The sequence below is a fragment of the Agrobacterium sp. CFBP2214 genome (genome assembly GCF_030209895.1).
Classification (GTDB): domain Bacteria; phylum Pseudomonadota; class Alphaproteobacteria; order Rhizobiales; family Rhizobiaceae; genus Agrobacterium; species Agrobacterium radiobacter.
In genome coordinates, this window is sequence record NZ_JARVRC010000001.1 from 1,184,437 (window position 1) to 1,241,421 (window position 56,985).

At 59.5% G+C, this 56,985-nt stretch carries 50 protein-coding genes and 3 tRNA genes (2 of these 53 cut by a window edge); 37 read left to right on the top strand and 16 right to left on the bottom strand.

All coding sequences use genetic code 11. From position 1 onward, the window contains the following. The 3 genes from lon to QRN60_RS05920 form a co-directional block, all read left to right on the top strand. On the top strand, positions 1-2,372 hold the 3' portion of the coding sequence (gene lon / locus QRN60_RS05910) for an endopeptidase La (RefSeq protein ID WP_003502358.1). Its footprint begins 46 nt before the window's first position; only the last 2,372 of its 2,418 coding nucleotides appear in the window; the start codon falls outside the window, past its left edge; the stop codon is at positions 2,370-2,372. A gap of 289 nt (positions 2,373-2,661) precedes the next feature. Next, entirely contained in the window at positions 2,662-2,937 is a 276-nt protein-coding gene (gene hupB / locus QRN60_RS05915) for a DNA-binding protein HupB (RefSeq protein WP_003502360.1), read from the top strand. Between the two features lie 350 nt (positions 2,938-3,287). Next, complete coding sequence (locus tag QRN60_RS05920; RefSeq protein ID WP_112494930.1) at positions 3,288-5,486, top strand: esterase-like activity of phytase family protein; 2,199 nt, start codon at positions 3,288-3,290, stop codon at positions 5,484-5,486. Between the two features lie 196 nt (positions 5,487-5,682). Here the strand turns inward: QRN60_RS05920 and QRN60_RS05925 are convergent, their stop codons facing one another. Further along, positions 5,683-5,820 carry a hypothetical protein gene (locus tag QRN60_RS05925; RefSeq protein ID WP_020012322.1) on the bottom strand — a complete coding sequence of 46 codons (138 nt, stop codon included), beginning with the start codon at positions 5,818-5,820 and terminating at the stop codon, positions 5,683-5,685. Positions 5,821-6,141: 321 nt separating this feature from the next. After that, a tRNA-Val gene (locus QRN60_RS05930) sits at positions 6,142-6,217 on the bottom strand. A 41-nt stretch (positions 6,218-6,258) separates the two neighbouring features. Between QRN60_RS05930 and QRN60_RS05935 the strand changes: the two genes are divergently transcribed. The 26 genes from QRN60_RS05935 (at position 6,259) to dnaE (ending at position 34,440) form a co-directional block, all read left to right on the top strand. Then, complete coding sequence (locus QRN60_RS05935) at positions 6,259-6,564, top strand: hypothetical protein (protein WP_162690812.1); 306 nt, start codon at positions 6,259-6,261, stop codon at positions 6,562-6,564. Positions 6,565-6,663: 99 nt separating this feature from the next. Then, positions 6,664-6,740 (top strand) — tRNA-Asp (locus QRN60_RS05940). Between the two features lie 41 nt (positions 6,741-6,781). Then, positions 6,782-6,858, top strand: a tRNA-Asp gene (locus QRN60_RS05945). Between the two features lie 437 nt (positions 6,859-7,295). Next, positions 7,296-7,661 (top strand): NADH-quinone oxidoreductase subunit A, encoded by a 366-nt coding sequence (locus tag QRN60_RS05950; RefSeq protein WP_003496469.1) that lies wholly within the window; start codon positions 7,296-7,298, stop codon positions 7,659-7,661. Beyond that, the gene (locus QRN60_RS05955; RefSeq protein ID WP_003521524.1) at positions 7,652-8,236 is read left to right on the top strand and encodes a NuoB/complex I 20 kDa subunit family protein; all 585 of its coding nucleotides are present in this window, start codon (positions 7,652-7,654) and stop codon (positions 8,234-8,236) included. The genes QRN60_RS05950 and QRN60_RS05955 overlap by 10 nt, the downstream gene beginning before the upstream one ends. A 21-nt stretch (positions 8,237-8,257) precedes the next feature. Then, entirely contained in the window at positions 8,258-8,860 is a 603-nt protein-coding gene (locus QRN60_RS05960) for an NADH-quinone oxidoreductase subunit C (RefSeq protein WP_020810740.1), read from the top strand. Then, the gene (locus tag QRN60_RS05965) at positions 8,857-9,285 is read left to right on the top strand and encodes a GFA family protein (protein WP_003502373.1); all 429 of its coding nucleotides are present in this window, start codon (positions 8,857-8,859) and stop codon (positions 9,283-9,285) included. The genes QRN60_RS05960 and QRN60_RS05965 overlap by 4 nt, the downstream gene beginning before the upstream one ends. 1 nt (position 9,286) lies before the next feature. Then, entirely contained in the window at positions 9,287-10,477 is a 1,191-nt protein-coding gene (locus QRN60_RS05970) for an NADH-quinone oxidoreductase subunit D (protein WP_003496461.1), read from the top strand. Then, the gene (locus tag QRN60_RS05975) at positions 10,477-10,737 is read left to right on the top strand and encodes a hypothetical protein (RefSeq protein WP_003502376.1); all 261 of its coding nucleotides are present in this window, start codon (positions 10,477-10,479) and stop codon (positions 10,735-10,737) included. Before QRN60_RS05970 ends, QRN60_RS05975 begins: the two co-directional genes overlap by 1 nt. A 16-nt stretch (positions 10,738-10,753) precedes the next feature. Then, positions 10,754-11,851 carry an NADH-quinone oxidoreductase subunit E gene (locus tag QRN60_RS05980; RefSeq protein WP_099085473.1) on the top strand — a complete coding sequence of 366 codons (1,098 nt, stop codon included), beginning with the start codon at positions 10,754-10,756 and terminating at the stop codon, positions 11,849-11,851. A 10-nt stretch (positions 11,852-11,861) separates the two neighbouring features. Then, positions 11,862-13,166: an NADH-quinone oxidoreductase subunit NuoF gene (gene nuoF / locus QRN60_RS05985; RefSeq protein ID WP_129565050.1), complete on the top strand. Its 1,305-nt coding sequence runs from the start codon at positions 11,862-11,864 to the stop codon at positions 13,164-13,166. A 156-nt stretch (positions 13,167-13,322) separates the two neighbouring features. Then, complete coding sequence (gene nuoG / locus QRN60_RS05990; RefSeq protein ID WP_031234025.1) at positions 13,323-15,404, top strand: NADH-quinone oxidoreductase subunit NuoG; 2,082 nt, start codon at positions 13,323-13,325, stop codon at positions 15,402-15,404. Between the two features lie 13 nt (positions 15,405-15,417). Further along, positions 15,418-16,464, top strand: coding sequence for an NADH-quinone oxidoreductase subunit NuoH (nuoH, locus tag QRN60_RS05995; protein ID WP_003496451.1), 1,047 nt, complete (start codon positions 15,418-15,420; stop codon positions 16,462-16,464). Between the two features lie 36 nt (positions 16,465-16,500). Further along, complete coding sequence (gene nuoI, locus QRN60_RS06000) at positions 16,501-16,992, top strand: NADH-quinone oxidoreductase subunit NuoI (RefSeq protein WP_003502385.1); 492 nt, start codon at positions 16,501-16,503, stop codon at positions 16,990-16,992. 136 nt (positions 16,993-17,128) lie between these two features. Further along, positions 17,129-17,743: an NADH-quinone oxidoreductase subunit J gene (locus QRN60_RS06005; protein WP_003502387.1), complete on the top strand. Its 615-nt coding sequence runs from the start codon at positions 17,129-17,131 to the stop codon at positions 17,741-17,743. Positions 17,744-17,772: 29 nt separating this feature from the next. Continuing rightward, positions 17,773-18,081, top strand: a complete 309-nt coding sequence (gene nuoK, locus QRN60_RS06010; RefSeq protein ID WP_003502389.1) for an NADH-quinone oxidoreductase subunit NuoK — start codon at positions 17,773-17,775, stop codon at positions 18,079-18,081. Positions 18,082-18,088: 7 nt separating this feature from the next. Next, entirely contained in the window at positions 18,089-20,086 is a 1,998-nt protein-coding gene (nuoL, locus tag QRN60_RS06015; RefSeq protein ID WP_129565051.1) for an NADH-quinone oxidoreductase subunit L, read from the top strand. After that, positions 20,086-21,597 (top strand): NADH-quinone oxidoreductase subunit M, encoded by a 1,512-nt coding sequence (locus QRN60_RS06020; RefSeq protein ID WP_003502393.1) that lies wholly within the window; start codon positions 20,086-20,088, stop codon positions 21,595-21,597. The genes nuoL and QRN60_RS06020 overlap by 1 nt, the downstream gene beginning before the upstream one ends. An 18-nt stretch (positions 21,598-21,615) precedes the next feature. Then, complete coding sequence (gene nuoN / locus QRN60_RS06025; RefSeq protein ID WP_003502395.1) at positions 21,616-23,058, top strand: NADH-quinone oxidoreductase subunit NuoN; 1,443 nt, start codon at positions 21,616-21,618, stop codon at positions 23,056-23,058. A gap of 26 nt (positions 23,059-23,084) precedes the next feature. Further along, the gene (locus tag QRN60_RS06030) at positions 23,085-23,825 is read left to right on the top strand and encodes a biotin--[acetyl-CoA-carboxylase] ligase (protein WP_165000613.1); all 741 of its coding nucleotides are present in this window, start codon (positions 23,085-23,087) and stop codon (positions 23,823-23,825) included. A 203-nt stretch (positions 23,826-24,028) separates the two neighbouring features. Then, positions 24,029-25,696 (top strand): ribonuclease J, encoded by a 1,668-nt coding sequence (locus QRN60_RS06035; protein ID WP_129565053.1) that lies wholly within the window; start codon positions 24,029-24,031, stop codon positions 25,694-25,696. A 279-nt stretch (positions 25,697-25,975) separates the two neighbouring features. Next, positions 25,976-26,281, top strand: a complete 306-nt coding sequence (locus QRN60_RS06040) for a DUF1467 family protein (protein WP_003502403.1) — start codon at positions 25,976-25,978, stop codon at positions 26,279-26,281. Between the two features lie 666 nt (positions 26,282-26,947). Beyond that, the gene (gene proS, locus QRN60_RS06045) at positions 26,948-28,270 is read left to right on the top strand and encodes a proline--tRNA ligase (RefSeq protein WP_003502405.1); all 1,323 of its coding nucleotides are present in this window, start codon (positions 26,948-26,950) and stop codon (positions 28,268-28,270) included. Positions 28,271-28,394: 124 nt separating this feature from the next. Continuing rightward, positions 28,395-29,702: a lipoprotein-releasing ABC transporter permease subunit gene (locus QRN60_RS06050; protein WP_003502407.1), complete on the top strand. Its 1,308-nt coding sequence runs from the start codon at positions 28,395-28,397 to the stop codon at positions 29,700-29,702. Positions 29,703-29,717: 15 nt separating this feature from the next. Further along, positions 29,718-30,401 carry an ABC transporter ATP-binding protein gene (locus QRN60_RS06055; RefSeq protein ID WP_003502409.1) on the top strand — a complete coding sequence of 228 codons (684 nt, stop codon included), beginning with the start codon at positions 29,718-29,720 and terminating at the stop codon, positions 30,399-30,401. Between the two features lie 538 nt (positions 30,402-30,939). Next, the gene (gene dnaE / locus QRN60_RS06060; protein WP_129565055.1) at positions 30,940-34,440 is read left to right on the top strand and encodes a DNA polymerase III subunit alpha; all 3,501 of its coding nucleotides are present in this window, start codon (positions 30,940-30,942) and stop codon (positions 34,438-34,440) included. Between the two features lie 21 nt (positions 34,441-34,461). Here the strand turns inward: dnaE and QRN60_RS06065 are convergent, their stop codons facing one another. Next, a complete protein-coding gene (locus QRN60_RS06065) occupies positions 34,462-35,700 on the bottom strand; it encodes a L,D-transpeptidase family protein (RefSeq protein ID WP_129565056.1) in 1,239 nt (412 codons plus the stop codon). A gap of 169 nt (positions 35,701-35,869) precedes the next feature. After that, on the bottom strand, positions 35,870-37,153 hold the full coding sequence (locus tag QRN60_RS06070; protein ID WP_121592217.1) for a DNA polymerase IV: 1,284 nt from the start codon (positions 37,151-37,153) through the stop codon (positions 35,870-35,872). Between the two features lie 179 nt (positions 37,154-37,332). On the opposite strand from QRN60_RS06070, the gene QRN60_RS06075 reads away from it, so the two are divergent. After that, on the top strand, positions 37,333-37,620 hold the full coding sequence (locus QRN60_RS06075) for a BrnT family toxin (protein ID WP_003502417.1): 288 nt from the start codon (positions 37,333-37,335) through the stop codon (positions 37,618-37,620). Beyond that, complete coding sequence (locus QRN60_RS06080; RefSeq protein ID WP_003502419.1) at positions 37,586-37,846, top strand: BrnA antitoxin family protein; 261 nt, start codon at positions 37,586-37,588, stop codon at positions 37,844-37,846. The genes QRN60_RS06075 and QRN60_RS06080 overlap by 35 nt, the downstream gene beginning before the upstream one ends. 21 nt (positions 37,847-37,867) lie before the next feature. On the opposite strand, the gene QRN60_RS06085 is transcribed toward QRN60_RS06080, so the two are convergent. Next, on the bottom strand, positions 37,868-38,176 hold the full coding sequence (locus tag QRN60_RS06085) for a DUF3572 domain-containing protein (protein ID WP_060724106.1): 309 nt from the start codon (positions 38,174-38,176) through the stop codon (positions 37,868-37,870). Between the two features lie 131 nt (positions 38,177-38,307). Between QRN60_RS06085 and QRN60_RS06090 the strand changes: the two genes are divergently transcribed. Beyond that, on the top strand, positions 38,308-38,679 hold the full coding sequence (locus tag QRN60_RS06090) for a response regulator (RefSeq protein WP_003496409.1): 372 nt from the start codon (positions 38,308-38,310) through the stop codon (positions 38,677-38,679). A gap of 18 nt (positions 38,680-38,697) precedes the next feature. Beyond that, on the top strand, positions 38,698-40,068 hold the full coding sequence (locus QRN60_RS06095) for a PleD family two-component system response regulator (RefSeq protein WP_284765113.1): 1,371 nt from the start codon (positions 38,698-38,700) through the stop codon (positions 40,066-40,068). Between the two features lie 885 nt (positions 40,069-40,953). Here the strand turns inward: QRN60_RS06095 and rpmG are convergent. The 6 genes from rpmG to topA all read right to left on the bottom strand — a co-directional run bounded on the left by rpmG (position 40,954) and on the right by topA (position 48,607). Further along, complete coding sequence (rpmG, locus tag QRN60_RS06100; RefSeq protein WP_003496403.1) at positions 40,954-41,121, bottom strand: 50S ribosomal protein L33; 168 nt, start codon at positions 41,119-41,121, stop codon at positions 40,954-40,956. Between the two features lie 89 nt (positions 41,122-41,210). Further along, entirely contained in the window at positions 41,211-42,377 is a 1,167-nt protein-coding gene (locus tag QRN60_RS06105; protein WP_003502425.1) for an MFS transporter, read from the bottom strand. Between the two features lie 17 nt (positions 42,378-42,394). Continuing rightward, the gene (locus tag QRN60_RS06110) at positions 42,395-43,021 is read right to left on the bottom strand and encodes an NUDIX hydrolase (RefSeq protein ID WP_003502427.1); all 627 of its coding nucleotides are present in this window, start codon (positions 43,019-43,021) and stop codon (positions 42,395-42,397) included. Positions 43,022-43,082: 61 nt separating this feature from the next. Continuing rightward, positions 43,083-43,526: a DUF983 domain-containing protein gene (locus tag QRN60_RS06115; RefSeq protein ID WP_003502429.1), complete on the bottom strand. Its 444-nt coding sequence runs from the start codon at positions 43,524-43,526 to the stop codon at positions 43,083-43,085. A 45-nt stretch (positions 43,527-43,571) separates the two neighbouring features. Continuing rightward, the gene (rnr, locus tag QRN60_RS06120; RefSeq protein WP_111780855.1) at positions 43,572-45,926 is read right to left on the bottom strand and encodes a ribonuclease R; all 2,355 of its coding nucleotides are present in this window, start codon (positions 45,924-45,926) and stop codon (positions 43,572-43,574) included. After that, positions 45,923-48,607: a type I DNA topoisomerase gene (gene topA / locus QRN60_RS06125; protein ID WP_129565057.1), complete on the bottom strand. Its 2,685-nt coding sequence runs from the start codon at positions 48,605-48,607 to the stop codon at positions 45,923-45,925. The genes rnr and topA overlap by 4 nt, the downstream gene beginning before the upstream one ends. Before the next feature lie 258 nt (positions 48,608-48,865). Here topA and QRN60_RS06130 point away from each other — a divergent pair, with 258 nt between their 5' ends. Further along, on the top strand, positions 48,866-49,099 hold the full coding sequence (locus tag QRN60_RS06130; RefSeq protein ID WP_020012349.1) for a hypothetical protein: 234 nt from the start codon (positions 48,866-48,868) through the stop codon (positions 49,097-49,099). Here the strand turns inward: QRN60_RS06130 and dprA are convergent. The 5 genes from dprA to QRN60_RS06155 all read right to left on the bottom strand — a co-directional run bounded on the left by dprA (position 49,052) and on the right by QRN60_RS06155 (position 53,781). Beyond that, on the bottom strand, positions 49,052-50,194 hold the full coding sequence (gene dprA, locus QRN60_RS06135) for a DNA-processing protein DprA (protein WP_080866098.1): 1,143 nt from the start codon (positions 50,192-50,194) through the stop codon (positions 49,052-49,054). The two genes, QRN60_RS06130 and dprA, sit on opposite strands and share 48 nt — an antisense overlap. A gap of 20 nt (positions 50,195-50,214) precedes the next feature. Then, the gene (plsY, locus tag QRN60_RS06140) at positions 50,215-50,832 is read right to left on the bottom strand and encodes a glycerol-3-phosphate 1-O-acyltransferase PlsY (protein WP_161974062.1); all 618 of its coding nucleotides are present in this window, start codon (positions 50,830-50,832) and stop codon (positions 50,215-50,217) included. A 48-nt stretch (positions 50,833-50,880) separates the two neighbouring features. Beyond that, positions 50,881-52,173, bottom strand: coding sequence for a dihydroorotase (locus QRN60_RS06145; protein ID WP_112977639.1), 1,293 nt, complete (start codon positions 52,171-52,173; stop codon positions 50,881-50,883). Then, positions 52,170-53,111 carry an aspartate carbamoyltransferase catalytic subunit gene (locus tag QRN60_RS06150; RefSeq protein WP_003502441.1) on the bottom strand — a complete coding sequence of 314 codons (942 nt, stop codon included), beginning with the start codon at positions 53,109-53,111 and terminating at the stop codon, positions 52,170-52,172. Before QRN60_RS06150 ends, QRN60_RS06145 begins: the two co-directional genes overlap by 4 nt. Positions 53,112-53,349: 238 nt before the next feature. Continuing rightward, on the bottom strand, positions 53,350-53,781 hold the full coding sequence (locus tag QRN60_RS06155; protein ID WP_107675478.1) for a DUF6841 family protein: 432 nt from the start codon (positions 53,779-53,781) through the stop codon (positions 53,350-53,352). Positions 53,782-54,072: 291 nt separating this feature from the next. Here QRN60_RS06155 and QRN60_RS06160 point away from each other — a divergent pair, with 291 nt between their 5' ends. The 3 genes from QRN60_RS06160 to QRN60_RS06170 form a co-directional block, all read left to right on the top strand. Further along, on the top strand, positions 54,073-54,651 hold the full coding sequence (locus QRN60_RS06160) for a LysE family translocator (RefSeq protein ID WP_035212507.1): 579 nt from the start codon (positions 54,073-54,075) through the stop codon (positions 54,649-54,651). Between the two features lie 137 nt (positions 54,652-54,788). Next, positions 54,789-56,441, top strand: a complete 1,653-nt coding sequence (locus QRN60_RS06165; RefSeq protein ID WP_003502448.1) for an acyl-CoA dehydrogenase family protein — start codon at positions 54,789-54,791, stop codon at positions 56,439-56,441. Between the two features lie 152 nt (positions 56,442-56,593). Further along, positions 56,594-56,985, top strand: partial view of a GNAT family N-acetyltransferase gene (locus tag QRN60_RS06170; protein ID WP_003502450.1) — the 5' portion only. It continues 220 nt past the right edge of the window; only the first 392 of its 612 coding nucleotides appear in the window; its start codon is at positions 56,594-56,596; its stop codon lies beyond the right edge, outside the window.

A 56,985-nucleotide genomic window follows, 5' to 3' on the forward strand; every position in this document is an offset into this window, starting at 1 on the left:
TTCCCCTGCGCGACATTGTCGTTTTCCCGCATATGATCGTTCCCCTGTTCGTCGGGCGGGAAAAATCCATTCGTGCGCTCGAGGAAGTCATGGGTTCGGACAAGCAGATCATGCTTGTCACCCAGATCAACGCCAGCGATGACGATCCGGCTCCCGAAGCCATCCACAAGGTCGGCACGGTCGCAAATGTCCTGCAGCTTCTGAAGCTTCCCGACGGCACCGTGAAGGTGCTGGTGGAAGGCAAGGGCCGCGCCCAGATCGACAGCTACACCGGCCGTGAAGACTTCTATGAAGCCACCGCGACGCCGTTGCAGGAGCCTGCCGAAGATCCGGTCGAGATCGAGGCGCTGTCGCGTTCGGTCGTTTCGGAATTCGAGAGCTATGTGAAGCTCAACAAGAAGATTTCGCCCGAGGTTGTCGGCGCTGCCGGCCAGATCGACGATTATTCGAAGCTCGCTGATACGGTTGCTTCGCACCTGTCGATCAAGATCACCGAAAAGCAGGAAATGCTGGAAACCGTCAGCGTGAAGCAGCGGCTTGAAAAAGCGCTTGGCTTCATGGAAGGCGAGATTTCCGTGCTGCAGGTCGAAAAGCGTATCCGCTCGCGCGTCAAGCGCCAGATGGAGAAGACCCAGCGCGAATATTACCTGAACGAGCAGATGAAGGCGATCCAGAAGGAACTCGGCGACGGCGAGGACGGCCGTGACGAGATGGCCGAACTGGAAGAGCGCATCGCCAAGACCAAGCTTTCCAAGGAGGCCAAGGAAAAGGCCGAAGCGGAAATGAAGAAGCTTCGCCAGATGAGCCCGATGTCCGCGGAAGCGACCGTCGTGCGCAACTATCTGGACTGGCTGCTCGGTCTGCCCTGGGGCAAGAAGTCGAAGATCAAGGCCGACCTCAACGCCGCAGAGAAAATCCTCGATCAGGATCATTTCGGTCTCGACAAGGTCAAGGAACGCATCGTCGAATATCTGGCCGTGCAGGCGCGCGCGTCGAAGATTCGCGGCCCCATCCTGTGCCTCGTCGGCCCTCCCGGCGTCGGCAAGACCTCGCTCGCCAAGTCGATCGCCAAGGCGACCGGTCGCGAATATGTGCGTATGGCGCTGGGTGGCGTGCGTGACGAAGCGGAAATCCGTGGTCACCGCCGTACCTATATCGGCTCCATGCCTGGCAAGATCGTGCAGTCAATGAAGAAGGCCAAGAAGTCCAATCCGCTCTTCCTGCTCGACGAGATCGACAAGATGGGCATGGATTTCCGTGGCGATCCGTCTTCCGCACTGCTGGAAGTTCTCGATCCGGAACAGAACTCCACCTTCATGGACCACTACCTTGAAGTGGAATACGACCTGTCCGACGTGATGTTCGTGACCACGGCCAACACGCTGAACATTCCGGGTCCCCTGATGGACCGTATGGAAGTGATCCGCATCGCCGGCTACACCGAAGACGAAAAGCGCGAAATCGCCAAGCGTCACCTGTTGCCGAAGGCGATCAAGGAACATGCCCTGCGTCCGGAAGAGTTCTCGGTCAGCGATGACGCTCTGATGATCGTGATCCAGCAGTACACCCGCGAGGCGGGCGTGCGCAGCTTCGAGCGCGAGCTGATGAAGCTGGCGCGCAAGGCCGTGACCGAGATCATCAAGGGCAAGGTCAAGTCCGTGGAAGTCACCGCTGCCAATGTTCCGGATTATCTGGGCGTTCCGCGGTTCCGCCATGGCGAGGCCGAGCGCGAGGATCAGGTCGGCGTCGTCACCGGTCTGGCCTGGACGGAAGTCGGCGGTGAGCTGCTCACCATCGAAGGCGTGATGATGCCGGGCAAGGGCCGCATGACGGTCACCGGCAACCTCAAGGAAGTGATGAAGGAATCCATTTCGGCGGCGGCATCCTATGTCCGTTCGCGCGCCGTGGACTTCGGCATCGAGCCGCCGCGCTTCGACAAGAGCGACATCCACGTCCACGTTCCGGAAGGGGCAACCCCGAAGGACGGACCGTCCGCCGGTGTTGCCATGGCAACCGCCATCGTCTCCATCATGACCGGCATTCCGGTCTCCAAGGATGTTGCGATGACGGGCGAGATCACGCTTCGTGGTCGCGTGCTGCCGATCGGCGGCCTGAAGGAAAAGCTGCTCGCAGCCCTTCGCGGCGGCATCAAGAAGGTACTGATCCCGGAAGAGAACGCCAAGGATCTGGCGGAGATTCCGGACAATGTGAAGAACGAGATGGAAATCATCCCGGTTTCGCGCATGGGCGAGGTCATCAGGCACGCCCTTCTGCGCCAGCCGGAGCCCATCGAGTGGGACGGCAGCATCGAGACGCCTGTTATCGCTACGGTCGAAGGCGTCGACGACGGCAGCCAGACCATCGCACATTGATACGTGCTTCGTCGCGAGGGGCGGGAATCGCCTTTCGCGACGGGTGCTGCATAGATTCAATATGTTAGGTGTCGGAAGGCGCATTCTGCGCTCAGCTCCGGGCAAGTGATGCGAATTTGGCACGAATATGTGGAAGGCCGGCAGAAATGTCGGCCTTTTTTGTGAAAAAAATCGCAGACCCCTTGTTTTTCAGGCGATTCCAGCGCTTTTGGGTTGCTGCGCGCGGATGCAAACGTATTCTGCGCCGGCTTAATTTGAGTCGTTTCAAACCATTGAAAGGGGTGGAAACATGAACAAGAACGAGCTCGTCTCTGCTGTTGCCGAAAAGGCTGGTCTCACGAAGGCAGATGCTGCTTCCGCTGTTGATGCCGTATTCGAAACCGTACAGAGCGAACTGAAGAACGGTGGCGACATTCGCCTCGCTGGCTTCGGCAGCTTCTCCGTTAGCCGCCGTGAAGCCTCCAAGGGCCGTAACCCTTCTACGGGTGCTGAAGTCGATATCCCGGCTCGCAACGTACCGAAGTTTTCCGCAGGCAAGGGCCTGAAGGACGCCGTCAACTCGTAAGGTTTCCGGAAAGCCGCAACGCCCGGCGGCGGGCGGGCGGCTTTTCAGGTTCACGAGGAAACATGTTTTGACGCGCTGACGCCTTCATGCCGGCTCAAAACCGGGCGGTTTTTCGAAATGCTTTTCGGACAGCCCGGTTCTCAATCCGGCAGGATGTAAACGGAAGTAGGGAGCGCGCCTGTGCAGCCTCCATCCGGTCACACGGTGCTCCGATACGCGGAATGTGCGCAGAAACAAGAAAGCCCGGTCTCCATGGCCGGGCTTTTTGATTCCCGACAGGAAATGTCATGCCACTGTCATGTCTTTGACGCAGAAGCCATGGGGTATTTCTGGACCCAAGGGGGATTAAAATGGCGTTCCGATTTTCTCAAATGGCCTTGACCGCTGCTCTGCTCACGTCCGTGGCCTTGCCGGCCGCTGCCGAGCCGGTTTTCAACCGCATCGCGTCTTTCCCGGTGGCGAAAAACCTTCCCGCGGACAAGGACGCCAAGTCCGTCACCTCGGCTGAAATCATCACCGCCAGTGAAGACGGCAAGACGCTGATCTATTCGGACAGCCCGCTTGGCGGCATCGGTTTCATCGACATCACCGACGCGAAGGCCCCCAAGGCCGGCGGCGCATTGCTGCTGGAAGGCGAGCCGACCTCTGTTGCCGTTGCTGGCCTCAAGGTTCTGGCCGGCGTCAATACGTCGGAAAACCGCGCCAACCCGTCCGGCAAGCTGGTGACGGTCGATATTGCCACGAAGAAGATCGAGGCAAGCTGTGATCTCGGCGGCCAGCCCGATTCCGTCGCCGTTTCCCCTGATAAAACCTTTGCCGCCATCGCGATCGAAAACGAGCGTGATGAAGATGTGAACGAAGGCGCACTGCCGCAGATGCCCGCCGGCTATCTGGTAACGGTCGGCCTGAAGGACGGCGTGGCCGACTGCGCGACGCTGAAGAAGATTGACGTTACCGGTCTCGCCGAAATTTCCCCTGAGGATCCGGAGCCAGAATTCGTCTCGATCAACGCCAATGGCGAGATCGCTCTGACGCTGCAGGAAAACAACCATATCGTCATCATCGATGGCAAGACCGGCACGGTGAAGACGCATTTCTCCGCCGGCAAGGTTGATCTGGAAGGCGTCGACACGAAGACCGACGGTCAGCTGAAATTCACCGACAAGCAGGAAGGCCGCAAGCGCGAGCCGGACGCTGTAAAGTGGCTGGACAATGACCGTATCGTCATCGCCAATGAAGGTGACTGGCAGGGCGGTTCGCGCGGCTTCACCATTTTCGACAAGACCGGCAAGCTTGTTTATGAAGCCGGTGCTTCGCTCGAGCGCGCGGTTGCCGCCATCGGCCACTATCCGGAAAAGCGCTCCAAGGCCAAGGGCATTGAGCCCGAGGGTCTGGAAGCGGCAACCTTTGATGGCCAGAAGTATTTCTTCGTGCTTGCCGAGCGCGCTTCGGTGGTCGCCGTCTACAAGGATACCGGTGCGGAGCCGCAGCTGACGCAGCTCCTGCCTTCGGGCGTCTCGCCGGAAGGCGCCGTCGCCATTCCGTCGCGCAATCTCCTTGCCACGGCCAATGAGGTCGATCTGATCGAAGACGGCGGTGTCCGCTCGCATGTCATGCTTTATGAGCGCGCCGAAGGCCAGCCTGCCTATCCGCAGCTCGTTTCCGCCACCGTCGACGGCGCGCCGATCGGCTGGGGCGCTCTTTCCGGCCTGGTCGGCGATGCCGAGAAGCCCGGCATTCTCTATGCCGTTTCCGACTCGGTCTACGGCAACCAGCCGTCAATCTTCACCATCGACGCCACGAAAAAGCCTGCCACCATCACCAGCGCGCTGCGCGTCAAGCGTGACGGCATTGCTGCTCAGAAGCTCGACATCGAAGGCATTACGCTTGATGGCAAGGGCGGTTTCTGGCTGGCCTCTGAAGGCGACAGCGCCAAGCTTGTTCCGCACGCACTCTATAACGTCAACGCCAAGGGCGAAATCAAGGCCGAGATCGCTCTGCCGAAGGAACTCCTTTCCGGCGATACCCGCTTCGGTTTCGAAGGCGTGACCATGATCGGCAAGGGCGACGACGCCACGCTGTGGATGGCCGTGCAGCGCGAATGGGGCACGGACGAGAAGGGCTTCGTCAAGCTCGTCTCCTATAATCCGAAGTCCAAGGAGTGGGGCGCCGTGCGTTACCCGCTCGACAAGACGGAGGCAGGCTGGGTCGGCCTTTCCGAAATCACCGCGCAGGGCGATAATGTCTATATCGTCGAGCGCGACAACCAGATCGGCGACAAGGCCAAGATCAAGAAGCTCTACCGCGTTGCGATCGCCGACCTGAAGCCGGGCAAGATCGGCGGCGAGTTGCCGCTGGTGGCCAAGCAGGAAGCCCATGATTTCCTGCCCGACCTGAAGGCCCAGACCAACGGCTACGTCGTCGACAAGCTGGAAGGCTTCACCTTTGACAAGGCTGGAACGGCCTATGCCGTGACCGACAATGACGGCGTGGACGATTCTTCCGGCGAAACGCTGTTCTTCACCATCAACATGAAGGCGATCAACTGATCGAGCCGAAAGGCGCTGCAAATGAGAAAAGCCGGGCTATGCCCGGCTTTTTTGTGCGGCGAGGGAACCCCAAGGCCGGGATGCCCGATTCTGGCGATGCAAGCTGTTGAAATCAGCATTGCCGCTTGGGTATCTGATCGTGGAGGATTTCGTCTGGAGACCGTCCAGGAAAATACTGCGGGTTGACCGTAACGGATCAACGCCCCATGGAATTTTTGCTTTCGGGAGTATCTTGTTTTTCTGAGTCCTGCTGGACCCAGCGGAAAAAAATATAAACAGGCAGCGCAATAAGCGCGAGTGTTACAAACGCGTCGATCGACATGGTTTCATCCATCAGTTCAACCGTTCATCATGAAACGGTGCGCAAACAATGCCCGAAATCTCTTTAAAAAGTCTGAATCCGCTTATTTTTCGGTATGTTACGCGGTGGCACAGGGATTCGGTGAAGCTGTCGGAATCCGAAACGGACGTATCGATTTGGAATAGATGAGGGCTGGAAAAACGATTCCGGTGGTTCCGGGCTCGGATTGATACGCCCAGCGACGAGATGCGGGGCAGGGCCGGCTGATTCCAGCTGCGGAAAATGCAGGACAAAAGATCGCATCAGCTGACAAACATTCAGCTCATAACATATGGATTTGAGAAGCTTGGAAAATGGTGGGCGATGAGAGACTCGAACTCCCGACATCCTCGGTGTAAACGAGGCGCTCTACCAACTGAGCTAATCGCCCTTCGCGTCCTGCGGATCATGTCCGCCGCGTCGGTGGCCGTGATGTATTCGGATCGGAAAAAAACCGCAAGGGCTTTTGTGAAGTTTTTTTGTTTTTTTTCGGAGCGGCTTTTCCCTCCGCCGAAGGGGAGGGGCAAAAAGCCGGGAACTGTGGGCTTTTTGGTGAAATCAGAAACCAATGACGCCTTGATGGCCTGGGGGAAATGCCCCTGGGGAAGTCGCTGGCTGTGGACAAGTTTTTTGTTTTCGTTGGGAAAAGCCCGCAAAACAAGGCGTTTGCCGGAACGCTTATCAATGGCCTTCAGGTTTTTCCCGATCAAAATGAAAAAGCTTATTCTTTTGTCGTGAAACCTGCTTGACACCCCCGCACGAACGCCGTAGTTAGCCGCTCAACGAACAGCCGAGGCTGGTTCGTACGGCGGGACAAGGTCCTGTCCGTCAGGATAAGCGGGTGTAGCTCAGTTGGTTAGAGTGCCGGCCTGTCACGCCGGAGGTCGCGGGTTCGAGCCCCGTCACTCGCGCCATCCTGTTCCTCGGAAAAAACGCAGATGAATGTCTGTGGAGCGCGGGTGTAGCTCAGTCGGTTAGAGTGCCGGCCTGTCACGCCGGAGGTCGCGGGTTCGAGCCCCGTCACTCGCGCCATTTCTTTCTCTTGAAATGTCTCCTCAAAACCAGATCGACGCGCTGTTTGCACGCCTCGATTTTTGACGATTCCGATGCTTGATTCCGGCCGTTTCAAACGCGATTTTTCCTGCTTTTTTTAGTCAAGTTTCGATATCGGGATATCGTCACTTCACCGCCGTTTCGACGTAAAATTCGTGTGACTTTTTTGCGGTTGCGTCGTTCAATCGATTATTATTGTATTTGAGGGGCTTAGGTCGGAATTGTGGCCCAAATTTGCGTCAATTCCGGCAATATTGTTGCCAATCAATGCGGCAGGTGTCTTGAAATGGTGCCTAAACTCTTGCAGAGAGGGCGCGGCTGCGCTAACCACTTTGGCGTTGCAACATATTTGTCCGCTCTTTGAGACTTAAGGTCACAAAGGCAGGTCCGGCACCCGGCCGGACAGGGAAGAGACCATGACTGAACTCCTCAGTTCCTACATTCCGATCGCAATCTTCATCGGTATCGCTCTCGTCATCGGCCTGGCGCTTCTCATTGCGCCCTTTGCGGTCGCCTACAAGGCGCCGGACCCGGAAAAGCTCTCCGCTTTCGAGTGCGGTTTCAACGCCTTCGACGATGCCCGCATGAAGTTCGATATCCGCTTTTATCTGGTGTCGATTCTGTTCATCATCTTCGATCTGGAAGTCGCCTTCCTGTTCCCCTGGGCGGTGTCTTTCGGCGAGATGGGCTGGTTCGGTTTCTGGTCGATGATGGTGTTCCTTCTCGTCCTCACCATCGGCTTTATCTATGAGTGGAAGAAGGGAGCGCTGGAATGGGCATGAGCCAGAACAACACCACGCTCGTTGCGCCGCAGCCGAAGGGGATCATCGATCCCTCGACCGGCAAGCCGGTTGGCAGCAACGACGCCTACTTCACGGAAATCAACGACGAGCTGGCCGACAAGGGCTTTCTCGTTACCTCGACCGACGAGCTGATCACCTGGGCGCGTACCGGCTCCCTGATGTGGATGCAGTTCGGTCTTGCCTGCTGCGCCGTTGAAGGCCTGATGCAGGCTTCCGGCCCGCGTTACGACATGGAGCGCTTCGGCGTTGCCCCGCGCGCCTCACCGCGCCAGTCGGACGTCATGATCGTCGCCGGCACGCTGACCAACAAGATGGCGCCCGCTCTGCGCAAGGTCTATGACCAGATGCCTGAGCCCCGTTACGTCATCTCCATGGGCTCCTGCGCCAATGGCGGCGGCTATTACCACTATTCCTACGCTGTCGTGCGCGGTTGCGACCGCGTCGTGCCGGTGGATATCTACGTTCCGGGCTGTCCCCCCACGGCGGAGGCGCTGCTTTACGGCGTACTTCTGCTGCAGAAGAAGATCCGGCGTACCGGTACGATCGAGCGCTAAGGGCAAAGGACGGATTAAGTAATGAGCGAAGCTCTCAACGATCTTGCTGCTTACGTTAAGGAAGCGCGCGGTTCCCTCGTGGTGTCGGCTGATATCGCCTATGGCGAACTGACGCTGAACACGACGCCTGAAAGCGTGATCGCGCTTTTGACCTTCCTGCGTGACGATGTGCAGTGCGGTTTCGTCAACATCATCGATATCTGCGGTGTCGACTGGCCGCAGCGCGAGAAGCGTTTTGATGTCGTCTATCACCTGCTGTCGCCGCGCCAGAACCTGCGCGTGCGCGTCAAGCTGCAAGTGGCGGAAGACGAGGGTGTTCCGTCTTCGACCCCTGTTTATATGGGCGCGGAATGGTTCGAGCGCGAAGCCTGGGACATGTATGGTATTCCGTTCGAAGGCCATAAGGACCTTCGCCGTATTCTCACCGACTACGGTTTCGAAGGCCACCCGCTGCGCAAGGATTTTCCGGTTACCGGCTTTGTGGAAGTACGTTACGATGACGTGCTGAAACGGGTTCTTTATGAACCGGTCGAACTGAAGCAGGAATTCCGCAATTTCGATTTCCTCTCTCCTTGGGAGGGGACTGAATATGTTCTCCCGGGTGACGAAAAGGCCAAGCAATGAGCGAAGCCCCTGCGACAGAGCGTGCCCAATGTCTTTGCGGTGCCGTCGGCCTCAAGGCCGCGATCGGTGCCCGCGAATTCGGCGTCTGCCATTGCTCCATGTGCCGCCGCTGGTCCGGCGGTGCGTTTCTGGCTGTCGAATGCGCTGATATCTCCGTCGAAAACGAAGAGAACCTCGGCGTCTATTCCTCGTCTGAGTGGGGTGAGCGCTGCTTCTGCAAGAATTGCGGCAGCACGCTGATGTGGCGTTCCAAGGATGGCAAGCATTTTGCCGTTTCGCTGCAGGCTTTCGAAAACCCTTCCAACTTCAAGTTCGCGTCGCAGATTTTCACGGATGAAAAGCCTTCGAGCTATTCTTTCGCCGAAACCACGCAGAACATGACCGGCCCCGAATTCATCGCCATGATCACCTCGGCGGAGCACTAGAATGACTGAGCATAACGTCCGCAATTTCACGATCAACTTCGGTCCGGAACATCCGTCCGCGCACGGCGTGCTGCGTCTGGTTCTGGAGCTGGACGGCGAAATCGTCGAGCGCGTCGATCCGCATATCGGTCTTTTGCATCGCGGCACCGAAAAGCTGATCGAGACCAAGACCTATCTGCAGGCCGTTCCCTATTTCGACCGTCTCGACTACGTCGCGCCGATGAACCAGGAACACGCTTTTGCGCTCGCCGTCGAAAAGCTGCTGGGCCTCGAAATCCCGATGCGCGGCCAGCTGATCCGCGTGCTTTATTCTGAAATCGGCCGCATCCTGTCGCACATCATGAACGTGACGACGCAGGCAATGGACGTCGGCGCGATGACGCCGCCGGTCTGGGGCTTCGAAGAGCGCGAAAAGCTGATGGTGTTCTATGAGCGCGCCTGCGGCGCCCGCATGCACTCGGCCTATGTCCGTCCGGGCGGTGTTCATCAGGACCTGCCGCCGGAACTGGTCGATGATATCGGCAAGTGGTGCGATCCGTTCCTGACCGTGCTCGACAATATCGAAGGTCTGTTGACCGACAACCGCATCTACAAGCAGCGTAACGTCGATATCGGCGTGGTCTCGCTTGAAGACGCCTTCGCCTGGGGTTTCACCGGCGTGATGGTGCGCGGTTCGGGCGCTGCCTGGGATCTGCGCCGCGCGCAGCCCTACGAGTGCTATTCCGATCTGGAATTCGACATCCCCGTCGGCAAGAACGGCGACTGCTATGACCGTTACCTGATCCGCATGCAGGAAATGCGCGAATCGGTGAAGATCATGAAGCAGTGCGTCGATCTTCTGTCCGGCAAGCATCGCATCGGCCCGGTCTCCTCGCTTGACGGCAAGGTGGTTCCGCCGAAGCGTGGCGAGATGAAGCGTTCGATGGAAGCGCTGATCCACCACTTCAAGCTCTACACCGAAGGTTATCACGTACCGGCCGGCGAAGTTTACGCCGCTGTCGAAGCGCCGAAGGGCGAATTCGGCGTCTATGTGGTCGCTGATGGTTCCAACAAGCCCTACCGCTGCAAGATCCGCGCTCCGGGCTACGCACACCTGCAGGCCATGGATTTCCTGTGCAAGGGCCATCAGCTTGCTGACGTTACAGCCGTGCTCGGCTCCCTCGACATCGTGTTCGGGGAGGTCGACCGCTGATGCGTCTGCCGCTGGCCATACCGGCTTTTCTCGCTGCGATGTCGGCACCCGTTCTCGCCCAGACGGCGACGAGCGAGCCTGAGGTATCGCTGTCGAGCGGCGGCTCTTCGACCATCAAGCAGCTTCTGTCATCGGGATACGAGATCAAGGCCTCGGTTCCCAATGGCAGCAAGTTCATCGTGTTCATGCAGAAAGACAAGGCGGCTTACGCCTGCGAATTCGTCACGGTGGCGAGATCGCGTTGTGAGACGTTAAACTGAAAAGGCGTGAGGAAGTATGTCCGTTCGTCGACTAGCCGAAGATCAGTTCCAGCCCGTGGCATTTGCCTTCAATGCGGAAAATACCGCATGGGCGGAAAAGACGATTCTGAAATATCCCGAGGGACGCCAGCAATCAGCGGTCATCCCGCTGCTCATGCGTGCGCAGGAGCAGGACGGCTGGGTTACCCGCGCCGCCATCGAGAAAATCGCCGACATGCTGGATATGGCCTATATCCGCGTCATGGAAGTGGCGACCTTCTATACGCAGTTCCAGCTGAAGCCGGTTGGCACACGCGCCCACGTTCAGGTCTGCGGCACTACGCCCTGCATGCTGCGCGGCTCGGAAGCGCTGATGGACGTCTGCCGCAAGAAGATCCATCACGATCCGCTGCATACCAATGAGAGCGGCACGCTCTCTTGGGAAGAAGTGGAATGTCAGGGCGCCTGCGTCAACGCGCCGATGGTCATCATCTTCAAGGATGCCTATGAGGACCTGACGCCCGAGCGTCTGGAAGAGATCATCGACACGTTCGAGGCAGGCAAGGGCGATACGGTCAAGACCGGCCCGCAGATCGACCGTCACGAGTCGGTCCCGGTCGGTGGCCTGACGACCCTGACGGAAGAGATTAAGCCGGATCGTTCCAATCTCGACAAGCCTGCCGAAGTCGTGGCTGATGCCGCACCGGTTCCGCCGGCCAATGCCGCCAAGCCGAAGACGGACGCGCCGGAAACCGATCCGAAGCTGAAGACGCCGGCCAACGAGCCGAAGGCTGCTGAAGCGAACGTCAAGGCCGCCGAAAAGGAAGCTTCGGGATCTGCGAAGCCGTCACTCGATTCCAAGGATCGTCCGGCCGGCATCGAAAAGCCCGCAACGCCCGACGACCTGAAGCTCATTTCCGGCGTCGGTCCGAAGATCGAAGGCACGCTGCATGAGCTCGGCATCTTCACCTACGCGCAGATTGCCGGCTGGAAAAAGGCCGAATGCGACTGGGTCGACGGTTATCTGAATTTCAAGGGCCGCATCGAACGCGACGAGTGGATCAAGCAGGCCGAGGCGCTCGCCAAGGGTGGCGAAGCCGAGTATATCAGGGTCTTCGGCAAGAAGCCGCGGTAAGAGGTGAAGCATGTTAAAAGATCAGGATCGCATCTTTACCAATCTCTACGGCCTCAAGGACAAGTCCCTGAAGGGCGTGAGAGCGCGCGGCCATTGGGACGGTACCAAGCAGATCATCGAAAAGGGTCGTGACTGGATCATCAACGAGATGAAGGCTTCCGGCCTTCGTGGTCGCGGCGGCGCTGGCTTCCCGACGGGTCTCAAGTGGTCCTTCATGCCGAAGGAAAATGACGGTCGTCCGCACTATCTCGTCGTCAACGCCGACGAATCCGAGCCCGGCACCTGCAAGGACCGCGAAATCCTGCGCAACGATCCGCATACGCTGATCGAAGGCTGCGTGATCGCCGGTTTCGCCATGGGTGCGCATACGGCCTATATCTACGTTCGCGGCGAATATATGCGCGAGCGTGAGGTGCTGCAGGCAGCCATCGACGAATGTTACGATGCGGGCCTGCTCGGCAAGAACAACAAGAACGGCTGGGATTTCGACATCTACGTCCATCACGGCGCAGGTGCCTATATCTGCGGCGAAGAGACGGCTCTGCTCGAAAGCCTCGAGGGCAAGAAGGGTCAGCCACGCCTTAAGCCGCCGTTCCCGGCCAATATGGGTCTTTACGGCTGCCCGACCACCGTCAACAACGTTGAATCGATCGCCGTTGCACCGACCATCCTGCGCCGTGGCGCTGCATGGTTCTCGTCGATCGGCCGTCCGAACAATGTCGGCACCAAGCTGTTCATGGTCTCCGGCCATGTCGAGCGTCCCTGCACCTTCGAAGATGCGCTGGGCCTGTCCTTCCGCGAGCTGATCGAGCACCATTGCGGTGGCATTCGCGGCGGCTGGGACAATTTGCTCGGCGTCATTCCCGGCGGCGCATCCTGCCCCATCGTGCGCGGTGAGGACATGAAGGACGCCATCATGGACTTCGACGGCATGCGCGAAGTGAAGTCTTCCTTCGGCACGGGCGGCATGATCGTCATGGACAAGTCCACCGACGTCATCAAGGCGATCGCCCGCATCGCGGCTTTCTTCAAGCATGAAAGCTGCGGCCAGTGCACGCCGTGCCGTGAAGGCACCGGCTGGATGTGGCGCGTGCTGGAACGCATGGTGAAGGGCAACGCGCAGAAGCGCGAAATCGACATGCTGTTCGAAGTGACGAAGCAGATTGAAGGCCACACCATCTGTGCTCTCGGCGACGCCGCCGCATGGCCGGTACAGGCGCTGATCCGCAATTTCCGTCCGGAAATCGAAAAGCGCATCGACCAATATACCTACAGGGCCATGGATGATGGCGCTGTTCTGGAAGCTGCCGAATAAGCTTTTCGCAGTTTGCATGCGGCGCGGGGATGATCCCGGCGCCGGAAAACCATGAAGCGCCTGACCGACGAGATTAAGTGTCGGGCGCGATTAAGGATTTGTTGCGGACCGTGTGAGAGACACGGGACGAACAGGCAACAGGACGTAAGTAGAACCATGGCAAAGCTCAAGGTTGACGGTAAAGAGATCGAGGTTCCGGATCATTTCACGCTGTTGCAGGCGTGCGAGGAGGCTGGTGCTGAAGTTCCGCGCTTTTGTTTTCATGAGCGCTTGTCGGTCGCGGGTAACTGCCGCATGTGTCTCATTGAGGTGAAGGGCGGACCGCCCAAGCCCGCCGCATCCTGCGCCATGGGCGTGCGCGACGTTCGCGGCGGCCCGAATGGCGAATTGCCTGAGGTTTTCACCAATACGCCGATGGTCAAGAAGGCCCGCGAAGGCGTGATGGAGTTCCTTCTCATCAACCACCCGCTCGATTGCCCGATCTGCGACCAGGGCGGCGAATGCGACCTGCAGGACCAGGCTATGGCCTTCGGTATTGCCGGTTCGCGTTATGCGGAAAACAAGCGTGCGGTTGAAGACAAATATATCGGTCCGCTCGTCAAGACGGTGATGAACCGCTGCATCCACTGCACGCGCTGCGTCCGTTTCACCACGGAAGTTGCTGGCATCGCCGAACTCGGCCTCATCGGCCGCGGCGAGGACGCTGAAATCACCACCTATCTCGAGCAGGCGATGACCTCCGAGCTTCAGGGCAACGTCGTCGATCTTTGCCCGGTCGGTGCGCTCACCTCCAAGCCTTTCGCTTTCACTGCCCGTCCGTGGGAACTGAACAAGACCGAAACCATCGACGTGATGGACGCTCTCGGTTCGGCAATCCGCGTCGATACCCGTGGCCGCGAAGTCATGCGCGTCATGCCGCGTGTCAACGAGGCGATCAACGAAGAGTGGATCTCCGACAAGAGCCGCTTCATCTGGGATGGTCTGAAGACCCAGCGTCTCGACCGGCCTTACGTCCGCAAGGATGGCCGTCTGCAGCCCGCAAGCTGGGGCGAAGCTTTCGGTGCGATCAAGACTGCAGTTGCTGCGACATCCGGCAGCAAGATCGGTGCGATTGCCGGTGATCTGGCCTCCGTCGAAGAAATGTTCGCGCTGAAGTCACTGCTCGCTTCGCTCGGTTCGGCCAATGTCGATTGCCGTCAGGATGGTGCAGCGCTCGACCCGTCGCTTGGCCGCGCCAGCTATCTGTTCAATTCCACCATTGAAGGCATCGAACAGGCCGACGCCCTGCTGATCGTTGGTTCCAACCCGCGTTACGAAGCGGCCGTGCTCAACGCCCGCATCCGCAAGCGCTGGCGTCGCGGCGGTTTCCCGATCGGCGTGATCGGCGAAGCCGGCGAGCTGCGCTACAATTATGAATATCTCGGCTCCGGCGCGGAAACGCTTTCCGATCTGGCCAACGGTTCGCACAGCTTCGTTGAGAAGCTGAAGTCTGCCAAGAACCCGCTGATCATCATCGGCCAGGGCGCTCTGGCACGCGCCGATGGTGCGGCTGTTCTCGCTGCTGCTGCAAAGCTTGCCGTTTCGGTTGGCGCCATCAGCGAAGAATGGAACGGCTTCTCGGTGCTTCACACCGCCGCTGCCCGCGTCGGTGGTCTCGATATCGGCTTCGTGCCGGGCGAGGGCGGTGTTGCTGCTGCCGAAATGGTAACGTCCATGGACGTTCTCTTCCTGCTCGGCGCCGATGAAATCGACCTGTCGAACAAGGGCGCCAAGTTCACCGTCTATATCGGTAGCCATGGTGACCATGGCGCGATGCACGCCGACGTCATCCTTCCGGGTGCGGCCTATACCGAAAAATCCGGTATCTGGGTCAACACCGAAGGCCGCGTTCAGGTGGGCAACCGCGCCGGTTTCGCACCGGGCGAGGCCCGCGAAGATTGGGCGATCCTGCGTGCGCTTTCCGACGTGCTCGGCAAGAAGCTGCCGTTCGATTCGCTCTCGGCGCTGCGTGGCCAGCTTTATGTTGCTCATCCGCATCTGGCAGAAACCGACGAGATCGTTGCCGGCAACGGTAAGGATATCGAGGCTCTCGCCGCTCATGCGGGTAGCCTCAACAAGTCGGCGTTTGCCTCGACCGTAAAAGACTTTTATTTGACGAACCCGATTGCGCGCGCATCCGCCGTCATGGCCGAGTGTTCCGCATTGGCCCGCAACAATTTCCAGGCTGCGGCAGAGTAAGGGTAGGGGATTTATGGAACAGTTTTTCTGGAGCTACGTCTGGCCCGCGCTGATCATGGTCGGCCAGTCCCTGCTGCTTCTCGTTTGCCTTCTGGTGGCCATCGCCTTCCTGCTGCTCGCTGACCGTAAGGTCTGGGCAGCCGTGCAGCTGCGCCGTGGTCCGAACGTCGTTGGTCCTTTCGGTCTCTTCCAGTCCTTCGCCGACCTTTTGAAGTTCATCCTCAAGGAGCCCGTCATCCCGGCCGGTGCCAACAAGGCCGTCTTCCTTCTGGCGCCGCTGGTCGCCGTGACGCTGGCGCTCGCAACCTATGCCGTCATTCCGTTCAATGAAGGCTGGGTCGTCGCCAATATCAATGTCGGCATCCTCTACATCTTCGCGATTTCCTCGCTTGAAGTGTACGGCATCATCATGGGCGGTTGGGCTTCCAACTCGAAGTATCCGTTCCTCGGCGCGCTTCGTTCCGCCGCGCAGATGGTGTCCTATGAAGTGTCGATCGGCCTCGTCATCGTCACCGTGCTGCTCTGCGTCGGTTCGCTGAACCTGACGGATATCGTGCTTGCCCAGAAGACCGGCCTCGGCACGATGCTCGGCCTGCCGGCCTCGTTCCTCGACTGGCACTGGCTGTCGCTGTTCCCGATGTTCATCGTGTTCTTCATCTCGGGCCTTGCCGAAACCAACCGTCCGCCCTTCGACCTTCCGGAAGCGGAATCGGAACTGGTTGCCGGTCACATGGTCGAATATGGCTCCACGCCTTACATGATGTTCATGCTCGGCGAATATGCTGCGATCGTCCTGATCTGCTGCCTGACGACGATCCTGTTCATGGGCGGCTGGCTGCCGATCGTGGATGTGTGGTTCCTGAACTGGGTTCCGGGCATTGTCTGGTTCGCGCTCAAGGGCTGCATGGTCTTCTTCATGATCGCGCTGACCAAGGCTTTCGTTCCGCGTTATCGTTATGACCAGCTCATGCGCCTCGGCTGGAAGGTGTTCCTGCCGCTGTCGCTCGCCATGGTCGTTATTGTTGCATTCGTATTGAAGCTGACGGGGTGGGCCGGTTGATGTCCGTACGCCTCGCTCAGAAATCTGGAGTTTGAGATGGCAAGCCTTTCCCAAGCCGTCAATTCACTGTTCCTCAAGGAGTTCGTCGGTGCGATCTTCCTGACGATGCGCCACTTCTTCAAACAGAAGGCGACGGTGAACTATCCCTTTGAAAAGGGCCCGGTGTCTCCGCGCTTTCGCGGCGAACATGCGCTGCGCCGTTATCCCAACGGTGAAGAACGCTGCATCGCCTGCAAGCTGTGTGAAGCTATCTGTCCTGCTCAGGCGATCACCATCGAAGCCGGCCCGCGCCGCAACGACGGCACCCGCCGCACGGTGCGTTACGACATCGACATGGTGAAGTGCATCTATTGCGGCTTCTGCCAGGAAGCCTGCCCGGTCGATGCCATCGTCGAAGGCCCGAACTTCGAATTCGCGACGGAAACCCGCGAGGAGCTTTATTTCGACAAGCAGAAGCTTCTCGACAATGGCGACCGCTGGGAGCGTGAAATCGCACGCAACCTCGCACTGGATGCGCCTTACCGTTAAGGCGCAACCGTCTTTCCGGGGGAGCCTCCGGAAAGCGATGAAAAGTAAAATGCCTGCGCGGTTTTCGCCGGCGGGGACGAAACGGGTGAGGGGGCTTTCGGCCATCTTCTCCCGATGAGGACAAGAAGGCACCAAGATGGGTCTGCACGCTGTATTCTTTTATATATTCGCTTTCGTCGCCGTGGCGTCTGCGTTCATGGTCATTGCATCGAAGAACCCTGTTCATTCGGTGCTGTTTCTGATTTTGACCTTCTTCAACGCAGCCGCGCTGTTCCTGCTGACGGGAGCCGAGTTCCTCGGCATGATCCTGCTGGTGGTTTATGTCGGCGCTGTCGCGGTGCTCTTCCTCTTCGTCGTCATGATGCTGGATGTGGATTTTGCGGAGCTGCGCTCCGGCGTGCTGCAATACGCCCCGATCGGCGCGCTGATCGGCGTCATCCTCGCGGCGGAGCTGATCGTCGTTGTCGGCGGCAGCGTGCTCAACCCGCAGGCGGCGAAATCGATCACCATGCCGATCCCGCCGGTGACCGAGCGCACCAATACGGCCGCGCTGGGTGATGTGCTCTATACCAATTACATCTACTTCTTCCAGCTCGCCGGTCTCGTGCTGCTGGTGGCCATGATCGGCGCCATCGTGCTGACGCTGCGTCATCGCACTGACATCAAGCGGCAGGATGTATCCACGCAGGTCGGCCGTGACCCGAAGACCGCCGTCACCACGGTCAAGGTCAAGCCGGGTCAGGGCATCTGAAGGCGCGAACGGATTCAAGGAAACACAATATGGTAATCGGTCTTTCCCACTATCTGACGGTCAGCGCCATTCTCTTCACGATCGGCGTGTTCGGCATCTTCCTCAACCGGAAGAACGTCATCGTCATCCTCATGTCGATCGAGCTCATCCTGTTGGCGGTCAACATCAACATGGTGGCGTTCTCGGCTTTCCTGAACGACATCGTCGGCCAGGTCTTCGCACTTTTCATTCTGACCGTCGCAGCCGCCGAAGCGGCCATCGGTCTTGCAATACTCGTTGTCTTCTACCGCAACCGCGGATCGATCGCCGTCGAAGACGTCAATATGATGAAGGGCTGATAAGGCTATGATCTACAAGGCTATCGTCTTTCTTCCTCTGATCGGCTTCCTGATCGCCGGCCTGTTTGGCCGGTCGATCGGCGCCAAGGCTTCGGAATATGTCACCACCGGTCTGATGATCGTGGTCGCCATCCTGTCATGGATCGTCTTCTTCAGTGTCGCGCTTGCCCATGGCGAGCCGGGCGAGGTGATCAAGGTCACCGTGCTGCGCTGGATCCAGTCCGGCGGCATCGACGTCGAATGGGCGTTCCGCATCGATACGCTGACGGCCGTCATGTTCGTCGTCGTCAACACGGTCTCGACGCTGGTGCACCTCTATTCGATCGGATACATGCACCACGATCCGCATCGTCCGCGCTTCTTCGCCTATCTGTCGCTCTTCACCTTCGCCATGCTGATGCTGGTGACCTCCGACAACCTGCTGCAGATGTTCTTCGGCTGGGAAGGCGTTGGTCTGGCGTCCTATCTGCTGATCGGCTTCTGGTTCAAGAAGCCGTCCGCTTCGGCTGCGGCCATGAAGGCCTTCATCGTCAACCGCGTCGGCGACTTTGGTTTCATCCTCGGTATTGGCGGCGTGTTCGTGTTGTTCGGCTCGATCAATCTCGAAACCATCTTCGCTGCCGCCAGCACCTATCTGCCGGCCGAAGGTGCCGCTTCCACGGAAACCGTCATCAACCTGTTCGGCATGCAGCTGGACAAGGCCAATGCGATGACCGGCGTCTGCCTGCTGCTCTTCATGGGCGCGATGGGTAAATCGGCGCAGTTCCTGCTGCACACCTGGCTGCCGGACGCGATGGAAGGCCCGACCCCGGTGTCTGCCCTCATTCACGCCGCAACCATGGTTACCGCCGGCGTCTTCCTCGTCGCCCGCATGTCGCCGCTGTTCGAACTGTCGCATGACGCGCTTACCGTCGTGACGCTGATCGGCGCGATCACCGCCTTCTTCGCGGCGACCGTTGGTCTCGTACAGAACGATATCAAGCGCGTGATTGCCTATTCGACCTGCTCGCAGCTTGGTTACATGTTCGTGGCGCTCGGCGTCGGCGCTTATGGTGCTGCCGTGTTCCACCTCTTCACACACGCCTTCTTCAAGGCCCTGCTGTTCTTGTGCGCCGGTTCGGTTATCCACGCCGTCGATGGCGAGCAGGACATGCGTTACATGGGCGGCCTGCGCAAGCATATCCCGATCACCTTCTGGACCATGACCGTTGGCACGCTGGCGCTGACCGGCGTCGGGATCCCGGGCACGATGATCGGTTTTGCCGGCTTCTTCTCGAAGGACGTCATCATCGAATCCGCTTACGCGTCCCATTCGGTTCTCTCGGGCGTCGCCTTCACGCTGCTGGTCATCGCCGCGCTGTTCACCAGCTTCTACTCCTGGCGTCTGGCCTTCATGACCTTCTTCGGCAAGCCGCGCGCTTCGGCCGACGTGATGCACCATGTGCATGAATCGCCGATGGTCATGCTGATCCCGCTCTTCATCCTCACCGTTGGCGCGATCTTTGCCGGTGTGGCCTTCGAAGGTTATTTCTTCGGTCATGAATATGCCGAATTCTGGAAGGGCGCCCTGTTCACGCTTCCGGAAAATGAAATCCTCGAAGAGTTCCACCATGTTCCGCTGTGGGTGAAGTGGAGCCCGTTCTTCGCCATGGCGCTTGGTTTCGTGACCGCATGGTACATGTACATCAAGTCGCCGGAGACGCGGAAGCGTCTGGCCGAGACCCATCGCGGCCTCTACCAGTTCCTTCTCAACAAGTGGTACTTCGACGAACTCTACGACTTCCTCTTCGTTCGCTCCGCAAAGGCGCTTGGCCGCTTCCTGTGGAAGAAGGGCGACGTCGCCGTCATCGACCACTATGGACCGAACGGCATTGCAGCGCGTGTGGTTGACGTGACCAACCGCATGGTCCGCCTGCAATCCGGTTACCTTTATCACTATGCCTTTGCGATGCTGATCGGCATCGCGGCGCTTGTCACCTGGATGATGCTCGGGAGTGCCCTCTGATGACCGATTGGCCCATTCTTTCAACGGTCACCTTTCTGCCGCTCGTCGGCGTGGTGCTGCTGCTTCTGACGAATGAGAACGGCCCCTATGGTCGCCGCAACATTCTCAATGTCTCGCTGCTGACGACCGTCTTCACCTTCATCGTGTCGCTGTTCATCTGGATCGGTTTCGACAATTCGAACCCCGGCTTCCAGATGGTCGAGAAGCATGCCTGGTTCGGCAACATTGCCGCCTATCATCTCGGTGTCGACGGCATCTCCATGCTGTTCGTCATCCTCACCACCTTCCTCATGCCCTTCTGCGTGCTGGCAAGCTGGGATTCGATCGAAAAGCGCATCAAGGAATACATGATTGCCTTCCTGCTTCTGGAAGTGGTCATGATCGGCGTCTTTGTGGCGCTGGATACGGTTCTCTTCTACGTTTTCTTCGAAGCGACGCTGATCCCGATGTTCATCATCATCGGCGTCTGGGGCGGCAAGGATCGCGTCTACGCATCCTACAAGTTCTTCCTCTACACGCTTCTCGGCTCGGTTCTGACCATGCTCGCCATCATGGCGATGTACTGGCAGGCGGGTACGACCGACATGACCGAACTTCTGAAGTACGGCTTCCCGGCCGGCATGCAGACCTGGCTATGGCTTGCCTGTTTCGCAGCCTTCTCGGTCAAGATGCCGATGTGGCCGGTTCACACCTGGCTGCCGGATGCCCACGTTCAGGCGCCGACCGCAGGTTCTGTCATCCTTGCCGGCGTCATGCTGAAGCTCGGCGGTTATGGTTTCATCCGTTTCTCGCTGTCGATGTTCCCGCTGGCGTCTGATTATTTCGCACCCTTCGTCTTCACGCTGTCGGTTCTCGCCATCATCTACACCTCGCTGGTGGCGATGATGCAGGACGACATCAAGAAGCTGATCGCCTATTCCTCCGTTGCCCACATGGGTTACGTGACCATGGGTATCTTCGCCGCCAACGTGCAGGGCGTGCAGGGCGCAATCTTCCAGATGCTGTCGCACGGCATCGTGTCGGGCGCGCTCTTCCTCTGCGTCGGCGTGGTTTATGACCGGCTGCACACCCGCGAGATTTCGGCCTATGGCGGTCTTGTGAACAACATGCCGAAATATGCCGTCGCCTTCATGATTTTCACCATGGCCAATGTCGGTCTGCCCGGCACGTCAGGCTTTGTCGGTGAATTCCTGACGCTGATCGGTGTCTTCCGCGCCAATACGCTGGTCGCGCTGTTTGCGGCAACCGGTGTCATCCTCTCGGCCGCCTACGCGCTGTGGCTCTACCGCCGCGTGATCTTCGGTGCGCTCGAGAAGGAAAGCCTGAAATCGATGCTCGATCTGTCGACCCGCGAAAAGGTCATCCTTTACCCGCTGGTTGCTCTGACGATCTTCTTCGGCGTCTATCCGGCTCCGGTTTTCGATGCCACCGCCGCATCGGTCGATCTTCTGGTAAACAACTATACGGCTGCACTGCAGGCGGCGCAAAATGTTGCGCTCACTATGAATTGACGACAGGACCCGTTGGACATGACCGCTGAAATCCTTTTTGCCAGTCTGCACATTGCGACGCCCGAGCTGATCCTTGCGGTCGGCGCGCTGGCGCTGCTCATGATTGGTGTCTTCTCGGGCGACAAGTCGACAACGACGGTCACCGGCCTTGCCGTTGCCCTCCTGCTCGTCGTCGGTCTCTGGATCATCTTTGCCCCCGCATCGGGCGTGGCTTTCGGCGGTGTCTACATCGCCGATGCCTTCGGCAACTTCATGAAGGTACTGGCGCTGATCGGCTCCATCACCGCCATGATCCTGGCCGTCGGCCAGGGCCGTTTCGAGCCGATCGGCCGTTTCGAATATCCGGTATTGCTGGTTCTCGCGACCCTCGGCATCCTGCTGATGATCTCGGCCAACAACCTGATCTCGCTCTACATGGCGCTGGAACTGCAGTCGCTGGCGCTCTACGTCGTCTGCGCCATCAACCGCGAAAGCCTGCGCTCCACGGAAGCGGGTCTGAAGTACTTCGTGCTCGGCGCGCTCTCCTCCGGCATGCTGCTCTATGGTATGTCGCTGGTCTACGGCTTCACCGGCAATACCGGCTTCACCGAAATCGCGCAGGTTCTGGCGGCCGAAACCCGTTCGCTCGGCCTCGTTTTCGGCCTGGTCTTCGTTCTCGCCGGTCTGGCATTCAAGATCTCGGCCGTGCCGTTCCACATGTGGACGCCTGATGTCTATGAAGGTGCGCCGACCCCGGTCACGGCATTCCTCTCGGCCGCGCCCAAGATCGGCGCCATGGCGATCCTCGTTCGCATCGTCATCGAGGCGTTCCAGCCGGTCTTTGCCGACTGGCAGCAGATTGTCGTCTTCATTTCCATCGCCTCCATGCTGCTCGGCTCCTTCGCCGCGATCGGCCAGAAGAACATCAAGCGCCTGATGGCCTATTCCTCCATCGGTCACATGGGTTACGCGCTGGTTGGTCTTGCCGCCGGCACCGAAGCCGGTATCTCGGGCGTTATTCTCTACATGACCATCTACATGGTCATGACGCTCGGCACCTTCGCCTGCATTCTCTCCATGCGCCGCAAGGAAATCGGCAATGTCGAGACTGTCGAGGATCTCGCCGGTCTTTCATCTTCCAACCCCTTCATGGCGGTTGTGCTGACGATCCTGATGTTTTCGCTTGCCGGCATTCCGCCGCTCGCCGGCTTCTTCGGCAAGTATTACGTCTTCCTCGCCGCCATTGAAGCGAAGCTCTATCCGCTCGCCATCATCGGCGTGATCGGCTCGGTGGTCGGCGCCTACTACTATATCCGCGTCGTCAAGGTCATGTGGTTCGATGAGGCCAAGGACAAATTCGAGCGTCCGGCTGGCGAACTGAAAGTCGTTTATGCGCTTTCGGCCCTGTTCGTTGTCGCCTTCATTGTCTTTGGCGGTGCGCTCGGCAACGCGGTGACTGTTGCGGCGAAGACCTTCTTTTGAGCAGCACACACAAGCATACGGGTCGGATGTCCATCGATGATTTCCGGCACGAGGCGATGGCGGAAACGCCATCGACCAATCTGGAATGTTTTGCCCGGGCAAGGGCAGGCGATGGCGGCAATCTGTGGGTTACCGCCATCCGCCAGACCGGCGGCCGCGGCCGCCGTGGCCGGCCATGGGTTTCCGAACCCGGCAATCTCTACGCATCGCTTCTTCTGGTCGATCCCGCGCCGATGGACCGCATCGGCTCCCTGCCGCTCGCTTTTGCGCTTGCAGTCTATCGCGCCATTCGCGCGGTGCTGCCGACGAATGGTGAACCGCTGGAGATCAAATGGCCGAATGACGTGCTGATCGGTCGCCGCAAGACCTGCGGCATCCTGATGGAAGCGGAGCTGCTGCCTGGCGGCCGGCGCGCCATCGTCATCGGCATCGGCATCAATATCGCCCATAAGCCGGACAATCCGCTTTATCCCGTCACCATGCTCTCCGAACATGGCGCGTCCTGCTCTCCCGACGAGCTGTTCGCCCATCTCTTCCGCGAGACGGCTGATGTGCTGCGGGACTGGGACGAGGGCAGGGGTGTTTCCGGCATCATGACCGGCTGGCGGGCGGCCGCCTGCGGTATTGGCGAACATATCACCGTCAATTTCCCTGATCGTTCGATTGGCGGGCGTTTCGTCGGAATTGATGATAATGGTTATCTGCTGCTGGATGAAGACGAGGGCGCCAGGCGCTCCATCGCCGCCGGCGACGTATTTTTCGGATGAGGTGAACGGCGCGGCCCAGGAAGCCGCGCCGAACCGGTTCCAGAGGTTGGAGCTTTCCTGCGGCTCATGAAATGCAGGGTGACAAACCGGTTCCGCATCGGCCCGGTCGATCAGATGGTTTAACAGGTCCGATGCTGGATAGAGGCGGTGGGCACGGCAAAATGCCGTCGTCCGCGTGCTTTCGTGAATGGATAAGAAAAACAATGGCTAAACAGGACGAACTGGTCTTTATACCGCTCGGCGGTGTGGGTGAAATCGGCATGAATCTGGCGCTTTACGGCTATGGGCCGGAAAGCAAGCGCCAATGGATCATGGTGGATTGCGGCGTGACATTCGCCGGTCTCGATCTGCCGGGCGTCGATCTCGTTCTGCCTGACATCAGCTATATCGCCGAGCAGAAGAAGAACCTCAAGGGCATCATCATCACCCACGCCCATGAGGACCATTATGGCGCGCTGAATGATCTGTGGCCCGGCCTCAATGTCCCGGTTTATGCCTCGCCTTTCACCGCCGGCATGCTGGAAGCCAAGCGCGCTTATGAGGGCACGCGCGCCGAAATTCCGGTGACGATCTTCAAGGCTGGCGACCGTATCAATGTCGGTCCGTTCGAAATCGAGGCTGTTGGTGTCAACCACTCCATTCCCGAGCCGATGTCGCTGGTCATTCGCACGCCGCTCGGCAATGTCATCCACACCGGTGACTGGAAGATCGACGAAGCGCCGTCGCTCGGGCCGTTGACGGATGAGGCGCGCTTTCGCGCCATCGGCGAAGAGGGTGTGCTGGCACTGATGTGCGACAGCACCAATTCGGTGCGCGATGGTGTGTCGCCCTCCGAACACGAGGTTTCCGAAGGCCTGCGCCAGATCATCGAAAATGCCGAAGGCCGCGTGGCGGTCACCACCTTCTCCTCCAACGTCGGGCGCATCCGTTCGATTGCGCAGGCTGCTGAGGCCGCGGGCCGCGAGGTGCTGCTGCTGGGCTCGTCGCTGAAGCGGGTCGTCAATGTCTCGCAGGATCTCGGCATCATGGAAGGCATCAAGCCGTTCCTCGCAGAAGATGAATATGGTTATATTCCGCGCGACCGTGTGGTGCTGATCCTGACCGGTTCGCAGGGCGAACCGCGCGCAGCGCTCGCCAAGCTTTCCCGCGACGAGATGCGCAATGTGGCGCTCGCGTCGGGAGATACTGTCGTATTTTCCTCACGCGCCATTCCCGGCAACGAAAAGGCGATCATCGAGATCAAGAACGGCCTGATCGAGCAGGGCGTGCACATTGTCACGGACAATGAGGCGCTAGTGCATGTCTCCGGCCATCCGCGCCGTAATGAACTTCTGAAGATGTATGAGTGGACGAAGCCGCAGATCGTCGTGCCCGTGCATGGTGAGGCGGCGCATCTGGTGGCGCAGAAGGAACTGGCCGAACAGGCCGGCATTTCGCAGGTACCGAAGGTGCGCAACGGAAATGTTCTGCGCCTTGCTCCCGGCCCGGCGGAGGTTATCGACGACGTGCCACATGGCCGCGTCTTCAAGGACGGCAATCTCGTCGGTGACATGGACGAGATGGGCATCAGCAATCGCCGCAAGCTTTCTTTCGCCGGCCATGTCGCGGTCAATGTCGTGCTGGACAGCCGTTACGATTTCCTCGGCGATCCCGATGTGGCGCCTTTCGGCCTGCCGGAATTCGATGACGAGGATGAGGCGATGGAAGACACGCTTTATGACGCCGTGCTTGGCGCCGTCGAAAGCATTCCGCGCGCCCGCCGCAAGGATCTGGAGCTGCTGCGTGAAGCGGTGCGCCGCGCCGTGCGCGCCGCCGCCAATCAGAGCTGGGGCAAGAAGCCGATCGTGACGGTTTTCGTCACGAAGGTCTGAGCCGGAAAGCGGGGTATCATCCGCATGCCGTCACCCCGGACTAGATCCGGGGTCCAGCGCGATCAAGCTCTTGATCGCGTAAAGACTCCTCTCACGGCGCAGACGCGCCGTGGTTGGATGCCGGATCATCCTCGGGCTTGTTCCGGGGGCCGGCATGACGGAGGAGAGATCGTCCGCCTTTGTCGGCTACCTGCGTGTGCCTGCTCAAAGCGCGGTTCTGTTCCGCTTTTCAAGGCTTTTTATGCATCTTGCAGGGAATTGATTCCGGTTTGCGAATGAATGCGTTACAAGAAGCGCATTGTGCAGGAGGATCACATGCCGCTTCTTTCGGTCTTCGCCGTTTATTTCATCGTCTGGTGGACGGTGCTTTTTATCGTGCTGCCGATTGGCCTGCGCACCCAGGACGATGAGGGCGATGTGGCGCTGGGGACGGTTGCCAGCGCGCCATCCAGCTTCAAGGGCGGACGGATCGTGTTGTGGACGACCCTGATCTCGGCCCTGATCTGCGGGATCTGGTATGGCGGAACTTGGTGGTTCGGCGTCAGCCTTGATGACCTGCCGAGAATTATTCCCGTTTTCGACTGAAAAAAAGCGCGGGCAATGTCCGCCCCCGCCTACATCTGCGCCCAACCTGATAGCAAGCCGAAGCGCCTGCCTATGCAAGGGGCAGTCTGCCGTGAATCTGGCTGAGACTCTGTCATATGGATGTCATATCTATCGTGCACACAGCAGGAGCTTGCCGGGTGCCTGATTCATCGCCGTAATTCTACTGGGATGATGGCCGGGCGCAGGGAAATGCGCGCAGAAGCAAAAAAAAACAAGGCCTTTCAGCCTTGTTTTCAGGTTTCGCGTGATCTGTAACCGTTACCGGGGCTGCGAACGAGCGCGCCTAAGATCTGATCCTCCCAAGACTGACCGCGAAAATGACAAGAATTTAAACTTCCTGCCTCTTTTGTAAGCTAAAGCTAGCTCAAACCCCCATGCTTGTCATCTCATTTTTTGCATATTTGTTACAGTCGGCAAAAAATTCTCTGTGGTGCAATTTGTCGCACCGGATCAAGAATAATATTCCGGCCAAAGCGTTTTGACGCGAATTAGCTATCGCGAAAATACCACAAAATCGCCTTTAACGCTCTTTGCATGGCGGGTTTTCATCTGGGTCAGAAACCGCTATATCCGGCGCCAATATCCCTCTATTCGGGGCGATTCCCGCGCCTTTTGGCGCTGTCGTCCACATCAATGGAAGCCGTCATGCGTCTTAGCCGTTATTTCCTGCCCATCCTGAAGGAAAACCCCAAGGAAGCCGAGATTGTCTCTCACCGCCTCATGCTGCGCGCCGGCATGATCCGGCAGCAATCGGCTGGCATCTATTCCTGGCTGCCGCTCGGCAAACGCGTGCTCGACAAGGTCAACAAGATCATCCGCGAGGAGCAGGACCGTTCCGGCGCCATCGAGCTTCTGATGCCGACGCTGCAGACCGCCGAGCTCTGGCAGGAGAGCGGCCGTTATGACGACTATGGCAAGGAAATGCTGCGCATCAAGGACCGTCAGGACCGCCAGATGCTCTATGGCCCCACCAACGAGGAGATGATCACCGACATCTTCCGTTCCTATGTGAAGTCCTACAAGAACCTGCCGCTGAACCTCTATCATATCCAGCTGAAGTTCCGCGACGAGGTGCGTCCCCGTTTCGGCACGATGCGTTCGCGCGAGTTCCTGATGAAGGACGCCTATTCCTTCGACCTGACCAAGGAAGACGCGATCCATTCCTATAACAAGATGTTCGTGGCTTACCTGCGGACCTTCGAGCGCCTGGGCCTGCGCGCCATTCCCATGCGCGCCGATACCGGCCCGATCGGCGGCAACCACAGTCATGAGTTCATCATTCTGGCCGATACCGGCGAATCCGAAGTCTTCTGCCACAAGAGCTTCCTCGACCGCGGCATTCCAGCTGAAAGCACCGATTTCGACGATGTCGCGGCGCTGCAGGGCGTGTTCGACGAGTGGACGACCGATTACGCAGCCACGTCCGAAATGCACGACGAGGCCGCCTATGACGCCATTCCCGAAGGCGAGCGCCTTTCCGCGCGCGGCATCGAGGTTGGGCACATCTTCTATTTCGGCACCAAATATTCCGAGCCGATGGGCGCGAAAGTGCAGGGCAAGGACGGCAAGGAACACCCCGTCCACATGGGTTCTTATGGCATCGGGCCGACACGCCTTGTTCCCGCCATCATTGAAGCATCGCATGACGAGAACGGAATCATCTGGCCGGCCTCGGTCGCTCCTTTCGACGTCGTGATCATCAACATGAAGGCTGGCGATGCGGCCTGCGATGCGGCCTGTGAAAAGCTGTATTATCAGCTCTCCAACGCCGGCAAGGATGTTCTCTACGACGATACGGACGACCGGGCGGGCCAGAAATTCGCCACCGCTGATCTGATCGGCGTGCCGCTGCAGATCATCGTCGGCCCGCGTTCGGTCGCGAATGGCGAAGTCGAAGTGAAGGATCGCAAGACCGGCGAGCGGGAGACCGTGACGATCGAGGCGGCGATGAACAAGGTGCTCGCCTAAGCGCGAATGGAAGACGGAGCGGCTTCACCCGACGTCCGCTCCGGTTTCGTAGCGCAGATGCAGCAGAAATATGGGCCGGTTTTCGGAAAAGACCGGCCTTGCAGTTTGAGATCAGGGAGACGACATGGCACAAGCCGAGGCTGACAAGGGTGCGGCTGTTTCCGCCGGGGCAAAGACCGCCCGGCCGTTTTCCGCTTTCGAACGCATGGTGGCCTGGCGCTATCTGCGGTCGCGGCGCAAGGAAGCATTCATTTCCGTCATCGCCGGTTTTTCCTTTGTCGGCATCATGCTGGGCGTGGCGACGCTTATCATCGTCATGGCTGTCATGAACGGGTTCCGCACGGAGCTGATTTCCCGCATTCTCGGCATCAACGGCCATATGATCGTGCAGCCGATCGACCAGCCCTTCAATAATTATGATGAGCTGGCTAAGAAATTCGCCGCCGTACCCGGCGTCACCATGGCTCTGCCGCTGGTGGAGGGCCAGACATTGGCCTCCGGTCGTGGCGGTGCGGGTTCCGGCGCTCTGGTGCGCGGTGTGCGCCAGGAGGATATCGACAAGGTCAAGGAAGTCGCCACCAACATCAAGACCGGCGACCTCGTCGGCTTCATGGCGGGTGACGGCGTTCTCGTCGGCTCCAGGCTCGCCGCCCAGCTTGGTGTTACGGCGGGTGACGATATCACCCTCATATCACCAGAAGGTGACGTAACGCCGATGGGCGTCAATCCGCGCGTCAAGTCTTACAAGATTTCCGGTGTCTTCGAGATCGGCATGTCGGAATACGACGCATCGATGATCTATATGCCTCTGTCCGAAGCCCAGCTTTATTTCAATGCCGACGGCATCGTGCAATCCATTGAGCTTTATGTGAGCCGCCCGGATGATGTCGATGGCATCCGTCCGCTGGTGGAGCAGGCGGCCGAAAGGCAGATCTACATTACCGACTGGAGGCAGCGGAACCAGACCTTCTTCTCCGCCCTGCAGGTGGAACGAAACGTCATGTTCATGATCCTCACCCTTATCGTGTTGGTGGCGGCGCTGAACATCATTTCCGGCCTCATCATGCTGGTGAAGGACAAGGGCAGCGATATCGCCATTCTGCGCACCATGGGCGCAAGTTCGGGCGCGGTGATGCGCATCTTCTTCATGACGGGTGCGGCCATCGGTATGGTCGGCACCTTCGCCGGTGTGGCGCTCGGCGTCATCGTCTGCCTCAACGTGGAATCCATCCGGCAGTTCTTCTCCTGGATTTCGGGCACGGTGCTGTTTGACCCGCAGCTTTATTTCTTGAGCCAGCTTCCGGCAGAAATGGATATCAGCGAAACGATTTCCGTTGTCATCATGGCGCTCACGCTCTCTTTCCTGGCAACGATCTTCCCGGCATGGCGGGCTTCCAAGCTCGATCCGGTGCAGGCCCTGCGTTACGAATAAGGACCGCTTCGCAATATGGCAAAAAAAACAGTGCTGCGGCTCACCGGCGTTGAGAGAACCTATGGTCAGGGCGAGACGTCGCTTTCCATTCTGCGCAAGGCCGATTTTGAATTGAAGAGCGGTGAGATGGTGGCGCTGGTCGCCCCTTCGGGCACCGGCAAATCAACGCTGCTGCATCTGGCAGGCCTGCTGGAACATCCCGATGCCGGCGAGGTCTATATTAACGACGCGCCCTGCAACGGCCTGCCGGATGAAACGCGCACCGCGATCCGCCGCAGCGATATCGGCTTCGTTTATCAGTTCCATCACCTCCTGCCGGAATTCTCGGCGGTGGAAAATGTGATGATGCCGCAGCTCATCGCCGGTCTCACCCAGGCTGAAGCTCGCAAGCGCGCCAGCGCGCTGCTCGACTATATGCGTGTGGGGCATCGCGGCGAACACCGTCCGGCCGAACTCTCGGGCGGTGAACAGCAGCGTGTCGCCATTGCCCGCGCCGTCGCCAACGCGCCGCTCCTGCTGCTCGCCGACGAGCCGACCGGCAATCTCGATCCGGAAACCGCGCATTACGTATTCGACGCGCTGGAGGCGCTGGTGCGCCAATCCGGCCTCGCGGCGCTGATTGCCACCCACAATCATGAACTCGCCGCCCGCATGGATCGGCGTGTAACGCTCGCCGACGGCAAGATCGTCGATTTCTGACCATGGGATTGCGCGGGGTTGGTCCTCGCACATCACATGCCTTCCGGAGCGACCGAAACGACTACGCTGGTCGTTGCCGTGAGGGAACGAGGACGAACCGTCGCGAGCCCGGATCAATCTCTCCGTCGCCTCCTGAAGAATAGCTGTTCTCTGAATTTGATTTTTTTCCGAACCCGGAGGCGTTTTTTGCCTTCGGGTTTTTCGCTTTGGAGTCAGCGGCTTGCCGTTCCCTTGATCGGAACCGAAGGCGATTCTCGTACATTAGCAAGAGGAATATCAGCAGAACCCTGTTGACAATCGAACAAAATGAGAACAAAGTTAGAACATAACGAGTAAGGAGAGACCAATGACTGATTTCATCCGTGACGTTGCTGCTTTCGCTTCCATCGCTGTCTTTGTTGCCAGCTTCTCGGTGATCCTCACCGCCCTGTGAAGAAGACACCGGCGCAGAAGCCTGTATGGACGCCGCAAAGCGGTGGACATTAAGCGCCGGAAATCGGAAAATCGCCCCCTCGATTCAGAATGACAGGATGATGATATGGGCGATACCGTTATGCGTGGAGAGACCTCTGGCGAAACGTTGAAGACCCCCGGTTTCGTCCATCTTCGGGTTCATTCCGCTTATTCCCTGCTTGAGGGGGCGTTGCCCCTCAAGAAAATCATGTCCAAGGCCGTCGCGGACGGCCAGCCGGCCATAGCCATTACCGACACCAACAACCTCTTCGTTGCGCTGGAGTTTTCCGAAAAGGCGCGCGATGAGGGTCTGCAGCCGATCATCGGTTGCCAGCTGTCGATCGACATGCAGGATGCGGCAGAGGATCGCCGCAACCACAATAGCCATCTTCAGAAGCTTCCCGCCATCGTTCTGCTGGCCGCCAATGCCGAAGGTTATGAGCGGCTGGTGGATATCGTCAGCCGCGCCTATCTGGAAGGCGAGGGCAGCAGTCATTCGGTGCATATTACCCGCGCATGGCTGGAGGAAGCCTCCAATGCCGGCTTGATCGCGCTGACGGGCGCTTCTGGCGGACCGGTGGATATGGCCTTGAAGGAAGGCCATGCAGCGCAGGCGAAAGAGCGGCTGCTGACATTGAAGTCACTCTTCGGGGACAGTCTCTACATCGAATTGCAGCGCCAGTCCGGCTACGACCGTTCCCATGAGCGGCGCATGATCGGCCTTGCTTACGAGCATGATATTCCGCTGGTTGCCACCAATGAAGCGTTCTTCCCCTCCAAGGCTGATTACGAGGCGCATGATGCGCTGATGGCGGTGGCGCACAACGCCATCGTCTCCGATGACAGCCGGTTTCGGTTGACGCCCGACCATTACCTCAAGAGTCGTGAGGAGATGGTGGCGCTTTTTGCCGACATTCCCGAGGCGCTCGAAAACACTGTCGAGATCGCGCTCCGCTGCTCCTTCGTGCTGAAGAAGCGTGGCCCGATCCTGCCGCGCTTCACCGGCGCCAGCGACGACCCCGAAGCGGCGGAACGCGCTGAAGCCGAGGAGCTTCGCCGCCAGGCGGTGGAGGGGCTGGATCAGCGGCTGGCAGCGCTCGGCATGGCGGCCGGTTATACGGAGCAGGAGTATCGCGACAGGCTGGATTTCGAACTCGGCGTCATCTCGCGCATGAAGTTTCCCGGTTACTTCCTGATCGTTGCCGACTTCATCAAATGGGCCAAGCAGCATGATATTCCGGTAGGCCCTGGCCGTGGTTCGGGTGCGGGTTCGCTTGTCGCTTACGCGCTTACCATTACCGACGTCGACCCCCTGCGCTTCTCGCTGCTGTTCGAACGCTTTCTCAATCCCGAACGCGTATCGATGCCCGACTTCGATATCGACTTCTGCCAAGACCGCCGTGAAGAGGTGATCCGTTACGTGCAGGCCAAATATGGCCGTGAGCAGGTGGCGCAGATCATCACCTTCGGTTCGCTGCAGGCGCGCGCGGCCTTGCGCGATGTCGGCCGCGTGCTGGAAATGCCCTATGGGCAGGTGGACAAGATCTGCAAGCTGGTGCCCAACAACCCGGCCAATCCGACGCCGCTGTCAAAAGCGATCGAGGAAGAGCCGCGCCTGCAGGAAGAGGCGGACAAGGAGCCGGTCGTCGCCCGCCTCTTGGATATCGCACAGAAGATTGAGGGGCTTTACCGTCACGCCTCCACCCACGCCGCCGGTATCGTCATTGGCGATCGGCCACTCTCCAAGCTGGTGCCGATGTATCGCGATCCGCGATCCGATATGCCGGTCACCCAGTTCAACATGAAATGGGTGGAAAGCGCCGGCCTCGTCAAATTCGACTTCCTCGGCCTGAAGACGCTGACGGTGCTGAAGGTGGCGGTGGATTTCGTCGCCAAGCGCGGCATCAAGGTTGATCTTGCCGCCATCCCGCTGGATGACGCCAAAACTTACGAGATGCTGTCGCGCGGCGAAACCATCGGCGTGTTCCAGGTGGAAAGTGCCGGCATGCGCAAGGCGCTGATCGGCATGCGGCCAGACTGCATCGAGGACATCATCGCGCTGGTGGCGCTTTATCGTCCCGGCCCGATGGAAAACATCCCGGTTTATAACGCCCGCAAACATGGCGAGGAGGAGCTGGAATCAATCCACCCGACCATCGACCATCTGCTCAAGGAAACGCAGGGCGTTATCGTCTATCAGGAACAGGTGATGCAGATCGCCCAGGTCCTGTCAGGTTATTCGCTCGGCGAAGCCGATCTTCTGCGCCGCGCCATGGGCAAGAAGATCAAGGAGGAGATGGACCAGCAGCGTGAGCGCTTCGTCGATGGCGCCATCAAGAATGGCGTCTCGAAGCCGCAAGCCAACACCATCTTCGACCTTCTGGCGAAATTCGCCAATTACGGCTTCAACAAGAGCCATGCCGCCGCCTACGCCATCGTGTCCTACCAGACCGCCTATATGAAGGCGCATTATCCGGTAGAGTTCCTCGCGGCCTCCATGACGCTCGATATGGCGAACACGGAAAAGCTCAACGATTTCCGGCAGGATGCAGGCCGCCTTGGCATCGAGGTCGTCGCACCTTCGGTGCAGACGTCCTTCCGCCAGTTCGAGACAGGTGAAAACCGCATCTATTATTCGCTGGCCGCCATCAAGGGCGTAGGCGAGGGAGCGGTGGAACACATCGTCCAGGTTCGCGACGGCAAGCCGTTCACGAGCCTTGAGGATTTCTGCCTACGCATCGACCCCAAGCAGATCAACCGGCGTGTGCTGGAAAGCCTGATCAATGCCGGCGCTTTCGATTGTTTCGGCCGCGACCGCGCCGAGCTGATCGGCGGGCTGGAACGCATTATCGGTTATGCGCAGATGGCGCAGAACAATCGCACCATCGGCCAGTCGGACATGTTCGGTTCCGGCGGCGGCAACGGCCCGGAAAAGCTTGTCCTGCCCGCTTTCCAGCCCTGGCTCGCTTCGGAAAAACTGCTGCGTGAATATCAGGTTCTCGGTTTTTACCTCACCGCCCATCCTCTCGATACCTATCGCCCCGTGCTGGAAAAGTTGCGGGTGCAGAATTTCGCCGATTTTTCAGCGGCGGTGAAACAGGGTGCGACCGCCGGGCGTCTGGCCGGCACCGTCACCGGCAAGCAGGAACGCAAGACCCGCACCGGCAACAAGATGGGCATCGTCACCTTCTCGGATGCATCAGGGCAATATGAGGCGGTGCTGTTTTCCGAAGGGCTCGGCCAGTTCCGGGATCTGCTGGAAGTCGGCAAATCGCTTGTTATCACCGTGCAGGCGGAAGAGCGCCCGGAAGGCATCGGCCTGCGTATACAGACGGCGCAGTCGCTTGAAGAGAAATCCGTGCAGATGCAGAAGGCCTTGCGCGTTTATGTGCGCGATTCCGGTCCGCTGAAAACGGTCGCCCGCCATCTCAACACCAAGGGTGACGGCTCGGTCTATTTCATCGTCATCAAGGATGAAGGCAGCCGCGAGATCGAGGTGGAACTGACGGAGAAATACCGTATCTCGCCGGAAATCGCCGCTGCGCTGCGGTCCGCACCCGGTGTCGTTGACGTGGAACTGGTGTGAGGCTCGCGCCTCACACGTCGCTCATACCGGCCCTTCTTTCGTAACGGTGATGAAGTCCGTTCCGGCGCCTGTTTCCATCTGGTGACTAATGTCGGAAACGGTGATCGAGCTGCCGCTTGAAAGCTCCTGTTCGATACGGCTGCGTATCTCTGCGGGTATTTCGAGGCGGCTGAGCACGGCGCTCAATTGATCGAAGCCGCCAGGGGCCTCGGTAACGGTGATTCCGAGCCGCCTGCGGGCTGCCGCCGGCAGGTGGTTTTCGAGCGTCACGCCGTTCCATTCGGCAGTTCCAGCCGCGCGGTCCACGGTAACAGCCTCGAAGAAGTGGGTTCCGAGCGCCACTTCCGGGTCCTTGATGTCGATGGCTGCTTCGAACAGCGGTTTGAAATCCTGCCGCACCATGATCTGGCCGGTCGGCGGATGGTCTTCACCGGCGGAGGCATAAAGCGCCGCCACGAAGGCGTCGGTCAGAAGCGGCCCGGTGGTCTTCAGCCCCTTCCAGCGCTTGAAACCATTGATTGCGCTGATCGTCATCTCTCCGGTGTAACCATCGGCAGAACCAGCATCGAAGCCGAGACGGGTCAGCACGGTTTGAATATCCATCACCTTTTCGCGTTCGCCACGCCGGGTGATGAGAATGCGCAGGGGTGAGGGTTCTCTGGCCTTCGCCGCCGGCTTGAGGGACTGGGTCTTTTCATTGACGGCAACCTCAACCGTGCCCAAGGCTGCATCGAATGTCGCCGGGCGCAACTCCACATCCGAAAGAAGCAGCTTGCCGTCATCGGCATCGTCGCGCGGGGCGAACAGAGCCGGATGCTGTACGAAGCGCAGCGAGACCGGGCGATCGGTGATGATGACATGGACGCCAGTGCGCGTGTCGCCGAAAAGTGACTTGGCGAATTTGGAAGGCAGGCGCACGCAGCCATGCGAGGCAGGATAGTTCGGCACCTTGCCTTCGTGCAGTGCGATGCCGGACCATGTCAGCCGCTGCATGAAGGGCATGGGTGCAGCCGAATAGATATTCGACTCGTGGTATTTCCGCTTTTCCAGAATGGAGAATATGCCGCTCGGTGTCTCATGCCCGGCCTTGCCGGTGGAGACTTTCGAGGTGGCGATGATCTCGCCATTTTCATAAAGCGAGAGCGACTGATCGCTTTTTGATACCAAAATCTGCAGCGCGCGGCTGTCAGCGGCAAGCGCCGGAAAGGCGAGAATGCTGGCCGACAGCATGCCAGCCATAAGACGGAGGCGAAGGGACATGACGCAATACACCACATGCACAAAACTTGCCTCACTCAACCACGCGAAGTTTAATGAAGTTTAAGGACGGCTTATCCCGAACATCACTAATTTGTGTAAAATCTAAAATATATCGGGCACGACGTGACGGGGGCGGGATTGCGCGACCCTTCGCACAACCCAGCGGGCATTATTTGCGTGTTCCGAAAGTATAGCCGGTCTCGACGCTGCCCTTGCCGAACTTGTCGCGCAGCTTGTCCATCGCCGCTTCCGCCGCCGCCCGCCGTCCCGCCTGTCTGTCGACGAGATCGGGAGGGTCGGCGAGGCCCGCATCGCGCAGATCGCTGACGCCAATGCCGATGAGGCGAAATTTGGTGCCGTCGGTTTCTTTCTCCAGCAGCGAGAGGCCGGTGCGGAAAATCCGGTCGGCAAGCTGCGTGGGATCGTCCAGCCTGCGGTTGCGGGTGCGGAGCTTGAAGTCGGCCGTCTTCATCTTCAGCACCACCGTCTGACCGGCAATGCCGCTCTTCTTCAGCCGCCAGGCAACCTTTTCGGATAGAGAGCGCAGGATCGGCACCAGATCCTCATGGCGGGAAATATCGTTGAAAAAGGTGGTTTCGGAAGACACGCTTTTGACGGGGTCGTTATTATGCACGTGCCGCTCGTCAATGCCGCGGGAAAGCCGGAAGAGGCGCTGCCCCATCACGCCATAACGGCGCATCAGCTCGCTTTCCTCCATCTCTTGCAGCTGCGCGATCATGCGGATACCGTCCGCTTCCAGCGTCGCCGCAAAGGCCTTGCCCACGCCCCAGATGGTGGTTACCGGCCGCGCCGCCAGAAAGGACAGTGCTTCCGCTTCACCGATCACTGAAAAGCCACGCGGTTTTTGCAGGTCGGACGCGACCTTGGCGAGAAATTTGCAATAGGAAAGCCCGGCTGAAACGGTCACGCCCACTTCCTTTTCCACGCGCTGGGCGAATTTCGCCAGCACACGGGCCGGTGGATCGTGATGCAGCCTCTCGGTGCCGGAAAGATCGAGAAACGCCTCGTCTATGGAAATTGGCTGCACGAGCGGCGTCAATTCCTGCATCATCGCCCGGATTTCGCGCCCGACACGGCTGTATTTCTCCATGTCCGGCTTGATGACCACCGCGTCAGGACAGGCTTCCAGCGCCTTGAACATGGGCATTGCGGAGCGCACGCCCTGAATGCGGGCGATATAACAGGCGGTGGAAACCACCCCGCGCTTGCCGCCACCAACGATCACGGGCTTGTCGGCCAGTTCCGGATTATCCCGTTTTTCAACAGAGGCATAAAAGGCGTCGCAGTCGATATGGGCAATGCTCAGATCGTAAAGTTCAGCGTGATAAACAAGGCGCGGGCTGCCACAGGCGCGGCAACGCCTCAACCCTTCTGGCTGGCCGGCCAGACAGTCGCGGCAAAAACCGGGATCATAGGGGTGCGACGTAGACATGAGCCGAAAACAAAACCAGAACGTTGCCGACCATACTCCGGCCGTGACGACGGCTCAAGGGGCGTTGGCGACAAAGCCCAGATTTCAAACCCCGGAGAATGGGAAAAGCTTGCATAGCGGCGGGAAATATTTGATCTTGACTCATATTTGTAGTTACAATTGTAGATGATTTTTTACGCATGTTTGAATGGGATGAAGAGAAAAACCGGTCCAACATCCGAAAGCATGGCGTCGGATTTCGGACTGCGATTCGAATCTTCGAAAATGCGGTCCTGTCATGGGTCGATGAGCGCGTAGCGTATGGCGAGACGCGTTATCACACCATCGGGCAGATCGAAGGAATAGTATTTCTGGCGGTCATTCATACCGATCGTGCCGGTCTCATCCGCATCATCTCCGCCCGGCCGGCAAACCGCCGTGAAAGGAAACGTTATGACGAAGAAATACGAAAAAGAACTGAGCCTTGAAGAACTCGCCGCCTTGCCGGACGAGAAGATAGACTACAGCGATATTCCCGAATTGGATGAGCGCTTCTGGGCGAACGCAAAACTCGTGGAGCCCGAGGGAACACAGCAAATAACATTGCGGGTCAAGAAATCCGTTGTCGAGGCGTATAAATCCACCGGGAAGGGATACCAGACACGCATGAACGCCGTTCTGGAATCTTATGCCCGCACGTTGCTGAAACGCTGACTGTCTCCGTCTCTCGGCCCGTCAATAAACGCCAGAATCGAGCCCCGGGCCGGAAAAGTGATGCCAGGCGGCCGCCACTGTTTCGGGTGACGTATCGGTCGCGGCGCAAAATGCCATCAGATCGGGTTCGTGGCTCATCAGAAAATCGGTGAGCCCCGCCAGAAAGCCGGGATCGTTGACGGTCTGGCGCAGCATGTTGGCCTGCAATCCGCTCAGCGCCAGAAAACGCGCCAGCATGTCCGGTTCGTTTGCCAGCCAGCCAAGTATGGCGGCGGCCGTTTCTTGCGGATCTTTGCCGGCATTGCCTTTGTTTTTCGTATCGCGCAGCATTTCTTCCCCGAAGTTACCTATTTTGAAACCAAATCCCTCTAGCCTTGCGCAACAAATGGACGATGGAATCGGTTCTCTGACACCCTATATGTCTGGATGAAGGTTTCAAAGCGAAACGGGGACTGCTCACCATGCCCAAGCAGGTCATGATAGTCGAAGATAACGAGCTGAACATGAAGCTCTTTCGCGACCTGATCGAGGCGTCTGGTTATACGACGATCCAGACGCGCAACGGCATGGAAGCGCTCGATCTCGCCCGCAAGCACCGCCCGGACCTCATCCTCATGGATATCCAGCTGCCGGAAGTTTCGGGGCTGGAGGTGACGAAATGGCTGAAGGAAGATGACGAGCTGCATGTCATTCCGGTCATCGCGGTCACGGCTTTCGCCATGAAGGGCGACGAGGAACGCATTCGTCAGGGCGGATGCGAGGCCTATGTGTCGAAGCCGATTTCCGTTCCGAAGTTCATCGAAATCATCAAGACTTATCTGGGCGATGCGTGAGGCGACTGGGGAACGGTTATGACGGCGAGAGTTCTGGTTGTTGACGATATTCCGGCCAATGTGAAGCTTCTCGAAGCGCGTCTTGTGGCGGAATATTTCGATGTCGTCACTGCCGAGGATGGTTTCAAGGCGCTGGCTATCTGCGACGAGGAGCAGGTCGATATCATCCTGCTCGATATCATGATGCCGGGCATGGACGGGTTCGAGGTCTGCGAAAGGCTGAAGGCCAATCCGAATACGGCGCATATTCCGGTCGTGATGGTCACCGCACTCGATCAGCCGTCGGATCGCGTGCGCGGCCTCAAAGCCGGCGCCGACGATTTTCTGACCAAACCGGTCAACGACCTGCAGCTGATCGCCCGCGTCAAAAGCCTGGTCCGCCTCAAGGCCGTCAGCGATGAGCTGCGGCTGCGCGCCGAGACCGCACGGCAGATCGGCATCGAGGAGATGCTGCGCAGCGATGGCCTGATGCAGACGCCCGGCCGCGTATTGGTGGCGGACGGCCGCGCCAGCTCGCAGGAACGTATCGTCCGGGCGCTCAAGCCGATTGCAGAGGTCGATGCTGTCACGGAGCCGCAGGCGGCGCTGCTCAAGGCGGCGAGCAATCCCTTCGAACTCGTCATCGTCAATTCCAATTTCGAGGACTACGATCCGCTGCGGCTGTGCTCGCAGCTTCGCTCGCTGGAACGCACCCGTTTCCTGCCGCTGCTTCTGGTGGCGGAGCAGGGGGCGGATGAGATGGTGGCGCGCGCGCTCGATCTCGGCGTGAACGATTATATTCTCCGCCCGATCGATCCGAACGAACTCGTCGCCCGCTCGCTGACGCAGATCAGGCGCAAGCGTTATAACGAGCATCTGCGGCTCAATCTCCAGCACACGATGGAACTTGCCATTGTCGACGGGCTGACTGGCCTCAACAATCGCCGCTACCTCGACAACCACCTGAAGATACTGTTCGACCGCGCCGCCGTTCGCGGCCGTCCGATCTCCATCTGCATGACCGATATAGACCGCTTCAAGCTGGTCAATGATACCTATGGCCATGATGTCGGCGATGAGGTGCTACGGGAGTTTGCGGCACGCATCCGCAGCACGGTGCGCGGTGCGGATCTTGCCTGCCGCTATGGCGGCGAGGAGTTCGTCGTCGTCATGCCCGATACGCCGATAGAGCTTGCGGCAAGTGTCGCCGAGCGCCTGAGGGCGATCGTGGAGGACAAGCCCTTTTATGTCCGTTCCATCGATCGGGAATTGAGCATTACCGCCTCTCTCGGCATAGCCACCAGCAGCGGCGCCTTCGGTGTGCCGGACGAAATCCTGAAACATGCGGACAAGGCGCTTTACGAGGCGAAACACGCCGGCCGCAACCGCGTCGTGGCGGCCGCCGCTTGAACCGGCGGCGGCGGATTAACTAAAAATATTCCGCAATCTCTCCGTCATGTCCCGGCGAAATATTCGCTCGGAAATCGGGCATGGACACCGCCAGACTGCAAGCCATTGACCTTGGATGTATTTTATCGTTTTGCAATGAAAGGGTGCAGCTTAACGATATAAATAGAGTTCAAGTTGAAAAACACGTTGAATTCAATCTCTCCGGCAACTATAGTGTGCCAGCTTTGTATACTTAACCATGTTTCCCAGGTGATATGTCTCTGGCTTAAGAATTTCTTGATTTTTATTTTACTTCTGCGCACACTCACAATCGAGAATAACAGTTCTTCCGGCGGTTTATCCGTCTTGCGATGATGAATGATTGCGGCTTAGCCGTCGCGATTTCGCTCGTCAGGGGCTGGTATTGCGTAGTTTGAATGCCCCATGATGCTCAGGTCCGCCGCATCTCCTGAATCGTGGGGTCGGTCGGCTGACGATGTCCGAATCGGTTCCTCGTGCCGTAATCACATCGTTGGCCGACCGCCTTATTTCCGAAAATTGCCTGCTCTTGGTACACGCGTTGCAGCGTAGCGGCTTGCGCAGTCGTCTTCCTTACGCGACGCGACGAGGTCGTCACGCGGCAGGGGCGGATGGCTGTAACCCCCAGCATACCCTCTGAACACATGAACGATTGCGGTGGTGAGCGGTGCGTCAGACCACTCATCGATAACCTGCGTCCACACGTTGCCAATGACCGCCCAATTTCCGCGGCGGCAGGAGGCAGGCCCCTTGTTTTCCCGCTGGGAAGCCTCTGGGCGCAAAGGGCTTGTGGCCACTTCTTCTGCTGGGTACAAACAAAAAACGCGCCCATTGGGCGCGCTTTTTGCCGGAGACCCGATCAAGAAATTACTTGATCTTGGTTTCCTTGAATTCAACGTGCTTGCGTACAACCGGGTCATACTTCGTCTTCGTCATCTTGTCCGTGAACGTACGGCTGTTCTTGGTGGTGACGTAGAAGGTACCGGTGTCGGCTGTCGACAGCAGCTTGATCTTGATTGTTGTAGCTTTCGCCATGGTCGTCCTGCCTTTAAACAAAAGAGAAGCCGCAGGCGCTTCTCACCTCGGCTAAATCTGGCGCGAAACTACGTATCGCGCCCGAAAAGTCAAGCCTGTTTTGCCCGGAAAACAAAACGGAACCCATAAAGCACCACGTAAAGCCCGAAAAATACGGCAAGCGCCCAGGCGAAACCATCGGTGCCCGCAACATCCATGGAAATGCCGACGGCCTGTGGTCCTGCAATGGTACCCATGGCGTAACAGAAGATGAAGGCGGCATTGGCGGCCACGAGATCAGCGCCCTTGAGGCGCGAGCCGAGATGGGTGAGGCCGACGGTATACATGCCGGAGACGAGGCCGCCCCAGAACAGCAGCAGCGCCGCCACCAGAAGCCAGCTTTCCACCAGAACCGGCAGCGCCAGCGTGCCGCAAACGCCCGCAAAGGCCATGAGGGCGAGCATGGTGCGCCGATCCTTCATCCGGTCGGAAAGCAGGCCGATCGGTATCTGGAAGACCATGTTGCCGATTCCCATGACGGTCAGCAGCAGCGCCGCCTGCGATTCGTTGAAGCCCTCACGGGTGGCGTAGATGGGAAAGAGCGACAGGCCGCCCGCCTGCACCGAACCGAACACGAAAGCCGCAGCCGACGCCATCGGCACCAGCCAGACGTAGCGGACGAAGTGGTGATTGGGCCGCTCGTCCAGCTCCGGGCTCTCGCCGCGCGCCATGAAGATGGGGATAGCGGCCAGAAGGATGATCGCCGCGCCGACGAGGAAGGGCAGGATGCCTTCGCTGCCGACGACGGAAAACAGCAATGGACCAACCGCGAAACCAACCGCAAGGCCGGTTGCGTAAATGCCGAGAACCATGCCGCGTTTTTTCGGCGGCGCGGTCATGTTGATCCAGTATTCGGAGAGAATGAACAGCGTCGTGGTCGCGCCATGGAAGACGATTCGCAGCGGAAACCACATCCAGAAGGCTTCGGCGAAATAAAAGCCGAGTGCGCTCAGCGCCGAAATCAGGACCGCGAGAAGCATGGTTCGTGCCACGCCGAAATCATGGGCGATCTTGCTGGTTACCGAGGCGGCCATCATCGCCGCGACACCCGCCATGGCCGAATTCACCCCGATCATGGTCGAGGAGATGCCGCGCTTCTCAAGGATGATCGACAGGAGCGGCAGGCCGAGACCGATGGCGACACCCACCGCACTGATGGCGGAAATGGCGGCGATCAGTGAGGGCCAGTGAATGGCGTCCGCTTCTTCGCATTTCATTTGTGACATGACGGCCTTTATACAAAGTCTCGAATGAACCGGCCGTGGCGCGTGATATAGAGCCGCGCGGGGCTTTCAAAGGGCAGTGAGGGATCACCTATCATGAGTTTTGTGACATCTTCGAGAACCGTACGTGTGATTTTGGGCATGTTCAGACCGGAAAGGTCTGTCATGTCAAGCCATTGCACGTTGGAGAGCTCGTCGGAATCACGGGTGAGCCTGACATCGAGCCCCAACTCATCGGCATAACAGCAGAAGAATCGCGTGTCGTAGCGCCGCACATTACCGGGTGGGGTGATGGCGCGAGCCACATATCGGAAACGGGAGAGATCAGGACCTTCGGCACCCATTCCGAGGTTCACGCCGGTTTCCTCGAAAAGCTCGCGCGCGGCGGCCAGCGCCAGAGCCCGTGCGCCAGCGGCACTCAGGCGGCGCGCCGCCGAAGCGGTGAGGCTGTTGAGGACGGCAGGGTGCAGATCACCGGAAAAGGGCAGCGCATGGTCGCGCGGATCGCGTTTGCCGCCGGGAAAGACATAGGCACCCGGCATGAAGACGTGGGCGCTGCTGCGCTGGCCCATCAGGACCCTGGGTCCTGAGCCGGAACGGTCGAAGAGGATGATGGAGGCAGCGTCTCGCGGCCGCATGGGGGCGCTCACCGTTTCGGGGTCCCGGGAAAGCTCAGGCACGTGCAAGCTCCTGCTCACGTCAGTGAGACGAGCCGTCTATCTGCACTTTTTGCTGTTTTCGATCAAAACCGTGCATTCGCAGCGCCCATTGCAGGCCGATGACGCCGCCCTTGATCGGTTGTAGCGTCAAAAGTGCGGACAGAATGGTGATCGGCACCCAGATGGCGAAATGCGCCCACATGGGAATGTTGAGGACCATATCCGTCATCATGAAGCCGCCAACGGCGATATGGCCGATGATGACGATGGAGATATAGGGCGGCAGGTCGTCCGAACGGTGATGATGCATTTCTTCGCCGCAGGCCGCGCAGGCGTCCACCGGCTTCAGCCAGGCCCGGAACAGGCGGCCGCTGCCGCAGGCCGGGCAACGATTGGCCATTCCCCGCATGATCGAGCGGCCAAGCGGCCGTTCCGCGCTATCGTCTCCGAAGGTGACCGTTTCCGAGCCCTGATGTGCACTCATCCTTAAGTCCTTCTCCCGTTCGTTCAACCGCCTGCAGCGGTCTTGTTATCGTCGCCTTCTCGGCGGACGTGTTCCAGGCTTGGCGGCAAGACGAGATGTCCGCCGGCCTGCCTTGTGGAACGACCGCGAGCCGACCGGCATCTTGCGCCCCGGGCTCAGCATATCGAAACGCAGCGCACCTGCCAAAGGCACCGCTTCCGCAAGCCGCACCTGAACCGTATCGCCAAGCTGGTAGCCGAGGCCGGTCTTTTCCCCTGTCAGGGCCTGATGGGCCTCATCATAGAGGAAATAATCGGTTCCGAGTGTAGATATAGGAACAAAACCATCAGCGCCAAATTGCGGCAGCGCGACAAAAAGTCCCGCCTTGGTGACACCGCCGACGCGGCCCTCGAATTCTTCGCCCACCCGTTCAGACAGATGATGCGCGATGAGGCGGTTGATGGTGTCGCGCTCGGCGGCCATGGCGCGCCGCTCGAAGGTGGAGATTTCGGCGGCGATATCGTCCAGCGTCGCTTCTTCCTGCGGAGTGATGCCGCCTTCACCCAGTCCCAGAGAGCCCACCAGCGCGCGATGCACGATCAGGTCGGCATAACGGCGGATCGGCGAGGTGAAATGCGCGTATTTCATCAGGTTGAGGCCGAAGTGACCGATATTCTCAGGGCTGTAGATCGCCTGGCTCTGGCTGCGCAGCACCATCTCGTTGACCATGATCTGGTGCGGCGTGTCGAGTGCGCGAGCCAGAATGCCATTGAAGGAATTGGCGCGCATGGCCGCTCCCTTGGCCATGGTAATGCCGATGGTACCAAGGAATTCGCGCAAAACCTCCTGCTTGGAAAGCGTGGGCGCATCGTGGATGCGATAGACCAGCGGCTGCTTTTTCTTTTCCAGCGTCTCGGCGGCGGCGACGTTCGCCTGGATCATCATTTCTTCGATCAGCTTATGCGCATCGAGGCGTTCGGGAATGACGACCTTGTCCACCGTACCATCAGGCCGAAGCAGGATCTTGCGCTCCGGCATGTCGAGTTCCAGCGGCTGGCGGCGGTCACGGCCGCGCTTCATCACCTCATAGGCATGCCACAGCGGCTTCAGGATAGGTTCCAGCAGCGTACCGGTCTTGTCGTCCGGCCTGCCGTCAATGGCTGCCTGTGCCTGTTGGTAGGAAAGCTTCGCCGCGCTCTTCATCATGATGCGGTGGAAGGTGTGGCCCGCCTTGCGGCCTTCCTTCGAAAAGGTCATCCGCACCGCAAGGGCAGGGCGGTCAACGCCTTCCTTCAGCGAGCAGAGATCGTTGGAGATGCGCTCCGGCAACATCGGCACGACGCGGTCGGGGAAATAGACGGAGTTGCCACGCTTCAGCGCCTCGCGGTCCAGCGGCGAACCGGGCCGCACATACCAGGAGACATCGGCAATGGCGACGGTGACGATGACGCCGTCAGGATTGTCGGGAGACGTGTCGGGCTCGGCATAGACCGCATCGTCATGGTCCTTGGCGTCGGCCGGATCGATGGTTATGAGCGGCAGGTCGCGCCAGTCCTCGCGGTGCGACATGCTGGCCGCCTTGGCTGCATCCGCCTCGGCAAGAACGTTCGAGGGGAAGATATGCGGAATGCCGTGGGAATGGATCGCGATCATCGAGATCGCCTTTTCTGAGGCGACAGAGCCGATGACCGACAGAACCTTGGCGCGCGTCAGGCCATAACGACCGCTGTTGCGCGAGGTTTCCACCTCGATCAGATCGCCATCCTTTGCATCGCCGACGCCATCGGGGTCGATGACCATTTCCTCGCCGCGCCGGTCGATCGGCATAAGCCGTCCGCCGCCGCCTGCCGTCTCCTTGAATACACCGAGCAGCGCGTTCTGGCGGCGGTCGATCAGCTTCACGACACGGGCCGTATAGGCCGGGCCGGCGCTTTCCTTGGAGGGGAAGATCTTCGCCAGAATACGATCGCCAAGACCCGCTGCCGGGGCCTTCTTGCCGCGGTCCTGCGATGACTGGCGGATGAGAACGGCGGGTGCCGCGCCCTGATCCTCCGGCCATTCCGCCGGCCGGCCGATCAGTTCGCCGTCCTTGTCACGGGTGGTGATGTCGAGAACCGTCACCGGAGGCAGACCGCCTGGGCGCGTCAGAGACTTGCGGCTCTTCTGGACCATGCCATCGGTTTCAAGCTCCTTCAGCAGCGCCTTCAGGACCACGCGGTTTTCACCCTTCAGGCCGAAAGCCTTGGCGATTTCGCGTTTGGAGGCCTGCTGCGGGTGGTCGGCGATGAATTTCAGCAGCACTTCGCGGGAAGGCACCTCGCCATGGATGATGCCTTCACCTTCATTCACACGCTTGCCGCGCCCGGTGCGTCCGAAACCGTCGCTGGCGGAACCCTGTCTCTGACGCGGCGCCTTGCTCACTCTGCTGCCTTCTTGGGTTTGGCCGCTGCCTTCGGCTTGGCGGCCGTCTTGTTCTTTGTTGCGGCCTTGGCCTTGGTCGCCTTCGGCTTCGCCTCGGCGTCACCATCGGCCTTCTTGGCAGCGGTCTTCTTGGCCTTTGCGGGCTTGCCGCCGGTGCCGGTCTTGGCAATACGCTCGGCAATCAACACCAGCGCCTCGTCCAGCGTCACCGAAGCCGGGTCCTGTCCCTTTGGAATGGTCGCGTTGACCTTGCCCCAGTTCACATAAGCGCCGTAACGCCCGTCACGAACAGTGATCGCGCCGCCATCGGGGTGGTCGCCCAGTTCCTTCAGAGCAGCCGGCGTGCCGCTGCGGCCGCGTCCCGGTCCCTTGCTCTGTTTCTCGGCAATGACGGTTACTGCCCGGTTGAGGCCGATCGCGAACACGTCCTCGATGCTTTCGAGGTTCGCGTAGGAACCGTCATGCAGCAGGAATGGTCCGTAGCGGCCGAGACCGGCCGAGATCATCTTGCCGGTTTCGGGGTGCTTGCCGATATCGCGCGGCAGGTTGATGAGCGCCAGAGCCTTTTCGTGGTCGATATCTTCAGGCTTCCAGCCCTTGGGCAGCGAGGAGCGCTTGGCCTCCTTGCCGTCGCCACGCTGGATATAGGGCCCGAAACGGCCAGAGCGGAGCGTGAGCTCTTCTCCAGTCATCGGATCGGCGCCCAGCGCCTTCGGCTCGTTCGATGCGGCAGCTTCGGCTTCCGAACCGTCCGAGGTCAGCTGGCGTGTATAGTTGCATTCCGGATAGTTGGAGCAACCGACAAAAGCACCATATTTGCCGAGCTTCAGCGAAAGATTGCCGGTGCCGCAAACCTGACAGATGCGCGGATCGGACCCGTCCTCGCGCTTGGGGAAGACCAGCGGCGCCAGAACCTCGTTCAGCGCATCGAGAACGTTGGTGACGCGCAGTTCCTTGGTATCTTCGATCTGGGCGAAGAAATCCTTCCAGAAATCACGCAGAACCTGCTTCCAGTCCAGTTCGCCGGCGGAGATGCGGTCGAGCTTTTCTTCAAGGGCTGCGGTGAAATCGTATTCGACGTACTTGGTGAAGAAGCTTTCGAGGAAAGCCGTCACCAGCCGGCCGCGCGAATGCGGTATCAGCTTGCGTTTGTCGACGACGATATATTCGCGGTCGCTCAGCGTTTTCAGCGTCGCCGCATAGGTGGAAGGACGGCCGATGCCGAGCTCTTCCATCTTCTTGATCAGCGAGGCTTCCGAATAACGCGGCGGCGGTTCGGTGAAATGCTGGCTGGCATTGATCTTCTGCTTGGCGAGGTTTTCGCGCTCGTTGATCGGCGGCAGACGGCCTTCGTCATCACCGTCGTCGCTCTGCTCGCCATCTTCCTTCTGGTCGGTATAGGCGGCGATGAAACCGTCGAAACGGATCACCGAGCCGACGGCACGAAGACCGGCCTTTTCGCCGTTCTTGTCGGCAAGGATTTCCACCGTGGTGCGTTCGATTTCGGCAGAGGCCATCTGGCTCGCAATGCCGCGCTTCCAGATCAGGTCGTAAAGGCGCAGCTGATCGGGATCGAGGTAACGCTTCACCTGATCCGGCGTGCGGTTGAAATCGGTCGGGCGGATCGCTTCGTGCGCTTCCTGGGCGTTCTTGGCCTTGGTGGAATAGAAACGCGCCTTTTCCGGGACGTAACGGTCGCCGAACTGCTCGCCGATGGCAAGGCGGGCGGCATCGATCGCTTCCGGCGCCATCTGCACGCCGTCGGTACGCATATAGGTGATCAGACCGACGGTCTCGCCGCCGATATCGATGCCTTCGTAAAGCTTCTGCGCCACCTGCATGGTGCGCGAGGCGGAAAAGCCCATGCGCGAGGAAGCCGCCTGCTGCAGCGTCGATGTGGTGAAGGGCGGGCCGGGATTGCGCTTGACGGGCTTCGCCTCGACGCTGTCGACCACATAAGTCGCGCCGTCCAGCAGCGTCTTCAGCCGGTTCGCGTCTTCGCCGGTCTTGATCGCGCGGTTCTGCAATCGCTTGCCGTCAGCCGAAACCAGCTTGGCCTCGAACTCGTCACCGCGCGGGGTCTTCAAAAGCGCGCTGATATTCCAGTACTCTTCGGAAACGAAACGCTCGATCTCGGATTCGCGGTCACAGACGAGACGCAGCGCAACGGACTGCACGCGGCCGGCCGAGCGCGCGCCGGGCAGCTTGCGCCACAGCACCGGCGACAGGTTGAAGCCGACGAGATAATCCAGCGCACGGCGGGCGAGATAGGCGTCTACCAGCGGAATGTCGATGTCGCGCGGGTTCGCCATGGCATCCAGCACCGCCTTTTTGGTGATGGCGTTGAAGACCACGCGCTTGACCGGCTTGTCGCCGAGAACGCGCTTCTTCTTCAAAAGATCGAGAACGTGCCAGGAAATGGCTTCACCTTCGCGATCCGGGTCGGTTGCGAGAAAGAGGCCGTCGGAGGATTTTACCGCATCGGCAATATCCTTCATGCGCTTGGCGGAAGCGCTGTCGACTTCCCAGGACATTTCGAAATCCTGGTCGGGCAGCACCGATCCGTCCTTGGCAGGAAGATCCCTCACATGGCCAAAGGATGCAAGAACCTTATAGCCCGGGCCAAGATACTTGTTGATCGTCTTGGCTTTGGCAGGAGATTCTACGACGACGACATTCATATTGTTTTTCTCTGGAACTGGTCCGTTAACATGGCCGGATCGCCGCGCAATGCCGCAATTGGCCTTCTTTATATTTCGACATGGACAGGTAATGCGCGCGGGTCAAGAGGCAAGACCGATTTTATCACTCCAAGGTGATTGCAACCTATGGATAATCTATTGTTGTATTGCAATCTTTGGTAAATTGGTTATGATGGGCAACATCATTTGAATCTACTTAATGCTCTTCGTTTCAGGCGTAATTCTTAGGATAAATATATGGTCCCGAACGCAACAAACAATAATGCCGACAATGAAGGGACCAGAGAGAACTTGGCTTACATTCGCCAGATGCTGGCGGAGCTGCGCCAGGTCGCCAGCCGCGAGGGCGCCGACATGCTGTGTTATCTAATCGAGATGGCCTATGTCGAAGTCGGTGATATCCAGAGCGGACGACGCAAGCTGTCAATCCGCGATGAAGAGCGACACGCGCCCCCCGGCATGCCGGTTTAGACGTCCTGCAATATCAAGCTCCAGCAGCACCAGATGAACGGTGGCAGCGGAGAAACCCGTGTGACGGATGATATCGTCCGTTTCCACGGGCGAGGGACCGAGAGCGGCGGCGATGATGCTGCGCTCGTCGTCCCCTGGTGGTGACATCTCCGTGTCGGATCTCGGTTCCTCGATCTTGCGGTCATAGGGCAGTTGCGGCTCCATCAGCGGTCGCAGCGCCTCGAGAATATCGTCGGCACCCGTGGTCAGCATCGCCCCTTCCTTGATCAGCCGGTTGGTGCCCTCGCAGCGTGCATCAAGCGGGGAGCCGGGCACGGCAAAAACCAGCCGTCCCGCTTCGCCGGCGAGACGCGCCGTGATCAGCGAACCTGAGCGCTCCGCCGCCTCCACGATGACGACGCCGAGCGAGACGCCTGATATCAGCCGGTTGCGACGGGGAAAATCCCGTGCGCGCGGTTCCCAGCCGAAGGGCATTTCACTGATCGTCGCGCCGCCCTGATCGTATATCTCCTGCAACAGCCCGAAATTTTCCTGCGGGTAAGGACGGTCGAGACCGCCTGCCAGCATGGCAACCGTGCCGGTTGCAAGGCTTGCCCGGTGCGCCGCCGCATCGATGCCGCGCGCCAGACCGGAGGCGATCGCATAACCGGCCCGCCCGCAATCGCGCGCCAGCATGGCGGCGAATTTAGCACCGTTGATGGAGGCGTTGCGCGAGCCGACGATGCCGACGCAGGGCCTTGTCGCCGCATCCGCCGATCCCTTCATGGCGATCAGCGGTGGTGCGCCATCCAGATGTCGCAGGGCAGGCGGGTAATCCGGTTCGCCGATGCCGATGAAACGCGCGCCGAATTTGTCAGCGGTTTCGATCTCGCCTTCCGCTTCCGCCTGTGTCGCGATGCGCGGGCTGCGGGAGGAGCCGCCCCGCCGTGAAAGCTCGGGCAGGGCGTCGAGCGCCTTTTCGGCGCTGCCGAAATGATTGATGAGTTCGCGGAAGGTAACGGGACCGATATTGTCGCTGCGGATCAGCCTCAGCCAGGCGACACGCTGCCGCGCGGAAAGCTCTATGCCCTGCCGTGTCGTTTCCTCATGCGGCATGGCATATCCTCAAATGGGTCTCAGCCCTTTTGCCCGATCCTGCTTTCCGTACCCGCCAGCAGGCGCATAATATTCTCGCGGTGCTTCCACCAGGAAATCACGCTGAGCAGCGTCACCAGCAGCGCCGTCTTTTCAGGTCCGAGCACCCAGAGGGCCACAGGAATAACCAGCATGGCAAGCAGCGCCGACAGCGAGGAATAGCGGGTGATGAAGGCGGTCGCGAGCCAGATCAGGGCAAAGGCCAGCATCATCAGCGGGGCTACGCCCAGGAGCACGCCGATATAGGTGGCCACACCCTTGCCGCCCTTGAAGCCGAGCCAAACCGGAAACAGGTGGCCGAGAAAGGCGAAGAAACCGGCGACCAGCGAAGCCTCATAACCCCAGAGCGCATTGGCGACCAGCACGGCCGCCGTGCCCTTCAGTGCGTCAAGCAGCAGGGTAGCCGCCGCAAGTTTCTTGTTGCCGGTGCGCAGCACATTGGTCGCGCCGATATTACCGGAGCCAATCTTGCGCACGTCGCCCAGCCCCGCCATGCGGGTGAGAATGAGGCCAAAGGGGATGGAACCGAACAGATAGCCAATCAGCGCTGCCAGCGCGAGAAGGGCAGGCGCCGTCTGCCAGTCAGTCAAAGCACTCATTCAAACGTCCCCTCTGTCGCGCCGGCCGCGTGATCTCTGTTGGTGATCTTATGCCAAGGAATGAACGGCTTTGCCAGCCACATAAGTGGCGACCGCGCGGCCGCTGAAACGGGCATCCTCGAACGGCGTGTTCTTGGATTTCGAGACCAGCTGTTCCTTGGCCACAAGCCACGGTTCGTCGAGGTCGATCAGGGTGATATCGGCCTTCGCGCCAGCCTTCAGCGTTCCCGCATCCAGTCCGAAAATCCTGGCCGGGCGGGTGGAGAGCGCATCGATCAACCGTATCAGCGGAACCTCGCCGCTGTGATGCAGGCGCAGCGCCGCCGCCAGCAGGGTTTCAAGCCCGATCGCGCCACTCGCCGCATCCGAAAACGGCAGGCGCTTGGTGTCGACATCCTGCGGGTCGTGCGAGGAGACGATGATATCGATCGTGCCGTCCTTCAGCGCTTCCACCATGGCTTTGCGGTCGTCTTCGGCGCGCAGCGGTGGCGAGAGTTTGAAGAAGGTCCGGTACTCGCCGATATCGTTCTCATTGAGGGTGAGGTGATTGATCGAGATGCCGCAGGTAGCCTTTACGCCCCGCTGCCGCGCAACGCGGATCGCTTCTGCCGATTCCGGAACGGAAATCTTGGCGGCATGGTAGATCGCCTGCGTCAGCCCGGCAATGCGCAGGTCGCGCTCCAGCGGAATGATCTCGGCTTCCTTCGGAATGCCCGACAGACCGAGCCAGCTTGCGAAAAGCCCTTCATTCATATCGCCGCCGCCGATATATTTGTCGCGGGTTTCAAGCGCGATGACAGCGCCCAGTTCGCGCGCATAGGTCATGGCGCGGCGCAGCACCAGCGTGTCGGAAAGCGCCCTGCGGCCGTTGGTGAAGGCAACTGCACCGGCTTCCTTCAACATGCCGATCTCGGTCATTTCTTCGCCGTTCAGACCCTTGGTCAGGGCTGCTGCGGGATGGACGTTGACGAGCGCCTTGTCGCGCGCCGTCTTTTTCACATATTCGACCAGCGCGATATCGTCGATGACTGGATCGGTGTCGGGCATCATGATGATGCTGGTGACGCCGCCGGCCGCTGCCGCACGCGAGGCGGATTCGATGGTTTCGCGGTGTTCGGCGCCGGGTTCTCCGACGAAGACGCGGGCGTCCACCAGGCCGGGAACGGCCAGCAGCCCCTTGCAGTCGCGCACCGTCGCACCCTCAGGTGCGCCCTGATTATGCGCATCCTTGCCGGCTGCGAGAATAGCGCCATCGGAACCGATGACGATGCTGCCGGTCTCGTCGAGATTACGGGAAGGATCGACGATGCGGAGATTGTTGAGAACGGTAACGGCACTCATACGCGCTCACCCTGATTTTGCGAGACAAGCAGGGTTTCCATGACGGCCATGCGCACGGCAACCCCCATTTCCACCTGGCTTTCGATGACGCTCTGCGGACCGTCGGCCACTTCTGAGGCGATTTCCACGCCACGGTTCATCGGGCCGGGATGCATGACCAGCGCATCCTCTTTCGCCGCTTTCAGCTTCTCGGCATCGAGACCGTAGTAATGGAAATACTCGCGCACCGAGGGCACGAAGGAACCGGACATGCGTTCACGCTGCAGCCGCAGCATCATCACCACGTCGGCATTCTTCAGCCCTTCCTTCATGTCGTGGAAGACTTCCACGCTCATGTCGCGAATGCCTGATGGTAGAAGCGTGGCAGGGGCGACGACGCGCACGCGCGCGCCCATCTGGTTGAGCAGGATGATGTTGGAGCGAGCCACGCGCGAATGCAGCACGTCGCCGCAGATCGCCACCGTGATACCCGAAAGCTCGCCCTTGGCGCGACGGATGGTCAGCGCATCGAGCAGGGCCTGTGTCGGGTGCTCATGCTGGCCGTCGCCGGCATTGACCACGGAGCAGGCGACCTTCTGTGCGAGAAGAGCGGCGGCGCCGGCGGAGGAGTGGCGCACGACCAGCACATCCGGGCGCATGGCGTTCAGCGTCATCGCCGTGTCGATCAGCGTTTCGCCCTTCTTCACCGAGGAATTGCCGACTGACATGTTCATCACGTCTGCGCCGAGACGTTTTCCGGCAAGCTCGAAGGAGGATTGCGTGCGCGTCGAGGCTTCGAAGAACAGATTGATCTGGGTGAGGCCCCGGAGCGTCGAGGTCTTTTTCTCGCGCTGGCGGCTGATTTTCACCGCCTCATCGGCCTTGTCGAGAAGCAGGGTGATATCCTGATGGGAAAGCCCCTTGATGCCGAGGAGATGGCGATGGGGGAAGAAGACCATGCGGTTTGCCTCCTGACGGGCGCCGCATTTTCCCGTGAAAATGCCCGGAACGCCCGAATGCTGATCCGTGCGCTCCCATTCGCTGTGAACACGCCTCAGGAGTGCCGCGGAATTCGGTCCTGCGCTCTATAGAGATTGCACGGTCGCGGGGCAAGCGCCCGCAACCCCTGAAATGAAAACATGGCGATGTTTCCCCAACCCTAGTGGACAAGTGGCCTGACGATGGTCCGAGCATGCATCAGATGACGCCATGCTCCTTCAAAAGCGCCTGCTCGTCGCCTGACGCCCAGCCGAAAACTCTCGGCGCTCCTTCCAGCCTCTGGACGAAATAGTGAACATCGAAGTTGATTGCGACATCCGATTGTTGCTTGCGGGTAAAGTTCGCTGTCCAGGCAACGTGGGCGACGCAATGATGTTCATCGATCGGCGAGATACGGATATTGCGGATCCGCATCTCCTTCGTTCCGATCGCTCGATAGCGGTCATAACCCTTCTTCATGACCTGCTTTAAGTGGTCGTCGTTCTTTCCGGTCATCACCCCGGCAGGGGATGCGGCGATGAAGTCGGAGGCATAGAGGGAGGCGACCTCCTCCATATCCATGTCGCCTTTGAGAGACTTGTTGAAAAATCGCTCATACCGCTCGAAGAGCTTTCTCACGCTGGCCTCCATGGTTTCCTCCCCCTGTGCAGCCGTTCAGCAAGTCGCCAACCGAAAAAGCCCGTCGCAAGTTCCATATCAGGCGGCGGCCTATGCAGAATCCCTGACGATGGTGCTTCAAACGGGATCGGATGCCTGCCGCAAGCGGAGCGGATTGACCGTGCGGAACCCGACATTTGGTCCGGGTTGGGAATGTTTCGCCGCTTGCTTTATATCAAGGCGCCGCCCTGCGGCATTGGGCAGTTTCGGGTGGAATTCTCGGGCCAGATCCGGCCTTTGACGCAGTTGACTGGAATTATCGCAATGCATTCCTATTCTGTTTTCGCCCTGGCCGTACTGGCCCTGCTTTTGACGCCTGGCCCGACGAACACGCTTCTGGCGCTTTCCGGTGCCGGTCGTGGTGTCCGAGCGTCGCTGCCTTTGATGATCGGTGAAATCGCCGGCTATCTGCTGGTCATCCTTGCGCTTGCTGTGCTGTTTTCCGATTTTCTGAAGATGCATACGGGCCTTGCGCAGGCCATCAAGCTCTGTGCCGCTATCTGGGTCGCATTTCTGGCCGTTCGGCTGTGGACCCTACCGTCTTCGGCGCCAATCGGTGAGGCGATCACTCCTCGTCGGGTTTTCGTCACCACCTGTCTTAACCCGAAGGGGCTGATCGTCGGCCTTGTCTTGTTGCCACAGGCGCCGCTGACCCAGATATGGCCATATATACTGCTGTTTTCTGCTCTCGTGGCTTTCGCGGCGCTTGTGTGGCTGTTTGCAGGGGCGCTTCTCATCCGCCATGCGGGCCAGTCTTCGCCGAGGCTCGTGCGCGGCACCGCCTCGGGCTTCCTTCTGGTGCTGTCGCTCGGTCTTGCCGGAAACGTGTTTGGCATTCTCTAGGCCGGATACCTAAATCAGGGGCACTCCCGAAAAATGCTGAAAGCGGCGGTTTAATCGTCTCAATCGCTTCCTGCGGGTGGAATTATGCAATATCACCCCACTATGCAACGCCAGTACAAAACAGCTAGAAGCAGCGGATGACCCAGAATTCCCGGACAGAAGAAACGCTCGCCGAACTGAACCAGCCAAGCCTCTGGTCCGGTATCAACGCCTATCGTTCCGATCCGCTGATCGTCGATCTCACGTCCGGCCTGTCGCGCAATCTGAGGGACGAGTTCGACCAGCTCGGCCGCTACGTCACTTCGCATGAGGCGCAGGAACTGGCGCGCATGGCCAATCAGGGCGTGCCGCAGCTGCACACCCACGGCCCGCGCGGCGAACGTCTGGATCAGGTCGAGTTCCATCCCGCCTGGCACGCGCTGATGCGCCGTTCCATGTCATCGGGCCTGCATTCCAGCGTCTGGGAGAACTCTCCCGATACGCGCGGCAATGAACACAAGGCGCGCGCCACGAAATTCTACCTGACCTCGCAGCTCGAGGCCGGCCATCTCTGCCCGCTCACCATGACCAGCGCCTCCGTTGCCGCCATCATGGCCTCGCCGCGCGTGCAGAAGGAATGGGCGCCGAAGATCCTGTCGCGCAAATATGATTCCTCGCAGAAACCGGGCCTGCAGAAAACCGCCGTCACCATCGGCATGGGCATGACGGAAAAGCAGGGCGGCACGGATGTGCGCGCCAATCGCACCACGGCGGAGCGGGTGGGTGAGGGCATCTATCGCCTGTCCGGCCACAAATGGTTCCTTTCCGCGCCGATGAGCGATGGTTTCGTCATGCTCGCCCAGATGGGCGACGGCATGGGCTGCTTCCTTGTGCCGCGTTATCTGGAGGATGGTTCGAAGAACGGCCTGCACTTCCAGCGCCTGAAGGACAAGCTCGGCAACCGCTCCAATGCATCAGCCGAAGTCGAATTCACCGATGCGTTCGGTTATCTGCTGGGCGATCCCGGCAGCGGCATCCGCACGATCCTCGACATGGTGACGCTGACGCGGCTGGACTGCGCGCTGGCATCATCAGGCATGATGCGCGCCTCGCTTGCCGAAGCGGTGCATTATGCCCGCGGTCGTTCGGTTTTTGGCAAGATGCTGGTTACCCAGCCGATCATGACGCGCGTTCTCGCCGACATGGCGCTGGATGTGGCGGCCTCCACTGCGCTCTCCTTCCGGCTGGCGACGGCGTTTGATGCCGCCCGCAACAATCCGGCCGAAGCCGCCTATGCGCGGGTAATGACGCCCATCGTGAAATACTGGTGCTGCAAGATCGCGCCGGCCCTCATCTACGAGGCCATGGAGTGCCTTGGCGGCAATGGTTACGTTGAAGAGCGGCCGATTGCCCGCCACTATCGCGAAGCGCCCGTCAACGCCATCTGGGAAGGCTCCGGCAACGTCATGGCGCTGGATGTGCTGCGGGTTCTCCAGCGCGGCAAGGACCTGTTCGATCTCGTCTTCCAGACGCTGGAGCGTGATCTCGGACCTGCCGGCAAGAAGACCACCGACGTGCTGCGCGCCGCGATCGCCCTTGCCGAACGTGACGAGGGGGCGGCCCGTCTATTGGTGGAGCAGTTTGCACTCGCGGCCGCTGCCGCCGAGCTTTGCCGCCTTGGCGCCGGCAAAATCGCGGATGCCTTCCTCGAAACCCGTCTGGCGGGCGGCTGGCGGCATACTTACGGCATGCTCGATTCCCGCTTCGATCCGAATTATATAATCGATCTTCTTTATCCGCCTGCATCTTGACCGATGCATGCGGATGAAGGTTTTGCAGTCCTGGCGGGAGGGGTCTCGGATTTGACAAACAGCAATGGCGTAAGGCTTGTTCTTATCTGTCACGTTCTTATCTGTCACGACAGCTTCGCGCATCGATGCGCGGCAAGGGAAGGCGGCTGCCAATGCTGACCTTCCGTTCCGCCCGCGCTGAGGATGAAGACGCGCTCTACGCCATAAGCCTTGCCACCGGCGATGCCGGGCAGGATGCTACCCCGCTTTACAATGATGGCCGCATGGTCGGGCACATCTATTCCGTGCCCTATCTGCATCTCTGGCCCGATGCCGTTTTTGTGGCTGAGGATGAGGAGGGTGTGTGCGGTTATATCGTCGGCGCGCTCGATACGGCGGTGCACGAAGAGCGGCTGGAGCGGGAATGGTGGCCGCATCTGCGCACCCTTTACCCCGATCCCGGCGGCGACCAGCAGACATGGGACGCCGATCAGCGCCGGGCCCAGTTCATCCACCATCCGCGCCGCACGCCCACCTGGCTCACCGATCCGTTTCCGGCCCATAT

What these genes read in the sequence shown, in the direction of transcription:
- QRN60_RS06090 (WP_003496409.1), top strand. Translation starts at nt 38,308, where the DNA reads ATGCCCAAGCAGGTCATGATAGTCGAAGATAACGAGCTGAACATGAAG.
- QRN60_RS06040 (WP_003502403.1), top strand. Translation starts at nt 25,976, where the DNA reads ATGCGTTACAAGAAGCGCATTGTGCAGGAGGATCACATGCCGCTTCTT.
- dprA (WP_080866098.1), bottom strand. Translation starts at nt 50,194, where the DNA reads ATGCCGCATGAGGAAACGACACGGCAGGGCATAGAGCTTTCCGCGCGG.
- QRN60_RS06085 (WP_060724106.1), bottom strand. Translation starts at nt 38,176, where the DNA reads ATGCTGCGCGATACGAAAAACAAAGGCAATGCCGGCAAAGATCCGCAA.
- QRN60_RS06110 (WP_003502427.1), bottom strand. Translation starts at nt 43,021, where the DNA reads ATGCGGCCGCGAGACGCTGCCTCCATCATCCTCTTCGACCGTTCCGGC.
- QRN60_RS06065 (WP_129565056.1), bottom strand. Translation starts at nt 35,700, where the DNA reads ATGTCCCTTCGCCTCCGTCTTATGGCTGGCATGCTGTCGGCCAGCATT.
- QRN60_RS05980 (WP_099085473.1), top strand. Translation starts at nt 10,754, where the DNA reads ATGTCCGTTCGTCGACTAGCCGAAGATCAGTTCCAGCCCGTGGCATTT.
- QRN60_RS05950 (WP_003496469.1), top strand. Translation starts at nt 7,296, where the DNA reads ATGACTGAACTCCTCAGTTCCTACATTCCGATCGCAATCTTCATCGGT.
- QRN60_RS06080 (WP_003502419.1), top strand. Translation starts at nt 37,586, where the DNA reads ATGACGAAGAAATACGAAAAAGAACTGAGCCTTGAAGAACTCGCCGCC.
- nuoN (WP_003502395.1), top strand. Translation starts at nt 21,616, where the DNA reads ATGACCGCTGAAATCCTTTTTGCCAGTCTGCACATTGCGACGCCCGAG.
- QRN60_RS05935 (WP_162690812.1), top strand. Translation starts at nt 6,259, where the DNA reads ATGTATTCGGATCGGAAAAAAACCGCAAGGGCTTTTGTGAAGTTTTTT.
- hupB (WP_003502360.1), top strand. Translation starts at nt 2,662, where the DNA reads ATGAACAAGAACGAGCTCGTCTCTGCTGTTGCCGAAAAGGCTGGTCTC.
- QRN60_RS05960 (WP_020810740.1), top strand. Translation starts at nt 8,258, where the DNA reads ATGAGCGAAGCTCTCAACGATCTTGCTGCTTACGTTAAGGAAGCGCGC.
- nuoL (WP_129565051.1), top strand. Translation starts at nt 18,089, where the DNA reads ATGATCTACAAGGCTATCGTCTTTCTTCCTCTGATCGGCTTCCTGATC.
- nuoI (WP_003502385.1), top strand. Translation starts at nt 16,501, where the DNA reads ATGGCAAGCCTTTCCCAAGCCGTCAATTCACTGTTCCTCAAGGAGTTC.
- QRN60_RS05925 (WP_020012322.1), bottom strand. Translation starts at nt 5,820, where the DNA reads ATGGATGAAACCATGTCGATCGACGCGTTTGTAACACTCGCGCTTATT.
- rpmG (WP_003496403.1), bottom strand. Translation starts at nt 41,121, where the DNA reads ATGGCGAAAGCTACAACAATCAAGATCAAGCTGCTGTCGACAGCCGAC.
- QRN60_RS05975 (WP_003502376.1), top strand. Translation starts at nt 10,477, where the DNA reads ATGCGTCTGCCGCTGGCCATACCGGCTTTTCTCGCTGCGATGTCGGCA.
- QRN60_RS06105 (WP_003502425.1), bottom strand. Translation starts at nt 42,377, where the DNA reads ATGAAATGCGAAGAAGCGGACGCCATTCACTGGCCCTCACTGATCGCC.
- QRN60_RS06115 (WP_003502429.1), bottom strand. Translation starts at nt 43,526, where the DNA reads ATGAGTGCACATCAGGGCTCGGAAACGGTCACCTTCGGAGACGATAGC.
- nuoH (WP_003496451.1), top strand. Translation starts at nt 15,418, where the DNA reads ATGGAACAGTTTTTCTGGAGCTACGTCTGGCCCGCGCTGATCATGGTC.
- dnaE (WP_129565055.1), top strand. Translation starts at nt 30,940, where the DNA reads ATGGGCGATACCGTTATGCGTGGAGAGACCTCTGGCGAAACGTTGAAG.
- QRN60_RS06145 (WP_112977639.1), bottom strand. Translation starts at nt 52,173, where the DNA reads ATGAGTGCCGTTACCGTTCTCAACAATCTCCGCATCGTCGATCCTTCC.
- QRN60_RS06055 (WP_003502409.1), top strand. Translation starts at nt 29,718, where the DNA reads ATGGCAAAAAAAACAGTGCTGCGGCTCACCGGCGTTGAGAGAACCTAT.
- QRN60_RS06050 (WP_003502407.1), top strand. Translation starts at nt 28,395, where the DNA reads ATGGCACAAGCCGAGGCTGACAAGGGTGCGGCTGTTTCCGCCGGGGCA.
- QRN60_RS05920 (WP_112494930.1), top strand. Translation starts at nt 3,288, where the DNA reads ATGGCGTTCCGATTTTCTCAAATGGCCTTGACCGCTGCTCTGCTCACG.
- QRN60_RS05970 (WP_003496461.1), top strand. Translation starts at nt 9,287, where the DNA reads ATGACTGAGCATAACGTCCGCAATTTCACGATCAACTTCGGTCCGGAA.
- QRN60_RS06130 (WP_020012349.1), top strand. Translation starts at nt 48,866, where the DNA reads ATGGTCCCGAACGCAACAAACAATAATGCCGACAATGAAGGGACCAGA.
- QRN60_RS06005 (WP_003502387.1), top strand. Translation starts at nt 17,129, where the DNA reads ATGGGTCTGCACGCTGTATTCTTTTATATATTCGCTTTCGTCGCCGTG.
- QRN60_RS06075 (WP_003502417.1), top strand. Translation starts at nt 37,333, where the DNA reads ATGTTTGAATGGGATGAAGAGAAAAACCGGTCCAACATCCGAAAGCAT.
- QRN60_RS06095 (WP_284765113.1), top strand. Translation starts at nt 38,698, where the DNA reads ATGACGGCGAGAGTTCTGGTTGTTGACGATATTCCGGCCAATGTGAAG.
- plsY (WP_161974062.1), bottom strand. Translation starts at nt 50,832, where the DNA reads ATGAGTGCTTTGACTGACTGGCAGACGGCGCCTGCCCTTCTCGCGCTG.
- QRN60_RS05965 (WP_003502373.1), top strand. Translation starts at nt 8,857, where the DNA reads ATGAGCGAAGCCCCTGCGACAGAGCGTGCCCAATGTCTTTGCGGTGCC.
- QRN60_RS06150 (WP_003502441.1), bottom strand. Translation starts at nt 53,111, where the DNA reads ATGGTCTTCTTCCCCCATCGCCATCTCCTCGGCATCAAGGGGCTTTCC.
- topA (WP_129565057.1), bottom strand. Translation starts at nt 48,607, where the DNA reads ATGAATGTCGTCGTCGTAGAATCTCCTGCCAAAGCCAAGACGATCAAC.
- proS (WP_003502405.1), top strand. Translation starts at nt 26,948, where the DNA reads ATGCGTCTTAGCCGTTATTTCCTGCCCATCCTGAAGGAAAACCCCAAG.
- QRN60_RS06030 (WP_165000613.1), top strand. Translation starts at nt 23,085, where the DNA reads ATGTCCATCGATGATTTCCGGCACGAGGCGATGGCGGAAACGCCATCG.
- QRN60_RS05955 (WP_003521524.1), top strand. Translation starts at nt 7,652, where the DNA reads ATGGGCATGAGCCAGAACAACACCACGCTCGTTGCGCCGCAGCCGAAG.
- QRN60_RS06070 (WP_121592217.1), bottom strand. Translation starts at nt 37,153, where the DNA reads ATGTCTACGTCGCACCCCTATGATCCCGGTTTTTGCCGCGACTGTCTG.
- QRN60_RS06155 (WP_107675478.1), bottom strand. Translation starts at nt 53,781, where the DNA reads ATGGAGGCCAGCGTGAGAAAGCTCTTCGAGCGGTATGAGCGATTTTTC.
- nuoK (WP_003502389.1), top strand. Translation starts at nt 17,773, where the DNA reads ATGGTAATCGGTCTTTCCCACTATCTGACGGTCAGCGCCATTCTCTTC.
- QRN60_RS06160 (WP_035212507.1), top strand. Translation starts at nt 54,073, where the DNA reads ATGCATTCCTATTCTGTTTTCGCCCTGGCCGTACTGGCCCTGCTTTTG.
- nuoG (WP_031234025.1), top strand. Translation starts at nt 13,323, where the DNA reads ATGGCAAAGCTCAAGGTTGACGGTAAAGAGATCGAGGTTCCGGATCAT.
- QRN60_RS06165 (WP_003502448.1), top strand. Translation starts at nt 54,789, where the DNA reads ATGACCCAGAATTCCCGGACAGAAGAAACGCTCGCCGAACTGAACCAG.
- nuoF (WP_129565050.1), top strand. Translation starts at nt 11,862, where the DNA reads ATGTTAAAAGATCAGGATCGCATCTTTACCAATCTCTACGGCCTCAAG.
- QRN60_RS06035 (WP_129565053.1), top strand. Translation starts at nt 24,029, where the DNA reads ATGGCTAAACAGGACGAACTGGTCTTTATACCGCTCGGCGGTGTGGGT.
- QRN60_RS06020 (WP_003502393.1), top strand. Translation starts at nt 20,086, where the DNA reads ATGACCGATTGGCCCATTCTTTCAACGGTCACCTTTCTGCCGCTCGTC.